The organism is Clostridium sp. ZBS2 (assembly GCF_023845855.1).
Classification (GTDB): domain Bacteria; phylum Bacillota; class Clostridia; order Clostridiales; family Clostridiaceae; genus Clostridium; species Clostridium aquiflavi.
Genome location: NZ_JAMQIF010000008.1, coordinates 52691 through 110361 on the forward strand (window position 1 = coordinate 52691; position 57671 = coordinate 110361).

60 protein-coding genes and 2 pseudogenes (1 of these 62 cut by a window edge) are annotated in these 57671 nt (G+C 28.0%); all 62 read left to right on the forward strand.

Annotated features, from left to right (window positions below):
• Positions 1 to 647: 647 nt before the first annotated feature.
• On the forward strand, positions 648 to 1427 hold the full coding sequence (locus NG918_RS05750; protein ID WP_252225204.1) for a hypothetical protein: 780 nt from the start codon (positions 648 to 650) through the stop codon (positions 1425 to 1427).
• A gap of 16 nt (positions 1428 to 1443) precedes the next feature.
• Positions 1444 to 2022: a hypothetical protein gene (locus NG918_RS05755; RefSeq protein WP_252225206.1), complete on the forward strand. Its 579-nt coding sequence runs from the start codon at positions 1444 to 1446 to the stop codon at positions 2020 to 2022.
• A gap of 20 nt (positions 2023 to 2042) precedes the next feature.
• The gene (locus NG918_RS05760) at positions 2043 to 3467 is read left to right on the forward strand and encodes a phage tail protein (protein WP_105176489.1); all 1425 of its coding nucleotides are present in this window, start codon (positions 2043 to 2045) and stop codon (positions 3465 to 3467) included.
• A 94-nt stretch (positions 3468 to 3561) separates the two neighbouring features.
• Complete coding sequence (locus NG918_RS05765; RefSeq protein WP_252225209.1) at positions 3562 to 4164, forward strand: hypothetical protein; 603 nt, start codon at positions 3562 to 3564, stop codon at positions 4162 to 4164.
• A gap of 108 nt (positions 4165 to 4272) precedes the next feature.
• On the forward strand, positions 4273 to 4800 hold the full coding sequence (locus NG918_RS05770) for a hypothetical protein (protein ID WP_252225211.1): 528 nt from the start codon (positions 4273 to 4275) through the stop codon (positions 4798 to 4800).
• 252 nt (positions 4801 to 5052) lie between these two features.
• Positions 5053 to 5436, forward strand: coding sequence for a DUF4280 domain-containing protein (locus NG918_RS05775; protein ID WP_252225213.1), 384 nt, complete (start codon positions 5053 to 5055; stop codon positions 5434 to 5436).
• A gap of 32 nt (positions 5437 to 5468) precedes the next feature.
• Positions 5469 to 6983 (forward strand): contractile injection system protein, VgrG/Pvc8 family, encoded by a 1515-nt coding sequence (locus NG918_RS05780; protein ID WP_252225215.1) that lies wholly within the window; start codon positions 5469 to 5471, stop codon positions 6981 to 6983.
• Between the two features lies 1 nt (position 6984).
• A complete protein-coding gene (locus tag NG918_RS05785; RefSeq protein WP_252225217.1) occupies positions 6985 to 8319 on the forward strand; it encodes a hypothetical protein in 1335 nt (444 codons plus the stop codon).
• A gap of 72 nt (positions 8320 to 8391) precedes the next feature.
• Entirely contained in the window at positions 8392 to 8883 is a 492-nt protein-coding gene (locus NG918_RS05790) for a hypothetical protein (protein WP_105176495.1), read from the forward strand.
• 15 nt (positions 8884 to 8898) lie between these two features.
• Positions 8899 to 9426 carry a hypothetical protein gene (locus NG918_RS05795; RefSeq protein WP_105176496.1) on the forward strand — a complete coding sequence of 176 codons (528 nt, stop codon included), beginning with the start codon at positions 8899 to 8901 and terminating at the stop codon, positions 9424 to 9426.
• A gap of 267 nt (positions 9427 to 9693) precedes the next feature.
• A complete protein-coding gene (locus NG918_RS05800; RefSeq protein WP_252225219.1) occupies positions 9694 to 10884 on the forward strand; it encodes a late control protein D in 1191 nt (396 codons plus the stop codon).
• Position 10885: 1 nt separating this feature from the next.
• The gene (locus tag NG918_RS05805) at positions 10886 to 11965 is read left to right on the forward strand and encodes a hypothetical protein (RefSeq protein WP_252225221.1); all 1080 of its coding nucleotides are present in this window, start codon (positions 10886 to 10888) and stop codon (positions 11963 to 11965) included.
• A 17-nt stretch (positions 11966 to 11982) separates the two neighbouring features.
• Positions 11983 to 12813, forward strand: coding sequence for a hypothetical protein (locus tag NG918_RS05810; protein ID WP_252225223.1), 831 nt, complete (start codon positions 11983 to 11985; stop codon positions 12811 to 12813).
• A 196-nt stretch (positions 12814 to 13009) separates the two neighbouring features.
• On the forward strand, positions 13010 to 13723 hold the full coding sequence (locus NG918_RS05815; protein ID WP_353735860.1) for a hypothetical protein: 714 nt from the start codon (positions 13010 to 13012) through the stop codon (positions 13721 to 13723).
• A 1-nt stretch (position 13724) separates the two neighbouring features.
• Positions 13725 to 14585, forward strand: a complete 861-nt coding sequence (locus NG918_RS05820; RefSeq protein WP_252225225.1) for a hypothetical protein — start codon at positions 13725 to 13727, stop codon at positions 14583 to 14585.
• 11 nt (positions 14586 to 14596) lie between these two features.
• A complete protein-coding gene (locus NG918_RS05825) occupies positions 14597 to 15217 on the forward strand; it encodes a hypothetical protein (RefSeq protein ID WP_252225227.1) in 621 nt (206 codons plus the stop codon).
• A gap of 413 nt (positions 15218 to 15630) precedes the next feature.
• Positions 15631 to 16611, forward strand: a complete 981-nt coding sequence (locus NG918_RS05830; protein WP_252225229.1) for an ankyrin repeat domain-containing protein — start codon at positions 15631 to 15633, stop codon at positions 16609 to 16611.
• A 45-nt stretch (positions 16612 to 16656) separates the two neighbouring features.
• The gene (locus NG918_RS05835; RefSeq protein WP_252225232.1) at positions 16657 to 17136 is read left to right on the forward strand and encodes a hypothetical protein; all 480 of its coding nucleotides are present in this window, start codon (positions 16657 to 16659) and stop codon (positions 17134 to 17136) included.
• A gap of 1 nt (position 17137) precedes the next feature.
• Complete coding sequence (locus NG918_RS05840) at positions 17138 to 18187, forward strand: hypothetical protein (protein ID WP_252225234.1); 1050 nt, start codon at positions 17138 to 17140, stop codon at positions 18185 to 18187.
• A gap of 96 nt (positions 18188 to 18283) precedes the next feature.
• Complete coding sequence (locus tag NG918_RS05845) at positions 18284 to 18688, forward strand: hypothetical protein (RefSeq protein WP_252225237.1); 405 nt, start codon at positions 18284 to 18286, stop codon at positions 18686 to 18688.
• Between the two features lie 154 nt (positions 18689 to 18842).
• A complete protein-coding gene (locus NG918_RS05850) occupies positions 18843 to 19556 on the forward strand; it encodes a hypothetical protein (protein WP_353735861.1) in 714 nt (237 codons plus the stop codon).
• 1 nt (position 19557) lies between these two features.
• Positions 19558 to 20496 carry a hypothetical protein gene (locus NG918_RS05855; RefSeq protein WP_252225239.1) on the forward strand — a complete coding sequence of 313 codons (939 nt, stop codon included), beginning with the start codon at positions 19558 to 19560 and terminating at the stop codon, positions 20494 to 20496.
• Between the two features lie 11 nt (positions 20497 to 20507).
• Positions 20508 to 21128, forward strand: coding sequence for a hypothetical protein (locus NG918_RS05860; protein WP_252225241.1), 621 nt, complete (start codon positions 20508 to 20510; stop codon positions 21126 to 21128).
• Between the two features lie 337 nt (positions 21129 to 21465).
• Positions 21466 to 21837 carry a hypothetical protein gene (locus NG918_RS05865; protein WP_252225243.1) on the forward strand — a complete coding sequence of 124 codons (372 nt, stop codon included), beginning with the start codon at positions 21466 to 21468 and terminating at the stop codon, positions 21835 to 21837.
• A 259-nt stretch (positions 21838 to 22096) separates the two neighbouring features.
• Positions 22097 to 23182 carry a hypothetical protein gene (locus tag NG918_RS05870; protein ID WP_252225245.1) on the forward strand — a complete coding sequence of 362 codons (1086 nt, stop codon included), beginning with the start codon at positions 22097 to 22099 and terminating at the stop codon, positions 23180 to 23182.
• 8 nt (positions 23183 to 23190) lie between these two features.
• Positions 23191 to 23733 carry a hypothetical protein gene (locus tag NG918_RS05875; protein WP_252225247.1) on the forward strand — a complete coding sequence of 181 codons (543 nt, stop codon included), beginning with the start codon at positions 23191 to 23193 and terminating at the stop codon, positions 23731 to 23733.
• A gap of 551 nt (positions 23734 to 24284) precedes the next feature.
• Entirely contained in the window at positions 24285 to 24935 is a 651-nt protein-coding gene (locus NG918_RS05880; RefSeq protein WP_252214042.1) for a CdiA family toxin C-terminal domain-containing protein, read from the forward strand.
• A gap of 28 nt (positions 24936 to 24963) precedes the next feature.
• A complete protein-coding gene (cdiI, locus tag NG918_RS05885; RefSeq protein ID WP_252214040.1) occupies positions 24964 to 25314 on the forward strand; it encodes a ribonuclease toxin immunity protein CdiI in 351 nt (116 codons plus the stop codon).
• A 22-nt stretch (positions 25315 to 25336) separates the two neighbouring features.
• A complete protein-coding gene (locus tag NG918_RS05890; RefSeq protein ID WP_252225250.1) occupies positions 25337 to 25726 on the forward strand; it encodes an Imm50 family immunity protein in 390 nt (129 codons plus the stop codon).
• A gap of 388 nt (positions 25727 to 26114) precedes the next feature.
• On the forward strand, positions 26115 to 26429 hold the full coding sequence (locus tag NG918_RS05895) for a hypothetical protein (protein ID WP_252225252.1): 315 nt from the start codon (positions 26115 to 26117) through the stop codon (positions 26427 to 26429).
• A 549-nt stretch (positions 26430 to 26978) separates the two neighbouring features.
• Entirely contained in the window at positions 26979 to 27383 is a 405-nt protein-coding gene (locus NG918_RS05900; protein ID WP_252225255.1) for a hypothetical protein, read from the forward strand.
• A gap of 145 nt (positions 27384 to 27528) precedes the next feature.
• A complete protein-coding gene (locus tag NG918_RS05905; RefSeq protein ID WP_252225257.1) occupies positions 27529 to 28044 on the forward strand; it encodes a hypothetical protein in 516 nt (171 codons plus the stop codon).
• Between the two features lie 120 nt (positions 28045 to 28164).
• Complete coding sequence (locus NG918_RS05910; protein WP_252225259.1) at positions 28165 to 28548, forward strand: hypothetical protein; 384 nt, start codon at positions 28165 to 28167, stop codon at positions 28546 to 28548.
• A gap of 11 nt (positions 28549 to 28559) precedes the next feature.
• On the forward strand, positions 28560 to 29192 hold the full coding sequence (locus NG918_RS05915) for a hypothetical protein (RefSeq protein ID WP_252225261.1): 633 nt from the start codon (positions 28560 to 28562) through the stop codon (positions 29190 to 29192).
• A 24-nt stretch (positions 29193 to 29216) separates the two neighbouring features.
• Positions 29217 to 30110 carry a hypothetical protein gene (locus NG918_RS05920; RefSeq protein ID WP_252225263.1) on the forward strand — a complete coding sequence of 298 codons (894 nt, stop codon included), beginning with the start codon at positions 29217 to 29219 and terminating at the stop codon, positions 30108 to 30110.
• Between the two features lie 195 nt (positions 30111 to 30305).
• Positions 30306 to 30668, forward strand: coding sequence for a hypothetical protein (locus tag NG918_RS05925; protein WP_252225265.1), 363 nt, complete (start codon positions 30306 to 30308; stop codon positions 30666 to 30668).
• A 259-nt stretch (positions 30669 to 30927) separates the two neighbouring features.
• On the forward strand, positions 30928 to 31827 hold the full coding sequence (locus tag NG918_RS05930; RefSeq protein WP_252225267.1) for a DUF4474 domain-containing protein: 900 nt from the start codon (positions 30928 to 30930) through the stop codon (positions 31825 to 31827).
• 55 nt (positions 31828 to 31882) lie between these two features.
• Complete coding sequence (locus tag NG918_RS05935; protein ID WP_252225269.1) at positions 31883 to 32746, forward strand: DUF5104 domain-containing protein; 864 nt, start codon at positions 31883 to 31885, stop codon at positions 32744 to 32746.
• 581 nt (positions 32747 to 33327) lie between these two features.
• Complete coding sequence (locus NG918_RS05940; RefSeq protein ID WP_502801306.1) at positions 33328 to 35700, forward strand: RHS repeat domain-containing protein; 2373 nt, start codon at positions 33328 to 33330, stop codon at positions 35698 to 35700.
• Positions 35700 to 37418, forward strand: coding sequence for an RHS repeat-associated core domain-containing protein (locus NG918_RS05945; RefSeq protein ID WP_252225273.1), 1719 nt, complete (start codon positions 35700 to 35702; stop codon positions 37416 to 37418). The genes NG918_RS05940 and NG918_RS05945 overlap by 1 nt, the downstream gene beginning before the upstream one ends.
• A 94-nt stretch (positions 37419 to 37512) precedes the next feature.
• On the forward strand, positions 37513 to 38193 hold the full coding sequence (locus NG918_RS05950; protein ID WP_252225276.1) for an SMI1/KNR4 family protein: 681 nt from the start codon (positions 37513 to 37515) through the stop codon (positions 38191 to 38193).
• A 31-nt stretch (positions 38194 to 38224) separates the two neighbouring features.
• Entirely contained in the window at positions 38225 to 38857 is a 633-nt protein-coding gene (locus NG918_RS05955) for an SMI1/KNR4 family protein (RefSeq protein WP_252225278.1), read from the forward strand.
• 244 nt (positions 38858 to 39101) lie between these two features.
• Positions 39102 to 41768 (forward strand): annotated as a pseudogene (locus NG918_RS05965) (RHS repeat-associated core domain-containing protein); the annotation flags it as partial.
• 33 nt (positions 41769 to 41801) lie between these two features.
• Positions 41802 to 42362, forward strand: coding sequence for a hypothetical protein (locus tag NG918_RS17185; protein ID WP_502801307.1), 561 nt, complete (start codon positions 41802 to 41804; stop codon positions 42360 to 42362).
• 17 nt (positions 42363 to 42379) lie between these two features.
• Entirely contained in the window at positions 42380 to 42931 is a 552-nt protein-coding gene (locus tag NG918_RS05970; protein WP_252225282.1) for a SecY-interacting protein Syd, read from the forward strand.
• Positions 42932 to 43108: 177 nt separating this feature from the next.
• A complete protein-coding gene (locus NG918_RS05975; protein ID WP_502801308.1) occupies positions 43109 to 43576 on the forward strand; it encodes an RHS repeat-associated core domain-containing protein in 468 nt (155 codons plus the stop codon).
• 98 nt (positions 43577 to 43674) lie between these two features.
• Positions 43675 to 44664 carry an Rpn family recombination-promoting nuclease/putative transposase gene (locus tag NG918_RS05980; protein WP_252212430.1) on the forward strand — a complete coding sequence of 330 codons (990 nt, stop codon included), beginning with the start codon at positions 43675 to 43677 and terminating at the stop codon, positions 44662 to 44664.
• A 306-nt stretch (positions 44665 to 44970) separates the two neighbouring features.
• On the forward strand, positions 44971 to 45591 hold the full coding sequence (locus NG918_RS05985; protein ID WP_252225288.1) for a hypothetical protein: 621 nt from the start codon (positions 44971 to 44973) through the stop codon (positions 45589 to 45591).
• Between the two features lie 59 nt (positions 45592 to 45650).
• Positions 45651 to 46043: a hypothetical protein gene (locus NG918_RS05990; RefSeq protein WP_252225290.1), complete on the forward strand. Its 393-nt coding sequence runs from the start codon at positions 45651 to 45653 to the stop codon at positions 46041 to 46043.
• Positions 46044 to 46062: 19 nt separating this feature from the next.
• Entirely contained in the window at positions 46063 to 46398 is a 336-nt protein-coding gene (locus NG918_RS05995; protein WP_252225293.1) for a hypothetical protein, read from the forward strand.
• A 2-nt stretch (positions 46399 to 46400) separates the two neighbouring features.
• Positions 46401 to 46928 carry a hypothetical protein gene (locus NG918_RS06000; RefSeq protein ID WP_252225296.1) on the forward strand — a complete coding sequence of 176 codons (528 nt, stop codon included), beginning with the start codon at positions 46401 to 46403 and terminating at the stop codon, positions 46926 to 46928.
• Positions 46929 to 47433: 505 nt separating this feature from the next.
• Positions 47434 to 48039 (forward strand): SMI1/KNR4 family protein, encoded by a 606-nt coding sequence (locus NG918_RS06005; RefSeq protein WP_252225298.1) that lies wholly within the window; start codon positions 47434 to 47436, stop codon positions 48037 to 48039.
• Positions 48040 to 48583: 544 nt separating this feature from the next.
• Positions 48584 to 48760, forward strand: coding sequence for a hypothetical protein (locus NG918_RS06010; RefSeq protein WP_252212411.1), 177 nt, complete (start codon positions 48584 to 48586; stop codon positions 48758 to 48760).
• A gap of 86 nt (positions 48761 to 48846) precedes the next feature.
• Complete coding sequence (locus NG918_RS06015; RefSeq protein ID WP_252225300.1) at positions 48847 to 49821, forward strand: Rpn family recombination-promoting nuclease/putative transposase; 975 nt, start codon at positions 48847 to 48849, stop codon at positions 49819 to 49821.
• Positions 49822 to 49890: 69 nt separating this feature from the next.
• Positions 49891 to 50364, forward strand: a complete 474-nt coding sequence (locus tag NG918_RS06020; RefSeq protein ID WP_252225303.1) for a hypothetical protein — start codon at positions 49891 to 49893, stop codon at positions 50362 to 50364.
• A 176-nt stretch (positions 50365 to 50540) separates the two neighbouring features.
• Positions 50541 to 50759 carry a hypothetical protein gene (locus NG918_RS06025; protein ID WP_252212408.1) on the forward strand — a complete coding sequence of 73 codons (219 nt, stop codon included), beginning with the start codon at positions 50541 to 50543 and terminating at the stop codon, positions 50757 to 50759.
• A 10-nt stretch (positions 50760 to 50769) separates the two neighbouring features.
• A complete protein-coding gene (locus tag NG918_RS16980) occupies positions 50770 to 50904 on the forward strand; it encodes a hypothetical protein (protein WP_286673956.1) in 135 nt (44 codons plus the stop codon).
• A gap of 162 nt (positions 50905 to 51066) precedes the next feature.
• Positions 51067 to 51441 carry a hypothetical protein gene (locus tag NG918_RS06030; RefSeq protein ID WP_252212407.1) on the forward strand — a complete coding sequence of 125 codons (375 nt, stop codon included), beginning with the start codon at positions 51067 to 51069 and terminating at the stop codon, positions 51439 to 51441.
• A 28-nt stretch (positions 51442 to 51469) separates the two neighbouring features.
• Positions 51470 to 51877: pseudogene (locus NG918_RS17190) on the forward strand (RpnC/YadD family protein); the annotation flags it as partial.
• Between the two features lie 601 nt (positions 51878 to 52478).
• Positions 52479 to 54176: a molecular chaperone HscC gene (locus tag NG918_RS06040; RefSeq protein ID WP_252225308.1), complete on the forward strand. Its 1698-nt coding sequence runs from the start codon at positions 52479 to 52481 to the stop codon at positions 54174 to 54176.
• 9 nt (positions 54177 to 54185) lie between these two features.
• Positions 54186 to 57470: a tetratricopeptide repeat protein gene (locus tag NG918_RS06045; RefSeq protein WP_252225310.1), complete on the forward strand. Its 3285-nt coding sequence runs from the start codon at positions 54186 to 54188 to the stop codon at positions 57468 to 57470.
• Positions 57471 to 57609: 139 nt separating this feature from the next.
• Positions 57610 to 57671, forward strand: the 5' portion of a protein-coding gene (locus tag NG918_RS06050; protein ID WP_252225312.1) for a hypothetical protein. It continues 1711 nt past the right edge of the window; 62 of the gene's 1773 nt are visible here — the first part of the coding sequence; the start codon lies at positions 57610 to 57612; its stop codon lies off the right edge, out of view.

A 57671-nucleotide genomic window follows, 5' to 3' on the forward strand; every position in this document is an offset into this window, starting at 1 on the left:
AGTCCAATTACAATGCCACTTTACCTATTACATATATCAACACATGCTTAAAACAGACATAGACGTTATTATAAAGGATGAGATAAATGAAAGGAATACATTTGCTCGGTTACTGAAAAGTTTATTGGGTATATCTAACATTACAAGTTGTACCCAAAATGCTAGCTTCAAAGATGAACTTTGAACAAGCACATTTGGAACAACTTATAATGAAGAACCACTAACCAAAAACTTTTTTAATGTAACACTACACAAAAGATACCTTTCATTTCTAATTTAACAATTAGCTTAGAGTATCACACCTATTAAAAATATTTTAATACGGTGTTGATATATGCATAAGTAAAATGGTCAAAGCGAAATGAAAGCTATACTTTTATTCGGTTACTTAAAAGTTTATTGGGTGTATCTAACATTACAAGTTATACCCAAAATGCTAGCTTCAAAGATAAACTTTGAACAAGCATATTTGGAACAACTTATAATGAAGAAACACTAACCAAAAACTTTTTTAATGTAACACTACACAAAAGATACCTTTCATTTCTGATTTAACAATTAACTTAGATATATCAATACATGCTTAAAACAGATATACACGTTGCTATAAAGAGTGAGATAAAGAAACATTGAAAGAAGGTGGTTTGGTGTTTGAAAATAGGTATCCACTATTTGAGAGTGGTAGACTTTTAAAAATAGATATGCTTAATGAGCTTAGGGATTATCCAAGAACATTTATTGACATAATGCTTAAGGAGTATTGTGATGGAGTAATCTTTGGATGCTCAATAGATGTAGTAGATGATTTTTTGATGATAAGAAAAGGGATAATTAAATATGATGAAGTGATCTATATTTTAAAAGAGGATACAAAAATAAAATATGAATGTAACAATAAACTTACTATATTAAAGGTAAGATTTTTGAAGCAGGTAATAGAAAAGGATTGTATAGAAAATTGCAGTGAAATTTATTTTGATGATGAACTTGAATTAAAGGAAAATGAAATGGAACTATGTAGATTTCAACTTAGAGAGGGAGCACATTTAAGAGTAAATTATACTGGTTTTGAAGATTTATCAACGGAGTATGACACTGTAAATTTAATTAATGTTCCTCATGCCACTAAAAGCACAAAAGGTTTATCACCAATTATTTTAAGAATGTTTGGCAAGGAACTAATAAAGTGCAATATTAATGAAGCATGGGACATAACTTTTGCTACTATGTGCATTCAAAATAAGGATGCAATTGAAAAAGATATAATAAAAAGCTACCTATCATATAAGCTAAATATTCAAGAAAAGGATTATTCAAATGAGGAATTGTATTTATATCTTTTAGAGGTATTAAAAAAACAAAGGGAGGATTCAGGAACAAGTAATAATCATAAAAGAGGAAGATTTAAAAAGATATTGATAGATTAAGGGGAGGATGAGAAATATGGATGAAAGAGTAGATGAAAAGATATTAGATTTTATCAATGCAACAGAAGAAAGGGAACTTAGAAAAGATATCACAAATGGGCCAGTAAAAATCGGAAAGAGATACTATGAATTTGAAGAAAGTGAATTCTTTGATGAAAAGTTAAAGATATATATTCCAAAAGATTTTACTGATATGTCACTGGCAGCAAGAAAACTTAAATATCCATCTGAAAGTAGACCAGAAATAATTAAATGTAATGAAAAAGGAAATATATGTATAACGTTAAAAAAGATTAATAGTCCATTAGAAGAAGAAAATGTTGAAAAATTAAAAAATGGAATGAAGGTTATTATAAGAAAAACTAATCCAGCTAATGTATTTTATGAAGATGGAGTATTAGAGGTTGATTGTAAAAATATTGGATTCTTTGAATTTAAAAGCTATGCTATTGATGATTCATTATATAACATAATGTTTTTTCTTGAGTTTGAAGGAAAAACATTAATGGGAACATTTAGCTGTATATATAATGAATGTAAAGAGTGGAGAGAGATTGCTTTTCAAGTTATTAAAACTATAAGAATAATAAAATAAGATAAGGGGGATGGATTTTAATGTGTAATGGATATACGTATACTCAAGGAGATATTTTAATAGAACCATATAGGTTTCAAAAAATAACGAAATTAAAGATTATTAGAGAATTAAATGAACATGCGAAGCTTTATATAAGTGGAATAATTGATGATGAAAGTGCTGATAAGTATGTTGAAACAGCAGATGCTGAATCAAGTATTAAGATATCATTAAAAGATAATAATGGTACTGTAATTAATGTATTTGAAGGAATTGTTACTAATATCGGTATTAATGCAAGTAATTATGCAAGAACATTAAAAATAGAAGCATTAAGTAAGACATTTTTACTTGATATAAAGAAAAAGAATAGAACATTCCAAAATGAAAATTATACTTATAAAAATGTTTTTAGTGAAATTATTAGTGATTACAATGATGTACAAATATTAAATTATATTACTAATCAAACTAAAATTGATAAATTAATAGTTCAATATAGAGAAACAGATTGGGAACTTCTAAAAAGATTAGCATCGCATTTTAATGTTCCATTAGTTCCTGAATGCACTTTATCAGGAATAAAATATTTCATGGGGAATTCAGGATGTTCAACATTATACGAACTTGATGAATTTAATTATTCAATAAAGAAAGGTCTACAAGAATACAGACTTAAATCAGAAAATGATATTGATGATTTAAATGATATTAATTTAATAAGTTATGAAGTAGTAACTAATATAGTAATGAAGTTATATAATTTAGTTAATTTTAAAGGAAGAAGTCTTTATATATATAGAACAGAATTAGAACTTATAAATGGTGTAATTTCAAATAAGTATATTTTAAGAGATGAAAATGGAATGAAGGTAAGAAAAATTTATAATAACAAAATAGTTGGAATTTCCCTTCAAGGAAGAGTTACAGATACAGAAAAAGATAAAGTTAAGGTTTCTTTAGAGATTGATGGAAGTCCAACACAATGTGAAGGTTCAAAATGGTTTGAATACTCCACTATATTTTCATCACCAGATGGAACTGGATGGTATTGTATGCCTGAAGTTGGAGATGCAATAAGATTATATTTTCCAGATAATGTTGAAAGCAATGCCTATGCTATAAGTTCAGTTAACCTACAATCAAGTAATTCTTCTAAACGTAGCGATCCTTCACGAAAGAGTATTGGCACTAAATATGGAAAAGAAATTGTTATGAGTCCTGGAGCAGTTGAAATAATAGGAAATGGAAATTTACTTATGAGGCTTACTGATGATGGAGGAATAGAAGTAAACAGTGATAAAAGTATAGTTATGAGCGCTGGAGGAGATGTATCTATAAGTGGAGGCGGAAAAGTAACAATACAGGGTGATGCAGGAATCAATTTAACTCAAGCAGGAGCAAATATGACAATACAAGATGATGTAGTAATGAGTGGTGGAAAGGTAAATATCCAAAGTTAGGCACATTCAAAAAATAATAAGTCAATATGCTAGTCTATTTTGGACATGTTATTTTCGTTCATGTGTCTTAGGAAAAATTATAGGTGTTAAAGAAATGATAATACAAATTGATAAGGAAAAAGTATTAAAAGAATTTGAAGAAAAGTATGTACACAATAGATATATTACTGAATTTGAAAAAATAATAGAAAAATATAAAACTGACAGAGAGAGTATTAAGAAGAATTTGAGCTCAAAATTTAATTCTATATGTACAGAAGCTATTTTACTTCAGGAAAAAGAGCAAAAAGGAGAAATAAGATATATTTATTTTTCAATGCTTAGAACAAAGATTCTTGAAAATAAAGGACAATGGAGAATTGATTTTTATGATGAAAAGTGGTTTTTAGATAAAGAGGAATGTTCAATAAATATAGATTTAGATTTTGTTTATGAACCTTTGTTTAATCATATGAAAGAACTTTCAGAGAAGAAAAAAGAATATGGAAGAACTATTAAAGAAAAAGATATACAATTTATAAAATTGAGAGAGGCAAATATATATCATAGTTTAGCTCTAAATGTAATTAGAGATATGCTGCAAAGTTTTTTAGAATGTTTATCATATAAGAAAATGAAAAAGACAGAAGATATAGTTATTATGGCTGGAGAATATAAGGATAATGCAATTGCAGTGTATTCTCAAAAGACACGTTGATAAAAACAAATTTAAATGCCAGTTTATTATACTACAATATCAATACTGTTTTAAATATAGCAAAGTATTAGAATTTATTAATTTTATATAAGCATGGAAAGGAAAAGGATGGATTATTTTTTATTAAAGCAGGATGAAGAGTATACCAATGCACCAATGTTGATGGATGTATTTAATAATATTGATGTTAGAAATATTAATTTATTAAATGCTCATAAAATTGATGATATTGTTATTTTAAATGTCAAGTGCAATGATGAAACTGAGTTCTTAGATATCTTAGATAGAAATCTATTTCTTATTTCAAAAGAAATGAAAAAAATAATTGAAAAGTATGATTCAGAAATTTTATTTAAAACCATTCCTTTAATAGATTTACCTCATGAAAGACAAGAAAATTATTATATGCCAATATTTGAAGAAATAGAATGTTTAAGTGAAAAAGCAGAATTAAATTTAAATAAAACTGTAGTAAAAAAAATTATATTAGATAAAGAAAAAATTAGAAATAAAAAGATTTTTAAGATAAAAGAAAGCTCAAAAACCTTGGTGGTAATAAGATTAGATGTTGCTGAAAGTTTGCTTAGAAGGGAATTTAAAGGAATGTGTTTAGAAAGATTAGAAATTGATGATTAAAATCTATCTTTTAAAACATTGTTCATATTCTAGTATAAAGCTCATGGACAGAGGAATTTAATTTAAGAACTCTAAAAATAAAGCTTAGTCCAATTAATGCATGCTCCCAATCAAAGATTGCTGACAAGCAATTAATTGTACAAATCTTCATTGAGAGTTCTAAAAAGCAAATTCCAATGCCATTTCGCCATTATACTAGAATATCAACATTTAAAAAACATAGTCTTAATTAAAAAATAGGAGATGATGAAAATGGCAAATGGTACTGCTTATGTAGTTAGGGGAGCTAAAATGAAATGTAATAAAGGAAGCCATAAAAAAAGAATAAATCTGCCTACAAGTCATGGAACATATTCAAATGGAAATCCAATGATGAATGAAAGTGACAATGTGGTAGGTAAAAACATAAGTTGTTTCGGAGTATGTAAAGGGAGCTGTCCTTCAAGTGAAAATGTTACTTTAACAAAAGAAAAGGGCGGTACAGTAACGGGAAAAAAGTGCAAAGTAAAGATATTAAAAGAGTGGATGAATACTAAAGAAGACACTTTAGTTGATGGAGAACCAGCATTGACTACGGATTCAACATTGATATGTGCATATGGAGGAATAATAAAATTTGTTACAGATGGACAATAGTAAAAAATTATAAAACTTAAGGGGAAAAGTATATGGGAGAAATTAATAGATTAAGGGTAAAATCGCCATATGAGCTAATGAAAATAGTAGATATAAAAATTGAAAATAAACCTAATGAACATGGATATTTATATTTGAAATGTTTAATAGATGACAGTATAAATTTTAATTCTACTATAAAAGCTTCCACAGAAGATGAAATATGTGTTTATGAAGAAATGGAAGATATAGATAATGAGAATAAAAGTACAAGCAGTGGTGAAAACACAATAAATATAAATGAAGTTAATGAAAGAAATAGTAAAAGATTATTTAATGGAATAGTGCAAAATATTAGGACAACCAATGTAAATGGAATATATTATTTAGAGATTCAAGCTCTAACTTCAAGCTTTAAATTAGATATAAAGGAGAAGAGCAGATCTTTTCAAAATGTTGATATGACTTATGATGATCTTATAAATGAAATATTAAAAGATTATTCAGGGTATACTTTTACTCAAAATATAGGGAAAGGACAAAAAATAGATAAGCCATTATTTCAATATAAGGAAACAGATTGGAATTTTTTTAAGAGGATTGCAAGTGAGTTAAAATCAGAATTATATTGTGATATAATAAATTTGAATTATATGTTTAATTTTGGAATACCAAGTGAGCATAGTTATAAATTAAATGATAATATGAATTATGAGGCTTTAAAAAATTTAAAAAGATTTCATGAAGCAGGTGGATATAATTCAGGATATCACGATACAGATTATTTTTATTATGAAATAAAGACGCGAGATATTCTTGAAATTGGTTCTGAAATTTATTTTAAGCAGAAAGAATTATATGTTAGAGAGTATAAAGCTTATAGAAATAAGGAGGAAATAATCTATAAATATAAATTATGTAGAAAAAATGGTGTATGGCAAACAAAATTATATAATTCACTTTTAGGTGGAGCATCTATTGAAGGAAAAGTTCTAGCAGTAAAAGAAGAGTTAGTAAAGATTCATTTAAATATAGACGAAAATCAAAGTGAAGAAGAAGCTTTTTGGTTTAGATATGCCCCACCATCAGTAAACATAATGTATGCAATGCCTAGCATTGGAGAAAGTGTAAGACTTTATTTTCCAAGTGAAGGTAATGATGAACCAATTATTACAGGTTGTATAAGAACAAATGGAGACACTTGTGGACAAACATCTGATACAACCAATAGATACTTTCAAACAGAATATGGAAGTGAAATAGCAATACTTCCAGGAGCATTAAATATAAATGGTGGAAGTAAAGAACCATTAAGTATAAATTTTGAAGATGAAAGTGGAGTAACTCTTACAAGTCCAACTGGATTAAATTTAAATGCAGGTGGAGAAATAGTAATAAGCACCAAAAATAACATAAATATAAGTGCACAAAGTCAAATACTCATGACAAAAGGAAATACAGAAAATGGAGTCTCAATAGAAGGCGAATTTCATATTAGAGCAAATAACGTAATAAAAAACGGAAGCAGTAGAGAATCTTATGCTCCTTTTGCAGAAGGAGGGGTATAAGATGTCATTTTTTAATAGTGTAGTAAGTGCTGTTGTTGGAGCAGTAGCAGCAGTAGCAAATGCAGTAGTCAGTGCAGTGAAATCTATAGTATCTGCAGTTTCTGGAAAGGGTTCACAAGATGCGGGAGGAATGACTGCACTTGGAGCTATGGCAACAATTGCAGATGTCTTTGAAGATGGTGAGATTGATGAAGATGAGGAAGAACTGCTCGAAGAAGCATTTAAATTATTGGTTGGAGCTTTTATATTTCCATTTGATTCTGGTTCATCAGAGTGTAATTCAGCAGAAGAAAAATCCACCATTTTTGATTCAGTTGGTGCAGCGGTTAGCAAATCATGGAATTCTATAAAAGAAATAGGTCATGATTTTTGGAGTGAAGCGGATAGTAGAGGACAAAAAGCTTTTAATTCAGGATATGATTTTGCTAATTGGTTGGGTTGTGGAGTACCTGATGTTGTTAGGGAAACTCTAAAATCAAATGCAGAAAGATCAGAAAAAGCATTTGATTCTGCTTATGATTTGTCTAATTGGATTAGTTCTGGAAGTGTAGATATGGTAAAGGAAACATTTAATCCAAAAGATCCTTTATCAAAAGAACATTGGTTAAATAGTTTTGGAACAGCATCAGCTATTTTTGGAATTAAGGGGACTAAAAGTACTATGTCTTCAAAAGGTGGATTTGGAGTAAAAGAAGAGCTTGGAGTTGTAAATAAAGGGATAAGTAATTCTGAAATTAGTAGAGGAGAATATTTAAGAAATAAATTTGGAAAGATTAGTTCAGAAGATTTAAATAACTATATTAACTTAAAGCAAGAACTTAAAGATTGGATAAAAAATAATCCAGATGAACTTGATGGTGTAAGCATGACGTCTAAAGTATGGGATGTGCATAATCAAAAAATTAGTGATAGTTATACAGGACTTAGTGGAAAGTCAAATATGAATAAATTCTTAAATGATGTACAGTCAAGAGGAAAGTCAACATATATTCATGAAGATGTTATAAGTGGATTTAGAGAATTAGCTAATAAAAAAGGTATAGAGCTAAATGAAGATGTTCTTGCAAATGCTAACAAAGGATATCTATCGAACTCTGATAGGAAATATTTAACTACTATTTCTAAAGAGATATCAGAAGAAGAGTTTTGGAATGTTTTAAATTGCGGAGATATAAGAGCTGTAAATGAAGCTCTTATAAAAGGAGCAAACAAATCAGATTTAATGGGTGCTTCTTACAATGTAGGTAAACAAATGTTTGAAATGAGATGTAATAATTGTGAAATAACAACTAAAGGAACACAGTGGTATCTTCAACAAGCAGAACCATATAAGTAAAAGATGTATTAAGTGCTAAATAATATAAAAAATGGAATAATGCCAAGAATAAATTATTAGTAGGAGGAACAAATGCATAAAAAAGAGGATTTTAAAGATTTAAATATGTTAGAAGAGGTAGCATACAGTATAGCATGTCTAGAGAAATTATGTCTAGAGTGGAATATAAAGAGTAAAAAATTAGTTGCATGCATAGAAATTTTTTGGGGTTTTACAAAAAAAGATATTGATTGTTGGGAAGAAGATATTTATAGCATTAAACGTAATTTAAAAAATATTGAAAGATATGAATTAAACAATATTAATGAAGAAAAGAAACAGAGTATAGCTAATATTATTGATAAGATATTAAAAATTAGTTTAACTAATTTATATACAAGATATTCATATAAAAGTGCAGTAGAAGATATACTAAGCATTGAAAAGGAGTTAGAAAAAAGTAAAATAGATTGTCCTGATTTAAATGATTATATGAGGAATGAAAAACTAAGACAAAGTGATTTTATCAATTTAAGATATGATAAGTATAATTTGACCAATAGTATTTCATTTAAAGAAAAGTAGAAAGATGGTGAGAAAATGGAAAGCTTAGATTTTAATAATATATCTATAAGAGGAAGGTTTGTATTTTCAGTAGATTGTTTGCTTAAAGTAATTAATAAATTTCAACTAGTAAGTGGCCTGGATACATTTGTATTGAATTTGTTAGAATTTACAAGTTTCTCTAAATTGGAATTATGGGAAATGAAAGTAATAATATTATTGCCAGAATGTTTAGATAATAATACTCTTTCTCATAATTTTAAATATTATAAGGACATTACTGAAGAAAAACAAAATCTTTTAACAAGCGTATTTTTAGAAGTTTTAAGCGTTGGAAGAGCAAATTTATATAAGAATTTTGAAAATGATATAACATTGAAACATGTTAAGAATATAGTAAATTTACTAAATAAAAATAATATAGATTTACCAAGTATTGATAAAATAAAATTTTCAAAAGTCTCAGAAAATGATGGATGGGGAAATACATTTGATTGTGAAATTGGATATGATGATAATTATGAGTATGAAATGCATTATATTGTAGATGTTGTAAATAATTAGTAGGTTATTTTTTCTTAGAGTTAGTGAATGCATAATAATGAAAAAGTTAATTGAAAAAATAAATACCATAAGAATTGAATAAGCTAAATAAAATGTGAATATTAGCTAACTGCATAATATTAATAATGTAGTGAAAAGATGAAATGAACTAGCTGAAAGTTAAGTAGGCTGGTTCATTATTTTTTAGCAGTTAACATATATAAAGAGAGTATAGATGCGTAAGCTGATAAGCCAGGAAAACTCGTTAAGTAATCCAACTTAAAGTTGATGGAATTTATTATAGAAATATATGGATTTACATCAAGTTTTAAATTAGATATAAAGAAAAGGAGCAGATCTTTTCAAAATATTGATATGACTTATGATGCTCTTATAAATGAAATATTAAAAGATTATTCAGGTTACACTTTTACTCAAAATATAGGGAAAGGACAAAAAATAGATAAGCCTTTATTTCAATATAAGGAAACAGATTGGAACTTTTTAAAGAGAATTGCAAGTGAGTTAAAATCAGAATTATATTGTGATATAATAAATTTGAATTATATGTTTAATTTTGGAATACCAAGTGAGCGTAGTTATAAATTAAATGATAATATGAACTATGAGGCTTTCAAAGATCTAAAAAGATTTCATGAAGCTGGTGGAGATGAAGTTTATCATGACACTGATTATTTTTACTATAAAATAAAAATGCGAGATATGCTTGAAATTGGTTCTGAAATTTATTTTAAGCAAAAAGAATTATATGTTAGAGAGTATGAAGCGTATAGAAATAAAGAGGAAATAATTTATAAATATAAATTATGCAGAAAAAATGGGATATGGCAAACAAAATTATATAATTCATTTTTGGGTGGAGCATCTATTGAAGGAAAAGTTCTAGCAGTAAAAGAAGAGTTAGTAAAGCTTCATTTAAATATAGACGAAAATCAAAATGAAGGTGAAGCTTTTTGGTTTAAATATGCACCTCTAACAACAAATATAATGTATGCAATGCCTAGTATTGGAGAAAGTGTAAGACTATATTTCTCAAGTGGAGGTAATGAAGAACCAATTGTTACAGGCTGCGTAAGAAAAAATGGAGATACATGCGAAGGCACATCTGACACAATAAATAGATATTTTCAAACAGAGCATGGAAGTGAGATAGCAATGCTTCCAGGAGCCTTAAATATAAAAGGTGGAAGCAAAGAACCATTAAGTATAAATTTTGAAGATGAAACAGGGGTAACTCTTACAAGTCCAACTGGATTAAATTTAAATGCAGGTGGAGAAATAGTAATAAGGACACGAAACAACATAAACATAAGTGCTCAAAGCCAAATATTAATGACTAAAGGAAATACAGAAAATGGAGTATCAATAGAAGGCGAATTCCATATAAAAGGTAATAATGTAATAAAAAATGGAAGCTGTAGAGAAGCTTATGCTCCTTTTGCAGAAGGGGGAGTATAAAATGGACTTTAGTATTGGAAATTTAGTAAAAGGTGTTGTAGGAGCAGTTGCAAAGGTAGCAAATGCAGTAGTTAATAAATTATCACCAGTAGCTAAAGGAGGAGGAATTCTTGGGGGGATTGCTGGCGCAATAGTTGGAGTAGCAGAAGCAGTTCTTGGAGTTACAGCTGAATTTGCAAATGCTTGTGAAGATGGTGAGATTGATGATGAAGAAGCTGAAGAACTGTTACAAGATGTATTTAAATTGTTGGTTGGGGCTTTTATAGGAATGTTTGGTTCTAGTGGTTCAGGCTCAAATAGTATAGATAGAAAAAGTGAAGTATTAGATGAAGGAACAATTAATACTGGAAAAAATCTTTATACATTACAAGAGGCAAATGAATATATCAATTGCAATATTTGGGGTTTTGATATGGGGCATAAAGTGTATTTATCAAATCAAGTATCAAGTTTACCTGAACAAATAACATATAAATCAGGTGGATATACTTATGTTTATGAGTTGCAAGAATGCCCTCCTTCTACGTTTAATGGAATTGAACTTCCTTCTTGTGAGGATATTGTCTTTGATGATGGAACAATATTAAGCAGTAAATCGTATAGATATGGTCTTGTTTATACTGATGAACCTAAGGGACCAGAGTTAACAATACAAATCATGCCAATTTTACCGGGGAAAGGTTTTGCTTTGGGAGAAACTATTCCACCAAAAAAATTATTAGGTACTGAACATGCGAAAATTGAAAATCCAAGAGGCTCACTTAATGAAAAAATTCCACGAAGTAAAACTGCTAATAAAAATATTAGATTAACACAAAGACTTACTAGGGAAGAAAAAAGAATTGCAAATCAACATCTTGATGATCTTATGGCTCGAAGAAAAGGAGATACTGTGGCAGCATCACGATTGTCAAAATATAGAGAACATCAACTTGAAAATTTAAGTAATACAGGAGGAGATAATTTTGAAGGTTGGACTTCACTTGATCTAAGTGATACAAATAATGTAAATAATATAATGAGACTTATTTATAGAGAAGTATCGAATGGAATAGAATGGAAAGTTATACAACAACACTAATTAGAGGAGGATTTATAATGAAGGATAATATCACTGAAGAATTAATAAACTTTACAATAAATAGTTATTGCCAAGAAAATGATAGTATTTTTTTAGGAAGCTTAATGGTATTAAAAAAATATGCTGATTTTGAATATGTAGAGGGGAATTCAATACTTAAACTTATTAACATAATACCAGTTGTTAAAGACATTACAACTAGGGCATCTCTTATTGAAATTATAGTAGAAGTACTATGTTATCACTATGATAATAATGAAGAACTTTTATATGATAATAATGAAGAACTTTTAGATGAATATGTACATCTTTTATCACAAAATGCTACTAGTATTGAAGACGCTAAAAATTGTTTAATTGCTTTTATAATTTTAGGTGTTAATAAAGATAAGCTATTTAATAAAATAGTTAAAAAACTGAATAAAAAACAAGCTGTTCAAATATTTATGAATATAAGTGATGAATGGGAAATAGTACCCAAAGAGGCTAAGGAAATGTATACAGAAGTTGAGTTGGCAAAAAAAATAAGCTATCGCTCAAGTGTAGTCTCAACATTTTTATTAATAGTACATCCATTATGTTCAAAATATGAATATATTAATTGTATATCATTTTCATGTTCATCTCTTTTAGCAGCAATTGCAGATTGGGGATGGAAAACATCAGGAAGCACTAATTATCTTGTTGAAAGAAAAATAATTACTAAAAAAGAAGGTAAAATTTTAGAACATTTAGGAGCGTTATTAATGAGTGATATAGAATGGGATTCAGAAGAGATTAAAAAATTATATTATGAATTTTTTAATAATAAAGATCCTCTTAATGTTATGTTCACTTTACCGGAGTAAGTGATAAAAAATAGAAATTCTTTACTATGTAAGTTAATATTGAGAATGTACTTTAAAAAATCAAATGATTTATAAAGTATTCAATAAACTGTAAATACTATATGAAGTAAAATAAAGATAATACAAATAATAAACTGTATTATCTTTATTTAATTTGAAAGTAATTGGTTCTGAAATTTATTTTAAGCAGAAAGAATTGTATGTTAGAGAGTATGAAGCTTATAGAAATAAGGAGGAAATAATCTATAAATATAAATTATGTAGAAAAAATGGTGTATGGCAAACAAAATTATATAATTTACTTTTGGGTGGAGCATCTATTGAAGGAAAAGTTCTAGCAGTAAAAGAAGATTTAGTAAAGCTTCATTTAAATATAGACGAAAATCAAAGTGAAGGTGAAGCTTTTTGGTTTAGATATGCACCTCCAACAACAAATATAATGTATGCAATGCCTTTAGTTGGAGAAAGTGTAAGACTATATTTCCCAAGTGGATGTAATGATGAACCAGTTGTTACAGGTTGCATAAGAAAAAATGGAGATACATGCGAAGGCACATCTGACACAATAAATAGATATTTTCAAACAGAGCATGGAAGTGAGATAGCAATGCTTCAAGGAGCCTTAAATATAAAAGGTGGAAGCAAAGAACCATTAAGTATAAATTTTGAAGATGAAACAGGGGTAACTCTTACAAGTCCAACTGGATTAAATTTAAATGCAGGTGGAGAAATAGTAATAAGGACACGAAACAATATAAATATAAGTGCACAAAGCCAAATATTAATGACTAAAGGAAATACAGAGAATGGAGTCTCAATAGAAGGCGAATTCCATATAAAAGGTAGCAATGTAATAAAAAATGGAAGCTGTAGAGAAACTTATGCTCCTTTTGCAGAAGGGGGAGTATAAAATGAACTTTAGTGCTGGAAATTTAGTAAAAAGTGCTATGGGAGCAGCTGTGGGAGCGATTGGATCGGCTCTTTTTGGAGCTATTGCTGCACTTGGAGTTGTAAAGGTTGATGAAGATGGAGAACTTGACATTGATGATATTGAAGAGTTTTTAGAAGAGAAATTTAAATTATTGGTTGGGGCTCATATATTTTCATTTGGTTTAGGTTCATCAAGTGCAGAAACAGATAGTAATGAAGAAAAAAAATTAGGCTTTGATTTTATGACAAAGTTTAATGATGCAATTACAATAGTTAACAAAAGTTCTGCAGTAGCAACAAATGTAAAGGTTAAAACTAGTGATTCATTATGGACAAGAATAGTTAATGCAGCAGATGATTTTTTTATGCCAACAACATCAGTAGAATCAAATGCTGTCAAGTTATCTAAGGGAGGATTAAAAAAATTTGGAACTATAGGAGGAAAGGCAGGGCTCATTGGTACTGCAATAACTCCAATAATGGAATATGAAAATTCAATGGAACCATATAAAGATGATTTGGAGGCTATTGCTGAATATGATCCTGATAATTATGAAAAATATAAGAAAATTGCTGAAGTTGGAGCAGCTGCAGATGCGTGCACACTTGGATATGTAAGAGGAATAATTAATACAGTACCAGCAGTAGTACAATTATCTGGAAAAGAACCAAAATGGACTGAAAATTGGATGGATTTTGTAAATGAAAATGTAAACACACGAACTATAATAGAAAAAACAGATGAAGCATTTAAAGATCCAGTGACAGGTCCTAAACTGAAGTCTTTTCTTAGATCAGATACTTTAGACCAATTTCAAAAGAAAATGAAAGATGATGAATAGGAAGGTAAATCATGAGAGATAAAAGTAAAAAAGTATCTAATGAAACATCGGGGGGAATTCTGGAAAAATGGATTAAGATAATAGTTTTAACATATTTATCTATGTGGGGAATTATGAATCTTTTTAGCAGAATACTCATAAAAACAAATATGTATGGAGAGTTTTATAGAGATTTTATATTTTATTTAATAAGTATGCCAGGTATATTATTCTTTTTACTTGGGTTAATAATTAATGAATTAATTTATTTTTTTAAGTGTAAAAGTTACAAAAGGGTAATAAGTTTAATAATTATAGTATGTTGTATATGTGGTATTAGTTATAAACTTATAAAATATAGTGGATCTTATAGATGTTATAAGGATTTAGATTATGTTATTAATGATACTTATTGTGAAGATGTACAAGAATTAAATAATATTTATGAAAAAGTGATAACTGGAAAATATTCATCAACAACAATATATATAGAAACTATAGATTTTAAATTTCAAGCAGAAAGAAATATAATAGAAAAAAGAGAGTTTAATAAGTTTAAAGCAAAATTTGATAATGTTAAGAAAGTAAGGATAAAATACTTACCTAATACCAATATCTTATTGAGTATAGAACCAGTAAAAGATGAACAATAATTGAAGTAAAATGAAGATAATACAAATAATAGACTGTATTATCTTTATTTAATTTGAAAGTAATTGGATCTGAAGTTTATTTTAAGCAGAAAGAGTTATATGTTAGAGAGTATGAAGCTTATAGGAATAAAGAAGAAATAATCTATAACATATAAATTATGCAGAAAAAATGAGGTATGGCAAACAAGATTATATAATTCACTTTTAAGTGGAGCATCTATTGAAGGAAAAGTTCTAGCAGTAAAAGAATCAATAAAGCAATATAATTCGAATGAAAAGGTGATTATATCAAGGACAGTAGATAATAAAATTAAAGAATTAGGTGAAAATTTAAATGAAGCATTTAACAGCCCTAAGGTACAACAGTTCTTAAGATAAAGGATTATATTATCAATGCGAAGGAGAAATAAGGTATGGATAAAAAATTTATTGTAGTAATATTAATTTTCGCTTCAATAATATGTTCGTGTTACTGGGTTAATGGTGGATCAACATACATAATAAATAATATAATTGATTATATTGCTAGTAAAAGTAATAATGGTGAATATAAAATTATTAATATAAATATTTATAGAGATACTCCAGCATGGAAATTAGCACTAGCTGTAAGAGATGAAAAAACTAAAACTATAGAAAAAATAGTAAAAGATAATGAAGAATTATTGAATTATCAAGACCCTAAATATGGTGCTACTTTGTTATTATGGGCAGTAGGTATGGAAAAGTATAAATCAGCAGAGACATTATTAAAATGTGGTGCAGACCCCAATATAGCATCAACAAGTGAGGGAGAAACTCCACTTTTTCAAGCCGCAGGTTTTTCTTGGATAGATAACGATGCTAAAAATGATCCTAAATATGTAAAACTTCTACTAAGTTATGGTGCAGATCCAAATAAGAATTATGTTGGAAGAGATCATGATATTATAGAGAAAGGTACAAGTCCATTAATGAAATCAATTGGATGTGGAATTGAGAAAACAAAAGCTTTGGTAGAAGCAGGAGCTGATATTAACTACAAAACTAAAAGTGGAAATACAGTAGCAATTACAGCGTTGGGAATAGGTGGACCAAGTGCTACACTGGAAGGTATGGAATATGCATACTATTTAATTGTAGAGAAAAAAGCAAAAGTAAATGAACCTTATTATAGAGCAGAAAATGTTACAATGCCAAGTGATAATCCTAATGATAAATTTTATCCGGTAGATATATTAAGGTATTGGACATATAAATTAGATTCAGAAAAATATAAGATTAAAATGGAAATTGTTTATGAATTTGATAGACAAGGTGTAAATTATTATGATAGTAAAATTAACCAATACACCCTCAAAGATATTAAAAAGACTTATCCAGATACTTGGGAAGAATATATAAAAAAATATTAAAAATATATAATAAAAATAAAATCCTCCTAACTTCTATAATTAAAGATGAGGAGGATTTTTAGTGTACTTATTATTGGAGAAATTGCAAGGCTTTATTTTCAAAGTGAAGGCAATGATGAACCAATTATTGCAGGTTGCATAAGAAAAAATGGAGACACTTGTGGACAAACATCTGATACAACCAATAGATACTTTCAAACAGAGCATGGGAGTGAAATAGCAATGCTTCCAGGAGCCTTAAATATAAAAGGTGGAAGTAAGGAACCATTAAGTATAAATTTTGAAGATGAAAGTGGAGTAACTCTTACAAGTCCAACTGGATTAAATTTAAACGCAGGTGGAGAAATAGTAATAAGAACACGAAACAGCATAAACATAAGTGCTCAAAGCCAAATATTAATGACTAAAGGAAATACAGAAAATGGAGTCTCAATAGAAGGTGAATTCCATATAAAAGGTAGCAATGTAATAAAAAATGGAAGCTGTAGAGAAACTTATGCTCCTTTTGCAGAAGGGGGAGTATAAAATGAACTTTAGTGTTGGAAATTTAGTGAAAAGTGTTGTGGGAGCAGTTGCAAAGGTAGCAACAGCAGTAGTTAATAAATTATCACCAGTAGCTCAAAGTGGTGGAATTCTTGGGGGTATTGCTGGAGCAATAGCTGGAGTAGCAGAAGCAGTTCTTGGAGTTACAGCTGAATTTGCAAATGCTTGTGAAGATGGTGAGATTGATGATGAAGAAGCTGAAGAACTGCTTGAAGATGTATTTAAATTGTTGGTTGGGGCTTGCATAGTAACATTTGATTCTGGTTCATCAAGCACAGAAAATAATGATATTACTAGTGATCATGTATGCTATATTTTTTATCAACCAGGTATAAAATCTGGTGATGGCAAGCATTCATTTGATGAGCAAGCTGAGATAGAGAAAAAAAAATATAAGAAAAAATATCCTGGCACTGACCCAATTTTGGTGCCAGTTACCAATTCAAGTGATTTTAAACGAGAATGGGATAATATGGATGATGAATCTAAGGATATTGATGCTGTTCAAATTATTTTGCATGGTAGTATAAATCCAGATATAGATGATGATAATTATTCAGGTGCAGGCTTTATGTATTTTGAAGATGAAACACACAAAAATGATCCAGATACTTGGTGGTATAGAATTGCAACGGATACAAGTGTTATTCCATATCAACAAAAACAAGAGGCTATATTGATATCTGATTTAAATAAGAAAAAAATGAATGAATTATATTTTAGTTCTTGTAATTCTGCTAATCCTGATGCACAAAATACAGCAAGCGCATTTGAGAATGTTGTTGACGCAAATGAGATAACAGGATGGGATGGTGGAACAGTCTATGCTTATAATGATGAAAATCCAGAGAAATCAGAGGAGGTTGCAGGAGGAGAAGGTTCATATAAAGATGAGGATAAATATGGTGTACTTCCAGAAAATTCTTTAGCTCCAGCGGAGACAACTGGTCAACCGACATGGTGGAGATATGTTCCAAGAGATAGTGAGGGATGGCCAATAAGAAAAAGACAAGGAAAAGTGCGAATAAAGTAAAGAGAATAATGCAATTATTGTTGAAATTATAACTTTTTATTAATAATTTCAATATTATTTTATATTTATATATTTGTATATGGAAGGAGGACTATTATGAAAAAAACATTTATTGCAATAAGCATAATTCTTATAATATTATCAATTGGAACATGCCATAACAGCAGAACAGTAGGACTTTTTGAGAGCATAGATCCAGAGAGTATTGATACCATTTCTATTTCATACTTTGGTGGAGGTTTTAGTACTAAAGATAAGGGGCAGATATTAGAAATTATGAATTATTTAAAAGAGTCAAAATTTACTGAACGTTCTAATAATAGTGTGCTTAACACTTCTCCAGATGCGGTAATAGGATTATCAAGTAAAAATAGCTATGATGACATGGGTGTTCTAATTTATGGTTATGTAGCCAGATTACTACCTGAAGAAAAAGATGGTTATACCATTCCAGATGGTTTTTATCAAGAAATTGATAATATATGCAAAAAATATAAATAGAATAATAAGCAATTATTACATGATGTAGATTATAAAATATTCAATAAACTGTAAAGATTATATCAAGTAAAATAAAGATAATACAAATAATAAACTGTATTATCTTTATTTAATTTGAAAGCAATTGTTCTGAAATTTATTTTAAGCGAAAGAATTGTATGTTAGAGAGTATGAAGCTTATAGCAATAAAGATGAAACAATTTATGAATATAAATTATGTAGAAAAAATGGTGTATGGCAAACAAAATTATATAATTCACTTTTGGGTGGAGCATCTATCGAAGGAAAAGTTCTAGCAGTAAAAGAAGAGTTAGTAAAGATTCATTTAAATATAGACGAAAATCAAAGTGAAGAAGAAGCTTTTTGGTTTAAATACGCACCTTCAACAACAAATATGATGTATGCAATGCCTAGTATTGGAGAAAGTGTAAGACTCTATTTTCCAAGTGAAGGTAATGAAGAACCCATTATTACAGGTTGCACAAGAAAAAATGGAGACACTTGCGGACAAACATCTGACACAAAAAATAGATACTTTCAAACAGAACACGGAAGTGAAATAGCGATGCTTCCAGGAGCCTTAAATATAAAAGGTGGAAGTAAAGAACCATTAAGTATAAATTTTGAAGATGAAACAGGAGTAACTCTTACAAGTCCAACTGGATTAAACCTAAATGCAGGTGGAGAAATAGTAATAAGCACAAAAAATAACATAAATATAAGTGCACAAAGTCAAATACTCATGACAAAAGGAAATACAGAGAATGGAGTCTCAATAGAAGGCGAATTCCATATAAAAGGTAATAATGTAATAAAAAATGGAAGCTGTAGAGAAACTTATGCTCCTTTTGCAGAAGGAGGAGTATAAAATGAACTTTAGTGTTGGAAATTTAGTAAAAAGTGTTGTGGGAGCAGTTGCAAAGGTAGCAACAGCAGTGGTTAATACAGTAAAGTCTGCAATATCAGGAATTTCTGGAATGTTTTCATCAGCTGGGGGAGCGGCTGGATCGGCTCTTTCTGGAGCTATGGCTGCACTTGGAGTTGTAGATGTTGACGAAGATGGTGAACTTGACATTGATGATGCTGAAGAGTTTTTAGAAGAGAAGTTTAAATTGTTAGTTGGGGCTCATATACTTTCATTTGGTTTAGGTTCATCAAGCACAGAAGCAAATAGTGATGAAGAAAAAAAATTAGGCTTTGATTTTATGACAAAGTTTAATAATACAATTACAATAGTTAACAAAAGTTCTGCAGTAGTAACAAATGCAAAGGTTAAAACTAGTGATTCATTATGGAAAAGAATAGTTAATGCAGCAGATGATTTTTTTATGCCAACAACATCAGTAGAATCAAATGCTGTCAAGTTATCTAAGGGAGGATTAAAAAAATTTGGAACTATAGGAGGAAAGGCAGGGCTCATTGGTACGGCAATAACTCCAATAATGGAATATGAAAATTCAATGGAACCATATAAAGATGATTTGGAGGCTATTGCTGAATATGATCCTGATAATTATGAAAAATATAAGAAAATTGCTGAAGTTGGAGCAGTAGCAGATGCGTGCACACTTGGATATGTAAGAGGAATAATTAATACTCCTCCAACAGTAGCACAATTACTTCCTATACACGAGCCAAAATGGGTTAAGCCTTGGACGGATTTTGTAAATGAAAATGTAAACACACGAACTATAATAGAAAAAACAGATGAAGCATTTAAAGATCCAGTTACAGGTCCTAAATTAAAGTCTTTTCTTAGATCAGATACTTTAGATCAATTTAAAAAGAAAATGAAAGATGATGAATAGGAAGGTAAATTATGAGAGATAAAAGTAAAAAAATATATGATGAAACATCGGGGGGAATTTTAGAAAAATGGATAAGAATAATAGTTTTCACATATTTAATAAGCTGGGCGATAATTTCATTATTGGGATATTTATTTATAAAGTTAAATGTTTATGGAGAATACTATAAAATTTTTACTTTTTATCTAATAAATTTGCCTGGAATACCACTACTTTTAATAGGACTTATAATTAATGAATTAACTTATTTTCTTAAGAATAAAAGTTATAAAAGAGTAATTTGTTTAATAATTTCAGCATTGTGTATATTGGGTATTAGTTATAAACTTATAAAATATAGTGGATCTTATAGATGTTATAAGGATTTACATTATGTTATTAATAATACTTATTGTGAAGAGGTACAAGAATTAAAGGATATATATATATATACATCACATGGAAAGATGGTATTATCAACAACATATATAGAAACTATAGATTTTAAATTTCAAGTGGAAAGAAATATAGTAGAAAAAAGAGAGTTTAATAAGTTTAAAGCAAAATTTGATAATGTTAAGAAAGTAAGGATAAAATACTTACCTAATACCAATATCTTATTGAGTATAGAACCAGTAAAAGATGAAGGATAATTGAAGTAAAATAAAGATAATACAAATAATAAACTGTATTATCTTTATTTAATTTAAAGGTAATTGTTCTGAAATTTATTTTAAGCAGAAAGAATTATATGTTAGAGAGTATGAAGCCTATAGGAATAAAGAGGAAATAATCTATAAATATAAATTATGCAGAAAAAATGGTGTATGGCAAACAAAATTATATAATTCACTTTTAAATGGAGCATCTATTGAAGGAAAAGTTCTAGCAGTAAAAGAAGAGTTAATAAAGCTTCATTTAAATATAGACGAAAATCAAAGTGAAGAAGAAGCTTTTTGGTTTAGATATGCACCACCATCAGTAAATATAATGTATGCAATGCCAAGCATTGGAGAAATTGTAAGACTCTATTTTCCAAGTGAAGGCAACGAAGAACCAATTGTTACAGACTGCAAAAGAAAAAATGGAGACACTTGTGGACAAACATCTGACACAACAAATAGATATTTTCAAACAGAGCATGGAAGTGAGATAGCAATGCTTTCAGGAGCTCTAAATATAAAAGGTGGAAGCAGAGAACCATTAAGTATAAATTTTGAAGATGAAAGTGGAATAACTCTTACAAGTCCAACTGGATTAAACCTAAATGCAGGTGGAGAAATAATAATAAGAACAAAAAATAACATAAACATAACTGCACAAACCCAAATATTAATGACTAAGGCATATGAAAGAAAATAACAAGTCCAAAATGCCATGTATATTTTGCGTCAGGCAAGGAAACATAATGGTTTAATAGCGAGCTATTAGACCATTATGCTGACGCAACATGACACGAAATAGACTAGGATATTGACTTGTTATTATTTTGAATGTGCCTAAGGAAATACAGAAAATGGAGTTTAAATAGAAGGAGAATTCCATATAAAAGGTAATAATGTAATAAAAAATGGAAGCTGTAGAGAAACTTATGCTCCTTTTACAGAAGGAGGAGTATAAAATGGACTTTAGTGTTGGAAATTTAGTGAAAAGTGTTGTAGGAGCAGTTGCAAAAGTAGCAAATGCAGTAGTTAATAAATTATCACCAGTAGCTAAAGGAGGAGGAATTCTTGGGGGTATTGCTGGAGCAATAGTTGGAGTAGCAGAAGCAGTTCTCGGAGTTACAGCTGAATTTGCAAATGCTTGTGAAGATGGTGAGATTGATGATGAAGAAGCTGAAGAACTGCTTGAAGATGTATTTAAATTGTTGGTTGGGGCTTTTATATTTTCATTTGGTTCAGGTTCATCAAGCACAGAAAGTAAGTGTGATGATTCATCTCAAAGTCTTAAAGGAGTTAATCTAAATTTAGAAAAGAGATATATTTCAAAAAAAACATATATTTCAGGAGAAACATATATAACAAAGAAACCTACAGGTCTTGAACCAATACCAGAGTATAAGAATGATAATATAAAACTTCACAGTTTACCAGGAGAATATAAACTTGAATATTTAGTTAAAGGTGTTTATGATAGGACTATATTACCATTCAAGGAGCATATAACTTTCGTTGGTGAATGTTATGGTTTGACTCCAGAATATGCAGAACTTTATGGAGATTTTTCAGTAGGAATGTTGACTGAAGCAGGAATAACAGCATCAATTAGTGGTATTAAATCTGCTAAAAATATAATATCTGGTAATTTTAGTGCTGAGAGTGAATTTATTGCTGGAAGTGGTATTGGAAATTTAGGTAATAGGACAGGTAAAGCTATCGAAGACCTTAGCAGTAAGGCTTTAAAGCATCCAATGAATGACCATATTGTTAGTAGGTATGTAAAACAAGTTCCGTATCAGTCAAAAGAAGTTGTTGAAGGGTATCTAAGTAAAAAATCCTTTTTTAATCCAAGCTGGACTGAAGAACAGGTTACAAATGCTTTAAATAGTGCTTATAAAGATGCGGTAAGTAAAGGAATAACAGATGGATATCATACCTATAAGATATATGGAGAAGAAATTAATATATTTATGAGGGAAGGAAAATTTTCAACTGGATTTGGAAATCATAAATTTACTTATGATGAAATTATAAACTTTGGAAAGTAGGTGACACAATGTTTGATATTAATTTTAGAATTGTAGATGATTTAGAATATTTAAGTAATATTAATGCACATCAATTTGATTCTGATGGAGCTGATGTTGAGGGGTTTTTTGCTCTTAACTTTAATGGAAATATTGAAGGATATTATCATGATAATAAGTTAAATGAATTTGAAGTAGGTCATGAATTGATAACACTTTGGTTTGATTTATTAATGGAAGTAATATTGATATTAGAAGAAAAATCAAAATATGTTGCTTTAAAAGAAATAGAGTGTGTTGACAGTTGGCTTGAATTTATTCGAAATGACGATGTTTTAACAGTAAGTTTTGCTAAGTATTCAGGAGAAAGCGATGGTGCCTTTCTTATTACAGTTAAAAAAGAGGATTTTAAGTATCCGACTTGGAAAGAAACAATCATTTCATTTAGTGAGTTTAAGTATAAAGTAAAAATGAAAGCAAATCAATATTTAAGCGAAGTTGGGAGAATTAACCCAGAACTACTTAATACAAAAATAATGTATAAATTATATAAAAAAGTACAGATTATTTAAATTGAACTCACTACAAATTTTATAAAAACTGACGACAAAAATATATTATTTTATTTGGAGCTATATGTCGTAATTAATATTAATGATTTCTACTATATAGTAGAATTTAAATTATGCTGCATAATCTAAATAATGTAGTGAAAAATGAAATGAACTAGCTGAAATTAAGTAGGCTAGTTCATTATTTTTTTAGTAGTTATCATATGCTATAAATACATCATTTAAAAGAATTATATCAAAAAACAACGATAACACATCAGAAAACAGAGTTTTAAAAGACTACGAATAAGAGTGGCATTTAATTTAAAAGTGATGAATAAAGGCTAAAACAACTGATTAAATAGAAATTGATAGGTGATTAAAATCTTTTTAGCAGTTTTTCAAGTATAAGCATCTGATAAAGGAGTTCCTTGTTAATCAATACTAACATCTTTAGGAGTCGGTAAAACAAGGATGACAGAGATATTGTAAAAGAAAATGTAAAAAGATCCGAAAAAGCCTTTAATTCATTTTATGATTTTTCTAATTGGATTACTTTAGGAAATGTAGATATGGTAAATGAGACATTTAATCCTAAAGATCCTTTATCAAAAGAACATTGGTTAAATAGTTTTGGAACAGCATCAGCTATTTTTGGAATTAAGGAAACCAAAGGTTCTGTGCCTAAAAAAAGCGGAGTTGGAGTACCAGAAGAGTTTGGTGGTATAAATAAGGGGGTGGCTAAACCCACAAGCATATTTGAACCTGGTGATACTGATTTTATCGGACCTTTAACTAAGCCAGATCATCATTTTATTATGGGAGAAGGTATTGGGCCAAAGCAAAGAGGAGTTCTTGGAGCACACAGTGAAGATTTTTTCAATAGTACATTAGAAAGTACAGGTTTTTCTTTGAATGAATTAAAAATAGGCGATCCGATACCACATCCGACAATAGATGGTGTATATGCTCAAAAATATACTATACCATCTTATAATGGAAGAGGTGAACTTATAGGATTTAAAAATATTAGAGAGCCAAAGACAGTTTTTGAGCCTAATAAGATTCCAGGCAACCAGATGTTAAAGTGGGGTAAAGAGGCAATGGAAAATGGTACAATTAACGGAAGAATCATCGAAGGAAGTGTATCTAATGGCCTACAATTTCGTGGTTATATAGAAAATGGAGAAGTAACCAACTTTTTCCCAATAGTACCAAATTAAAATTACTATTTAGAAAGAAGGTAAAGAAATGAGAGTTTCAGGAGAAAAAGAAAAGTATTTAAATTATTATTTTGATAATATATGTTTTTTAGGAAAATTACAAATTAGTGCTTTGAAGACAATGGCAGAAATGAAGGGCCAAGGTGCAGAGTATATTTCTTGTTCATTTGATCCAGATGATGAGGATTATGTTGAAGGTTGTGTTACTTTGTTTTTCTGGAAGCCTGCAGATGATGAGGATACAATGGTTGTTGTAGAAAACAGTATGTTTTATAGATACCTTTTACAGACTTGTGAAAATCATATAACTAAATACTCGGAGGATAATGAGAAGATACAAGAATATCTAGCTCAAATAAAGATGCATCTTAATATTTAAAAAATAGAAAAGGAGAATATTTATGTGGTATGATTGTTTAGATAATAACAAGTTTTTAAGAACTCTATATAATTCAGTGCCAATGTTAGGAGAGGTACAGATAACTAAGTTAGCTATTTCTGATAGTGGAAACAGAATTACGATTGCATTTAAGATGCCGTTTTATCCTGAATCTCCACCTAAAAAATGGAAGGAAAGAAATTATAATTCAGTAATGCTAGAACTTGACTTTTTTGCTATATCTATGTTAAATATTAATGCAAATACTAATTATTATATTGGTAATATTGAAATAAAAAGAACTGAAAATCAATTGATTGATATAACAATATCCGGAAATATAAATGTTCAATTTCAAGCTGAATCTGGATTGATTCAATCTGTAGAAGGATATATTTTAAGAAGTGAATAAATTATGTTATAAGAAGCTGTATGAAAGACACATGGAGAATGTCAACTGTGATCTAGTAAGGAAAATTAAAGCACCATATTTACAAAGATGCTGATGATGTAGTGGTAGGATTATTTCATTATAAGAAAAGGAATGCACTAGAATCATATCAGTTTGGAAAGATTCTGAAAATATAATTAATGGAATATCGGAACATTGAAATTAGCAGGTAGCTACATTGTTTAAATAAAGTAACTACAAAAACATAAAGTTTACTGCATAATTATAATTTTGTAGTGATTAGCTAAATAAAAATTAAATTAATGGTAAAATGGTAGTAATAGTAAAAATATTACTACCATTAACTTTTGTAATTACAGTTTCAGCTCTAAGTAAAGGAGTAGAATATATGTTTATTAAATATGATGAGTATGAGTTATTAGAGTTGTTTTGTAATGAACCTATTAGTGTTGGAGAGGTTGAAGCTGGTGAACTTATTTATTCTTTAAAGGATGATAAAGGATTTGAAATAGTTATGTTCATGGATGTATATAGGAAAATTTGTGAAGTAACAATAACTTTTCAAGAATTAATAGTTTTTACTTGTAAGATTGAGAATGTTGAGAGCATTAATAAAATAGGTGATGAAATGATAATTAATGATGTAAGCAAAAGCATATTAAAAATAAAATTTAAAAAGCAGATAGGAGTTGGGATGTTATAAGAAGACTAAAGTAGACTCAATGCAAAACTTGTAAAAAAGCTTACTGAAAAAGTTTAATATTGAGAAATGATATTATAAATTAATGAGATTGCATGATCTAAATAATGTAGTGAGTAGGGGGATAAGAGTTGCAGATAAATTTAAAAAGTAATTTAATGCTAGTGAAATTAAAAAATATTTTTTAAAAACTCTATTACCGTACCCCCCTTTTTTACCTAGATTAAAAGAAAATATAGTTTTAACTGAAATGTCGATACTTCAATAGTATTGATATTTTCTTTTAATAGAAGGTGCTAAGGACTGAAAGATTTTCTACTACCTAAATCCATGCATATAACTGATAAATGAGTTCATGGCTAATTAAACCTAATACATTTAGAGGCAAGTAAAACAAGGATAAGAATGATGTGTAGCTTGATAAGCAAGGAAATTCAGAATATGCAGCAAGAGTAGGAAAAGCTATATGGAAGGAAATTAAAGATGAATATAAACGTGATGTAATAGAGGGAGATGCTAACTCTGAGTCATATTTTACAGGAAAGGCATTGTTTGAGGCAGCTTTATTATTCGATCCTACAGTTACTAAACTTAATAAATCTGAAAAAAATTGCTAAAACATCAGAAGTTATTAGTGAAGCTGAGAAGGTTAGTAAAGAATCAGAAGTTATTAGTGAAGTTGAGAAAATTACTGAAGTGGTAGATAATCCTACAGGTACAGTTTGGGATAATATTACTGGAACAGCTGATAATATGGCAGTAACAGAAATACCTGCAACATTTCAAATTAAATTGGATGATAGCATTTCATATGCTAATCCAAAAACGGGTTCAAATGTTTTATGGACAAATGCAAATGCAACAGAGCATATGGGTGAATATGTTTCTAGATTCGGGAAAGAAAATTGGAGTATTGATGTTAGAAGCCAAGCTATGTTAGAAAGTTATTCTGCTTAATTAAATGACGCAATGGAAAAGCTTGCGACGCAACCACCAGGAAGATATTTTGAGAAATATGGAAATTGGGAGTTAGGTATAAATACAGAAACAGGTGTTGTATACCATGCAAAAATGTTATATTAATGATTGAGGTGAAATTATAATGAGGATTAAGACAACAGATTTTAAATTTGATTATACAAGATATATTGAAGGTATGGGAAAAGGCTTAGTACTATTTAAAGTCAAAGCAAATAAAAAAGCAATTGGACAAAATTATCATTATTTTTATGAAGATAAGAAGAAGCCACCTTTGGATATTGCTGTTAATCCTAAAAATAAAATGATTGAGTATGTGAGTTTCTTTGCTCAAGATGAGAAAATTGGTCAAATGAGTTTAAATTTAAATATTACATTTGTAACTAAAAATATTACATTTGATTGCTTCAATATAGATGCAAATCCTCCAGAAGAAAAAATTATGAAAAATTTTATATTAAATTTTAATTATAATAATTTATATTTATTAGATTCAGAGGCTTCACAGGATTTAATAGGATATGAAATTAATATTGATAACCATATTTTATTTGATCAAGATAATATTTTTCGTGGTATATTGTTTAGTAATATTTCTGATGAGGAAATAAAGGAAATGAGACAATCAGTGGTTTTATAAATATTCATAGTGTAGTTAATAGAAAATGTTGATGATGTATTAGATGAAGCATATAGAAGATTAACATGTATAAAAATATATGAACTACAAATAAAATCCTCCTCACTTGTATAATTAAAGATGAGGAGGATTTTTAGTGAATATGAAAATTCAATGGAACCATATAAAGATGATTTGGAGGCTATTGCTGAATATGATCCTGATAATTATGAAAAATATAAGAAAATTGCTGAAGTTGGAGCAGCAGCAGATGCGTGCACACTTGGATATGTAAGAGGAATAATTAATACTCCTCCAACAGTAGCACAGTTGATACCGTATTATGACAATCCTGAATGGACTGAAAATTGGATGGATTTTGTAAATAAAAATGTAAACACACGAACTATAATAGAAAAAACAGATGAAGCATTTAAAGACCCAGTTACAGGTCCTAAATTAAAGTCTTTTCTTAGATCAGATACTTTAGATCAATTTAAAAAGAATATGAAAGATGATGAATAGGAAGTTGGAGTATGAGAGATAAAAGTAAAAAAATATATTATGAAAATTCAGGAATTATTGTAGAAAAATGGATAAGAATAATAGTTTTCACATATTTAATAAGCTGGGCGATAATTTCATTATTGGGATATTTATTTATAAAGTTAAATGTTTATGGAGAATACTATAAAATTTTTACTTTTTATCTAATAAATTTGCCTGGAATACCACTACTTTTAATAGGGCTTATAATTAATGAATTAACTTATTTCCTTAAGAATAAAAGTTATAAAAGAGTAGTTTGTTTAATAATTTCAGCATTGTGTATATTTGGTATTAGTTATAAACTTATAAAATATAGTGGATCTTATAGATGTTATAAGGATTTACATTATGTTATTAATAATACTTATTGTGAAGTGAATAGGAAAGATGAACAAGAGCAGGAACAGGAGCAATTAGAAACAAGTACTTCAAATGTACCAGAAGTTAATTCATTGCAGATATCAGAGGATTCTTATGATTATCCAGCAGATCATTCAAAAGGCTTTTGGGAAGAAATGGAGGCAATAACTGGGCTTGCTGGTGCAACTTTGGTGGCATATGTAATAATATCAGAGGGATCTCGATTATTTCCTCCAAGAAATTTAATACCAGTACCATAAATATATAATGAGGTGAAATAAATCATGAATAGAAAAGTAGAATATACAAGACGAATCTATGGATGTATTTCAACATATGATTCTTTGTTAGATAAGGGAACAGTAATAATTAATATTATAGAAGAGTTTATAGACAAAATAGTTAAACCAATAAATAAGGATTTGTCGTATGTAATTAATTCAGGACGAAAGAAGCAGAAATATGAAGCATCAAATTGGGAGAAAACTAAAATTTTAATTAATGAAGGCAAAATAGAAAATATATCTTTTATTCATTTTGATAAAAAGATGATTGAGGCAGCAATTAATGGGATAGATTGCCCAGAAGCAAATATATTTCCAGAGCTTATTAATTTTAATATTGTGTCAAATATTGAAAATTCTAAAAGGGCAAGTCTTATAGAATTTTCAATAAATAAATGGACTTGTGCCAAAGATGATTCTAAGCATGTTTGTTTGGAATATCAAAAGTTAATAAAAATGGTGTTAGCCAATATAGAATGTGTAGGTGGGTTTATTACATTAGATACTATGGATAAATATTGCTCTTTCAGCACACATGAAAGATATGTGGGACTTACATATTTTAGGGCATCAGAAAAATTTGATAAATATTTTAGAGGATATAGTTGGGGAAATTATTTAAGTAAAAATCATGTGAAGTTATTAGGTGGAATAGAAAAAATCAAAAATGAAGCGCCTGTCTATTTGGTTAAACCGATGAACGATAATGGAGTCTATTTGCAGTTAACAGAAAATATTGATGATGTATCAGATGAAGATTTAAGAAAATTAAAAAGATATTTTCAGCCTATATTACCTAAAGCTTCAAGAATGCTTTTCCCATCAGAAGCTTCATATAAGAGAATGATAATTGATGAAGATGATGAGTTAATTTATTTAAAAAATAAGAAGTAAATATAAATAAGTTTAAAATGAAGCATATAGAGAATTAACATGTATAAGAATATATGAACTACAAATAAAATCCTCCTCATTCATATAATTAAAGATGAGGAGGATTTTTAGTGTTAATAAATGTTTCAAATTACAAGTGAAGAAGAAGTTTATTGATTTAGATATGCACCTCCAACAACCAATATAATGTATGCAATGCCTAGTATTGGAGAAAGTGTAAGACTCTATTTCCCAAATGAAGGTAATGAAGAACCAATTATTACAGGCTGCACAAGAAAAAATGGAGATACGTGCGAAGGCACATCTTATGCAACAAATAGATACTTTCAAACAGAGCATGGAAGTGAAATAGCAATGCTTCCAGGAGCTTTAAATATAAAAGGTGGAAGTAAGGAACCATTAAGTATAAATTTTGAAGATGAAGCAGGAGTAACTCTTACAAGTCCAACTGGATTAAACCTAAATGCAGGTGGAGAAGTAGTAATAAGAACACCACATAACATAAACATAAGTGCTCAAAGCCAAATATTAATGACTAAGGCATATGAAAGAAAATAACAAGTCCAAAATGCCATGTATATTTTGCGTCAGGCAAGGAAACATAATGGTTTAATAGTGAGCTATTAGACCATTATGCTGACGCAACATGACACGAAATAGACTAGGATATTGACTTGTTATTATTTTGAATGTGCCTAAGGAAATACAGAAAATGGAGTTTCAATAGAAGGCGAATTCCATATAAAAGGTAATAATGTAATAAAAAATGGAAGCTGTAAAGAAACTTATGCTCCTTTTGCAGAAGGAGGAGTATAAAATGGATTTTAGTATTGGAAATTTAGTAAAAGGTGTTGTGGGAGCAGTTGCAAAAGTAGGAACTGTAGCAATTGGGGCACTTGATAGTTCTGTCTCCGTATCTAATAGTGTTCTTGGAGAACTGTACTTTGATGGAGATGGCGATATTGATGTTGATGAGGATTTTGAAGAAATATTAGAAGAATTTAAATTGTTAGTAGGTGCTATGTTAAAAGAAGATTGGCTAACAGATCCAGAAGGTAGCATGGTCGGTTTTGAAAACAGCATAAACGAGCTGAAAAATAGCGATGAGGCGGGAAATATTATAAAAAGCACTGATACATTCAAATGGTTTAAAAAGAAAACTCAAGAAGGAGATTTTCCTGAATTATTTGATATAGGTGGATTTGATAGAGACGAAAATGGAGTTTACCATGCTCAACAAGATGTTTTGCAGCAATATGGAGGATATACTGATTTACATGATGATGTATTTGATTTAGCTTGTAGTATGGATAAACAAAAATTTGATTTTTCAGTAGATGGCGATGATTATATAGTTTGGTTATGGAAAGGTGATTATTTAAATCTTGGAGTTGGAGCAGAAACAGGAATATATAAAGGTGGAGAACCACTTTGGGAATGTGATACTAATGATGCAATGCCTATGACATTAAGAGTGGAGGATACTAGTGGAAATGTAATTTATGATTGGAAGCCAGAAGAGAATAAATGGTGGTGTACTGGATTTAATCCTGCATATGAAGACTATAATGTGAAAGATCTTATATCTATAGGAACTATAGATTTTTCAAAGCATACTTATATGTGGGAAAATCTTAAAGAATCATGTAAAAAAAGAAATCGTAATATATGGGATTTTGATGATGAAAATTATATTGCTACTTATAAATGGAAATAGAAATATAAGATATTATTAAGGGTTTTATAAAATTTATAATTTTAAGGAGAGATTTATGAATATAAAAAAAATAACATTAATAATAACTGCTGTTATATTTTCATTTAATTTAATATCATGTGATTCATTAAAAGACAAGATGATAAATAAAAGATTAAACAAATTAAATGAAAGCAGTAAAATACGTGATAAACGTTCAAAAGAAGTATTCGAAGTTTTGAAAAATAAAGATAAAGAAGGCTTGAAAAAATTATTTTCAATAAGTGCGTTAAAAGAAGCTGAAAATATTGACGAAAGTATAGATTATGTTATGAATTTGCTTGATGTTGAAATAACTTCAATAGATGGTGGAGAAGGACCGTCATCAGAATCAAGCGGTGGTGGAGCATATGTAGCTGAAGATACATATGAATATACTATAATAACAGATAAAGGGGCATATTTACTTTTTTTGATTTATATTAGTGCAGATACATTTAATCGAGAAAATGAAGGGCTTTATATGTTTCAGTTAATAAAGGAAGAAGATAAGCAAACAGAATATGATGGTGGTAATGTAATAGTGTGTCCTGGTGTATATGTTCCACCTTCTAGTAAATATACAGATATAAAATTTCAAGATGGAGCTGAAATAGCAGGAGGATTTAAATTTTTAAAATATGCAGAAGATTATTCTGATGGGAAATTTAATATATATGCAACTATACAAAGTGATATTGCTTATGGTGATGTAGAAGTGTCATTTTGTTTTTATGATGTAAGTGGTAAAAAAATAGGATCAGCATCTCAAAGATCAGAAGATCCTGTAGAAGCAGGTGGCATATTTGAGGTGAAATTAACAGCAAGTGATTATCATAATAAAGATTTAAACTATGAAGACATAGCGAGCTGTAGATTTTCTGGAATATATGCTCGTTAAGTAAAAAGAAGTGCAATTTTTATTATGGATTAGTAAGTGATAAGTAGGTATTTCAATTGAATAGAGGATATAAAAGGGAATGATTCAGCAGGTAATATTATAAAGAATACTGATACATTTAAGCGGTTCAGAAAGAAAACAAGATGGTTTACATAAATATGGATGATATACTGATTTATATGATGATGTGTTTGATTTAGCTTGTAGTATGGATAAACAGAAATTTGATTTTAAAGTTGGTGATGAAGAGTATATAATCTGGATGTGGAAAGGGACTAATTTACATTAGCTATATTTTAATAATTTATAAAACTTTAAATTAAGTATTGAGTTTATTAAAAAAAATTAAATAATGGAGAAAACTATGAAAATTAAAGAGTTTTAATATTAAATTATTAGCTTTCTCGGGGATGTAGTAAGATTTGTGTAAAAACAAATTTACTACATCCTTTTTTGAATGGACTAATAACAGAATACACATACGATGAAAATAAAAATTTAATAAAAGAAATAGATAATAGAAAAAAGAAATACTATTTACTTATGATAGTAAAGGAAATTTATTAGAGAAGAAAACAAAGATTTCAGTTGGAGAATATAAAACTGAAAGTTACACATATGATTCTTATGGAAGAATAACAGCTAAGGTTGATGGAAATGATAATATTTCAAATTATGAATATGATAGCGGTAGTTTTATAGAAGGTAAAAAAGGAAAAGATCCTGTAAGAGTAACTACTAACAGTGGTTATGATTATGAATATGAATATGATGAAGTAGGAAGAAATACATCAATATCAACAGATTATGGAACTATAGAATTTGGATATAATAATCTTGACTATGTTTCAAAAATAAAAGATGGAAATGGAAATGTAACATTAAAATATTATGATAAGATGGGTAATCTTATAAGTATTTATACTCCTAATGTATGCTTAAATAATAAGCAAAATGGACAAGGTTATTACTATAAATACGATCATATGGATAGACTTATATCAATAAAGAACCCACTTGGAATTATAGATAAAAGTATACGAGATAGTGAAGGAAACATAATAAAAGAAATAAATCCTAATTATTATGATGATAAAACTGACAATGGATTAGGAATAGAGCATGTTTATGATAAAGATAATAGAAAGATAAAAACTATTTACCTAGATGGTGGAATTGAAAGATTTTATTATGATGCAAATGGAAATGTTATAAGGCATATAAGCCCAGAATACTACAATAAAGAAACTGATGATGGAGTAGGGTTTAGTTATACTTATAATAGTATGAATAAATTAACGTCTATATATAATGAAGAAACAGAAATTACAGAAAAAACTTTTGAATATGATCTTCATGGAAATATAATAAAAGAAATAGATAATGACAAAAATGCCACATTATTTAAATATGATTTAGCTAACAACTTAATTGAAAAGAATGTTCCTGTTGAAATAATAGATATAGATTCAAATGAAAGTGCAGATAATAAAAATTTAGAAAGTAAAATTAAGTATCAAGTAACTTCATATTGCTATGATAAAAATGGAAATAAGATATTAGAAAAGCATGGAATTGATGCTATATTTGAAGATGAAATATGCAACAATTATAATGAAATTTACTTTACTTATGATAAAGAAAATAGACTTATAGAAGTTAAAGATAAATGTGGAGCTAAGGCAAGATATAAATATGATTGCTTAAACAATAAAATATATGAAAGCTTTAAAATTAATGATACTACAAATAAAATAATTCATTATGTTTATGACAAAGTAGGAAATTTAATTGAGAAGAAAGAAGAGATAGATGGTAAATTTATATCTTCTAAGAATAAAGGAAAAAATATTTGGTCTATAACAAAATATGAATATGATAAGAATGGAAATTTAACTAAGATAATAACTCCAAAAGGTTATGAAATAGTAAAAGTTTATGATGAAATTGATAGAGTTATAGAAGAACATGAAAAAGATGAAACAAATAATATATTTAGAAGTCGTGTTTATACCTATGATAAAGCTAACAATATAATAAGCATAAATGAATATAGCGGGGAAGAAGCAAAACTTATAAATTCTAAATATTCAAGTGAATTTAATTATGATTTAGATATATTAACAAGATATGAAAACAAGAAGGAAAACGAAAAGCTATTTAAAGAGATTGACTTTAAAATCGATAAAAGGAAAAAGAATTACACTTATGATTCACAAAATAGACTTACTCATTTCACTAATGTAAGTGGAAATACAGCAAGATTATTTTATGATAAAAATGATAGAATAATAAAACAAGTACTTCCAAAGCAATATGATAGTGAAAAAGATAATGGGGTAGGAACAACATATAAGTATAATATTAAAGGACAAGTTGTAGAAGTTAAGAATGCTTTAGGAGAAACAGTTACTAAAAATGCCTATGATCCAAAAGGAAATCTAAAAACTTCAGTGGATGGAGAAAATAATAAGGTTGAATATACTTATACATTACTTGGCCAAATAAAGGATGTTGTAACTCCAAATTCAAAGAAAGAAAATAAAAAATCTCAAAGCTATAATTATGATGCTAGGGGAAATATTACAGGAATTACTGATGGTAATGAAAATGAAACAAGTTATCTTTTAGACGACTGGGGAAGAATAATTCAAATAACAACACCTGAAGGTGGAATAGAAAAATACACATATGACTACGCAGGAAATATAACAAGTACAACAGATGCAAATGGTGGAACTATTGAATACTTCTATAATAGTTTAGGACAAGTATGTGAAATAAAAGATCAAGAAGGAAATAGTGAATATTTCTATTATGATGAAGAAGGAAATTTAATAAAGCACATTGATAGAAATGAAAATATAGTTAATAGAAAGTATAATATTGATAAAGCCAAAGATTTAAATACAATCCAGATGGAACACTTAATAATGCGTACACTGGAAATATGATGTATAATTACACATATAATGATGAAAAATTACTTGAAAGTAAGAGTGCATCAGGAAGAACCTTAATAAGTTATACTTATGATAAAAATAATAATATCAAGAGTATAAAAGACATCACAGGAAAGAGCAGTATTTATAGTTATGATGATGCTGATAGAGTAAAGGCAATAGTAGATGATAATAAAAATACTTTAGCAGTCTATGATTATTACAAAAATCATAATATAAAATCTGTAACTTTAGGGAATGGAATAAAATCAGATTATACCTATGATGGTGATGGAAATGTAGAAAGTTTAGTTACAATAACATCAAATGGTGAAGTATTAGTAGATTATAAATATGCTTATGATTTAAATGGAAATAGACTACAAAAAGTAAGTTCAAAGCATAAGAATTTCTATTCTTATGACAGCATGAACAGATTAGTTGATTCAAGCTATGATGGAAGACAAGAGAATTTCACTTACGATAAGGTAGGAAATAGGCTAACAAAAACTACAAATGATATAACTGAAAGATATGTTTATAATGTAAAGAACCAATTGAAAGAATTACACAAGGATTCTGGTATAAACTACTTTACTTACGATAAGCAAGGAAATACAATAAAAGAAGAAACAAAAGATGGAAATAACATCTTTGAGTATAATACTTTAAACCAACAAGTAAAGGCCATAACTAAAGAAGGAAACACTTTAGTTAGTAGATATGATACAGAAGGCTTAAGAGTTGAAATTCAAGAAAATGAGAAATTAAGTAAATTCATTTTCAATAAAAATGGAGATATTTTAGTTGAAAGTGATGAAGATTATAATGTAATTTCTAGATTTACTAGAGGGTATGAAATTGTCGCAGCTGACATTGCTGACAAAACAAACAGCTCAATAAATTACAGTTTGTCACGATATTATTATTCTGTTGATGAGCAGGGCAGCACTGATTTTATAACAGATGATTCTGGAAATATTAAGAATGAATATTATTATGATGCTTTTGGTAATGTACTTGATTCAAGAGAAGAAGTTCATAATAGAATGACTTATACAGGTCAACAATTTGATGGAATAACTCAGCAATATTATTTAAGAGCTAGATTCTATAACCCTGTGATCGGTAGATTTACTCAGGAAGATGTATATAGAGGTGATGGACTAAATCTTTATGCTTATTGTGGAAATAATCCTGTTAGGTATTATGATCCTAGTGGGTATGATGCTAATGTATGCAAAGCAAAAGGAAGTACGCAAGCTAATAATGATCATCATAAAATGTATGGTGAGCATTCAAGAAATGGTGAAGTATTATTTGATGGTGATTTTATTAGTGGAAGTGAAGGAAAGAAAGGTAGATTAAATCAGCAAGAGGCATTGTTAACTCATACAGAAAGAAAATTTTTAAATTTTGTAGAGGATGATTTAGAACCAGGAGATAAATTAAAAATGAAAGGAACCCTACCACCATGCAGACCAGGATGTCAACCTGCAATAAGAACAACTGTAACTGAAAAACAAGTAAATATTAATTATAAAGCATCGTCTAATGGATATAAATATAAATGGACACCTGTTGATGAAAAGAATGCACCACTTATGAATGGAAATAAAACATTAAAAGGTTCAGTGATACAACAAATATATGATAATAATGGTAAGCAAATTAGTAGTCATAGGTATTGGAAAACAAATAAAGGAAGATGGAAGCGCGCAAAATATTAACTTTGATATTTATATATTTTTTATTTTTATAAGTATATTGTTTTAATTTTCCTATTTTAATAATAAATAAGTAATGTAAGGAAGGAAATGGAATATGATCAAGGATTATTTAAAAAAAATTGCAATAAATTTATATGGAAAAGATTTTGCTAATAAAGGAGCTACAATTAAACAAATTCAAATATGTGAAGACAGGTTAGGATTATCTTTACCAGTACCACTAAAAGAATTTTATGAGATTTTTGGAAATGACAAAGGAATTTTAAATTCATATCATTTTTTTTTGCCATTAGATGATTTGCAAATAATAGATGAAGGAATTGTTTTTTATGAATTAATAGATAAGTATAGAAAATATGGTATTCTAATAAAAGATATAAATAAGGATGATCCAATTGTTAGGTTGCAACAAGAGAATGATAGTACATGGTATATTGAGGCTAAAAACTTATCAGAATATATATTAAATAATGTATTTTGGCAAGGAATTAATTTAATGAGAGTTAAAGCTAAAATAAAAATAGATGAAGAAAATTTAGAAAAAAATATAAAAAATATTCTATATAGGGTAAGTGAGGAAAGAAAACTTTCAAGAGGAACTAAATATAGTTATTATGATAAAGAAGAAAATGTTATGGCAATATATCTTCATTATGAACAATTGTTAATTTTAGGTTCAAATGATAAAAGTAAATTAGAAGAAGTAGAAAATAAAATGAAAGTAAGCTTTAGATGGATTGAAAGAAAATTAACAAATGACGACATTTTTAACTAAAGAGTAAATTATAGGAATTTGGGTGAAAATATTGAAAGAAATTTTTAATAAAATTGATGAAATCATATTGAACAATAAAGAAGTAAATGTAGAAAATAATATAAGACAGATAAATTTAATTGAAAATAAATTAAACATAAAATTGCCTGAGGTATTAAAAAATTTTTATATTCAATATAATAAAAATCAGAATATGTTAACTGCTTTCTATATATTTAAAAATCTTGAAGAACTAGAAATAGAAAAAGACTTTTTAATAATAGGGTACTCAAATGAATATGTTGAAAAATATGGAATTTATGTCAATGATTTAGAAAGAGAATGTATTAATGTAAAAGTAGCGATATATAATGATTATACATCTAACTGGTTAGACTATGAGGAACTATCCAGTTTTATTGCAAATTGTATAGTATTTCAAACCATAAATTTATTAGATGCAAGTGCTGTATTAGATGCCCAAGAGATAATATTGGAAGAATATTTTAAACCATTATGCACTACAAAAAGTAAAGAAAATAAGCGTCTTAGTTACGTATCTAATGATGGAAATATATTAGCAGTGTATTTTGCTCATGAAAATATTATATACTTTGGAGCAACTACTGATGAAATATTAAATAAATTTGAAGAGCAGACTGAAATAGATCTTGATTGGTTATAATGTATATAAATTAATAATAACTGCATAACTGTAATAATGCAGTAAAAAATGAAATGAATCAGCTGAAATTTAAGTAGGCTGATTCATTTCATTTTTTTATGGTTAAATAAATACATATGATTTTAAAGAAGTTCCTTGATAGTCAACATCAGTACCTTTAGAGGTAAGTAAAACAAGGATAGTATGGATATGTAAGCTGATAAGTAAGGAAATCCTAGGCTCAATAATTCTACTTAAAAGTTAAGGAAAAAATATTTGGTCTATAACAAAATATGAATATGATAAGAATGGAAATTTAACTAAGATAATAACTCCAAAAGGTTATGAAATAGTAAAAGTTTATGATGAAATTGATAGAATTATAGAAGAGCATGAAAAAGATGAAACAAATAATATATTTAGAAGTCGTGTTTATGCCTATGATAAAGCTAACAATATAATAAGCATAAATGAATATAGTGGAGAAGAAGCAAAACTTATAAATTCTAAATATTCAAGTGAATTTAATTATGATTTAGATATATTAACAAGATATGAAAACAAGAAGGAAAACGAAAAGCTATTTAAAGAGATTAACTTTAAAATCGATAAAAGGAAAAAGAACTATACTTATGATTCACAAAATAGACTTACTCATTTCACTAATGTAAGTGGAAATACAGCAAGATTATTTTATGATAAAAATGATAGAATAATAAAACAAGTATTTCCAAAGCAATATGATAGTGAAAAAGATAATGGGGTAGGAACAACTTATTTTTATAATTTAAAAGGACAAGTAGTTGAAGTCAAAAATGCTTTAGGAGAAACAGTTACTAAAAATACGTATGATCCAAAAGGGAATTTAAAAACTTCAGTGGATGGAGAAAATAATAAGGTTGAATATACTTATACATTATTAGGTCAAATAAAGGATGTTGTAACTCCAAATTCAAAGAAAGAAAATAAAAAAGCTCAAAGCTATAGCTATGATGCAAGAGGAAATATTACCGGAATTACTGATGGTAATGGAAATGAAACAAGTTATCTTTTAGACGACTGGGGAAGAATAATTCAAATAACAACTCCAGAAGGTGGAATAGAGAAATACACATATGACTATGCAGGAAATATAACTTCAACTACTGATGCAAACGGTGGAACTATTGAATACTTCTATAATAGTTTAGGACAAGTATGTGAAATAAAAGATCAAGAAGGAAATAGTGAATACTTCTATTATGATGAAGAAGGAAATTTAATAAAGCACATTGATAGAAATGAAAATCATGTTGATAGAAAATATAATATTGATAGAAATATAGTTTCAGTTGAAGCATATCAAATGGATGAGGATGCAATAGCTTTAGAAGCAAGAAAAGCTGAGGAAGATGAAAAGAAGGAAGAAGAGAGAATTTCAAATATCTCAATGAATCAAGCACCACGTCGTAGAAGCTTTACAGAAAGAATGAAAGAGAAAAAAGAAAGGCAAAAATTAGAAGAGCAAAATCATCAAATAACAGAAAATAATAACTCTAAATATGAAGCTAATGAATATGAAAAGTATAAGCTAAATGTAATAAGTCAAAGATTTAAATACAATCCAGATGGAACACTTAATAATGCATACACTGGAAATATGATGTATAATTACACATATAATGATGAAAAATTACTTGAAAGTAAGAGTGCATCAGGAAGAACCTTAATAAGTTATACTTATGATAAGAATAATAATATCAAGAGTATAAAAGACATCACAGGAAAGAGCAGTATTTATAGTTATGATGATGCTGATAGAGTAAAGACAATTTTAGATGACAATAAAAATACTTTAGCATCTTATGATTATTACAAAAATGATAATATAAAATCTGTAACTTTAGGAAATGGAATAAAATCAGATTATACCTATGATGGTGATGGAAATGTAGAAAGTCTAGTTACAATAACATCAACAGGAGAAGTACTAGTAGATTATAAATATGCTTATGATTTAAATGGAAATAGACTACAAAAAGTAAGCAGTCAGCATAAAAATTTCTATTCTTATGACAGCATGAATAGATTAGTTGATAGTAGCTATGATGAACGATGCGAAAGCTTTACTTACGATAAAGTAGGAAACAGATTAAGTAAGACAACTAATGATATAACAGAAAAGTATGTTTATAATGTAAAGAATCAATTAAAAGAACTTCATAACAAAAATGGAGTAAACTACTTTACTTACGACAATCAAGGAAATACAATAAAAGAAGAAACAAAAGATGGAAATAATCTATTTGAATATAATACATTAAATCAAGCAGTAAAAGCTATAACAAAAGAAGGAAACACTTTAGTAAGTAGGTATGATACAGAAGGTTTAAGGTATGAAATAGAAGAAAATGAAAAGTTAAGCAGATTTATTTTCAATAAAAATGGAGATATATTAGTTGAAACAGATTCTGATGATAATGTAATTTCTAGATTTACTAGAGGATATGAAGTTGTTGCAGCAGATATTGGAGAGTATTCTAATGAAACTCACTGCTCACATACGTTTGCAGGAGTAAGTTCGAGTAACCAAATTATAAATTTGGACTCTCACTTAAACAGCTCGACAAATTACAGTTTGTCACGATATTATTATTCTGTTGATGAACAGGGCAGCACTGATTTTATAACAGATGATTCTGGAAATATTAAGAATGAATATTATTATGATGCTTTTGGTAATATACTTGATTCAAAAGAAGAAATTCATAATAGGATAACTTATACAGGACAACAGTTTGATGGAATAACTCAGCAATACTACTTAAGAGCTAGATTCTATAACCCTGTCATCGGTAGGTTTACACAAGAAGATGTATATAGAGGCGATGGGCTGAATCTGTATGCTTATTGTGGAAATAATCCTGTGGGGTATTATGATCCTAGTGGGTATTCTTGTGAGACTAAAGCGAGTGCTTTTGGAGAAATGTCTTATGAGGATGGAAAAAGATATAAAGAGCATTGGGAAAGTTTAAGTAATGGTAACGTAGATTATGAAACAAAAATAAGAAATTATAGGGGAATTGATATTAGTGGAATTGATTCTAAATATTTAGGTGATCCAAATTATATTGTAGAAATGCCATATGTAGGCAAGAATAAGAACAATAGTAATTCTCAAGGGTGGAAGAGAGATTCTAAATTCTTCTTCAAACAACTACAAGAGCAACAACCTGAAATTTTCAGTAAAGAAAATTTAAAGAGAATAAACAGTGGTAAAAGTCCTAAAGTAGATAAACAATTTATAAAGTATTTTCCTCAATATTCTGATAATAATAAAGAAATAATTAGGCATCATCATATAGGAGGAGGTAGTCAAGCTATGCCAATACCGGATAGTTTGCATCCAGGATATGGAGGTGTTCATAATATAGAGAAGGAATTTGGAATTTTAGTAGAAAACACATTAGATGAACTGTTAGCTAATGAAGCAGAAATAATAAAAAATAATACAGTTAGAACTAGAAATTGGAATAAAATTAAATAGAAGGAGTATAAAATGAAATGAGTGTAAAAAAAGCATTAGATAAATATTTTGAAAAAATGATAAAAGGATATAGCAAAACAAAACAAGGATTACCAATGACACCTAAAGAAGGTATAGATAACATAGGAATATATGTAGGTAAATCTAATGAGGATGATTGGTGTAAGTGGAAACCCATAAAGAAAAATAAAATAAATAGTTTTGAGCATATAGAGAAAATTTTGTGTGTTAATATAAATAATGATATTAAAGAGTATTTTAATTCATATTGGTTTTTGGAGTTAGAAGGGAAATTTAAGAAAAAAGATATAACTCTTGAAGTTGTAGTACCAGAAAGAGAATTAGAAATGTTCCAAAACAAGTTAATAGGGTATAAAGAAGCTCATAACAATGAATTAAAATATATACCTATAGGTATGGAAGAAGAACATGGATACTTAATTTTTATGGAAAATAGTACAGGAAAAATAAAAATTGAAAATCATGATAAAGGTACATTTAGAACAATTGCTAATAATTTAGAAGAATTACTTACTATTTTAGAACCATCAATAATTGATTTAGATTAGTAATAAATAATTTTTTGTGATTAATATCCCTCATTTTAGTATTAATTAAGATGAGGGATTTATAATTGTTAGAATTTCTATAAAAGTGAAAATATAAATCCAAAGTATAAATGATAAGATAAGAATGATAATGTAATTTCTAGGTTTATTAGGGGTTATGAAATTGTTGCAGCAGATATTGGAGAGTATTCTAATGAAACTCACTGCTCACATACGTTTGCAGGAGTAAGTTCGAGTAACCAAATTATAAATTTGGACTCTCACTTAAACAGCTCAATAAATTACAGTTTGCCTAGGTATTGTTATTCTGTTGATGAGCAGGGAAGCACTGATTTTATAACAGATGATTCTGGAAATATTAAGAATGAATATTATTATGATGCTTTTGGTAATGTACTTGATTCAAAAGAAGAAATTCATAATAGAATAACTTATACTGGCCAACAATTTGATGGAATAACTCAACAATACTATTTGAAAGCTAGATATTATAATCCTGTTCTAGGTAGTTTTATCCAAGAAGATGTATATAGAGGCGATGGACTAAATCTTTATGCTTATTGTCAAAATAATCCTGTTGGATATTGGAATCTAAGTGGATATGCAATGTGTCCACTGGATAATTGGTTTTATGTCAATATTTAGGACACTGAAAGTCAAACTTTAATCCTACAATTCTTGCTAAAATTATAATTAATAAGATATAATAGATATATGGACTTAAAGAAAGTGTGGTGAGTAATTTGCCTAAAAAACATGATTATGATGCAGCTTGGAAGACAATACTTGAAGCCTTCGAAGTAGAAGTAGTAGAAGTTTTATTTCCAGAAATATTTGATGAAATAGCATGGGAAAAGGGAACAGAAAGTTTAGATTTAGAGCTTGCAGAAATCCAAAGAGAAATATTTGATAAAGATAGTGCAGAAAAGATAATTTCAGATAAAATAATAAAGGTAAGATTAAAAGATAATAATAGCAAAATACTATTCATTCATGTTGAAGTTCAAAGCTATAGTAGCGATGAAGATGTCTTTGGAGAGAGAATGTTTAGATATTTCTATAGAATATGGGATAAATTTAGATATAAAAATAAAGATAAAAGTGAAGTTATAGCAGCAGCTATATATACTTATAAAGGCGAACGTGGAAAAGACACAAGATATGTGTATAGAGTTCCAAAGCTTGATGAGGAAATACTTGTATATAACTTTAGAACAATAGATATTGAAAAAATAGAATTAGAAAATATAAGTTATGATAATCCTTTAAAATTAGTATTTAAGATGGCGAAAACGCTTCTTGAAATAAAACCAAAAGATGAGGATGTTTATAAAGCAAAAATACAACTTGCAGAAGAGTTAGTTGAATACGATAAGATTAAAAATGAAGAACAAATAAAAGCATTAGCAGATTTTTTAGAATACTTATTTTTGATTGAAGATAAGGAATTAGAACAAAAATTTGAAGAATATAAAAGAGAAAGAGGAGGTGCTGTAAGAATGACAGTTGATCAAATAAGACAAAAGTATTATGAACAAAAAGGAAAAGAAATTGGAATTGAAGAAGGAATTCAAAAAGGAATTCAAAAAGGAATTGAAAAAGGAATTCAAGAAGGTGAATATAAAAAAGCAATAGAAGTTGCTAGGAATTTGTTGGATGTTTTAGATGATGAAACAATTGCATTAAAAACAGGCCTTAACATTGATGAAATAAAGAAACTAAGATTAAATTAAAGAATTAATAATTGAATACTAAATTGGTTTTTGAAAGCCTGTAAATAATATAATTTGAAATACTCCATTTATAAAAAATTTATAAATGGAGTATTTTTTCTGCAAAGAAATAAAGAAAAAACGGAGTATGGCAAACCAAAATATATAATTCACTTTTGTGTGGAGCATCTATCGAAGGAAAAGTTCTAGCCGTAAAAGAAGAGTTAGTAAAGATTCATTTAAATATAGACGAAAATCAAAGTGAAGAAGAAGCTTTTTGGTTTAGATCAAAAAGAAAATGAAAGATGATGAATAGGAAGGTAAATCATGAGATATAAAAGTAAAAAAGTATCTAATGAAACGTCAGGAGAAATTTTAGAAAAATGGATTAAAAGAATGATTTTCACATATTTAATAAGTTGGGCAATAATTTCATTATTGGGATATTTATTTATAAAATTAAATCTTTATATGGAATATTATTTTAATTTTATAATTGAGTTATTATTTGTGCCAGGTATAATAATATTTCTATTAGGCTTAATAATTAATGAATTAACTTATTTTATTAAGAATAAAAGTTATAAAAGAGTAACTTGTTTAATAATTTCAGCATTGTGTATATTGGGTATTAGTTATAAACTTATAAAATATAGTGGATCTTATAGATGTTATAAGGATTTATATTATGTTATTAATAATACTTATTGTGAAGAGATACAAGAATTAAAGGATATATATATATATACATCACATGGAAAGATGGTATTATCAACAACATATATAGAAACTATAGATTTTAAATTTCAAGTGGAAAGAAATATAGTAGAAAAAAGAGAGTTTAATAAGTTTAAAGCAAAATTTGATAATGTTAAGAAAGTAAGGATAAAATATTTACCTAATACCAATATCTTATTGAGTATAGAACCAGTAAAAGATGAAGGATAATTGAAGTAAAATAAAGATAATACAAATAATAAACTGTATTATCTATAGAACATACAGATGTGCTAACAGATAATCTTGATTTTGCAAAAAACGTATATTCAGTACAAGGTAGTACTAGTAAAACTATGGTAAATTCATTTAGAAGTAAAGGAAAAACAAAGTTGTCTAACATGCCCAATACTGGAAGCGGGCATACTCCACATGCATTAGATACTTGTGGGGGAGGCAGTGCTAATATGTTTTTGAATAGCTTTAGAAATAGCTATGCAAATGGAACCATGGGGAAAAGTTTGAACACTCATATAAATGATATAGTACCTGGAAAGGAACATGTATTTGAATTAACAGTTTCAACAAAAAATTCATCAGGAAAACCAGTAAAATTACTATTAGAACAATTTTTAGAGCAAAATGGGCAGCAATTAAATAAGTCGAAGTGTAAATCGAAATAGAATGGAGTGTAGTAGCAAAATGAACATTAACATGATAAATGATTTAGTAGATTGGGCAAACGAGAAACAAGAGAAAGATTTTATATTGTTTATGAATGATATTGATGAAAGGAAATTAATAATTAATACATCTTATTTTGGTGAACATGCAAGTGGAAAAATAAATAGATGGTCAATCCTTTATAATAGAAGATTTCCTGATTTTGATTTCGATATACAATTAGACAGTGAAGAATATTGTACAGCATTATCATGTTTAACAATGAAGAAATTTAAAAAGATTATGAATGATAAGTATGAGATTACTGACGAAGAAGGAAGAGTATTCACAATACAAAGTGAAAGAGGAGTATAAAAATGAAAAAACATATTATGAGTGTAGTAAAAATAGAAGATGAACTAGTAAGTGACTCTCAAATATATGTTGATAAAATTGGAGGCGATCCTACACATTTACCACCAGAAGATATAGATGTAATTGGATATTTTGTGATGCAAATATATAATAATGAACGAATTTCTGGAAATAAAGATGTACTTTGCTGGCAATTTTATCAAGATGATTTTGGGGGACCAATGGATGTAATAGACATACCGAGGGATGCTAAACTAAATATTAGTAAGCAGATAAAGAAAAGACGTTGGATTGATGAGTATTTAATTAAATATGAAGAAATTGAAGAAGATATAGTTAATGAGAAAGAGGAATATATTTCGGTAATAGGCGGAAAACCTAATGAACTTATTAAAGAGGACTGTGAAAATGAAAATGCACAGTATGTAGGTATTATTTATGATGATTTATGTCCATATGGTGATTTAGGATTAGGATATGACTATATGATTCTTGCAAAAGATTCAGAAGGAAGTTTAGTTGTAATCTAATTATTCTTGTATAAAATTTTTAGCTTATTATATATTATCAATCTTTCTATGTATGTTATATTAATTTTATAATAATAAAATTAATGGGTTCTTATAGTTTATAAAATTTAATACATGGATAAAAGCAGATAAAGTTAACAAAATAAAAGTTAAAAAGGTGGATAGCATTGACAAAAATAAAATTATCTACCTTTTTTGTTGTGCCAGCATGGGCATATATACCAAAAGGTTAATATTTTATTATTTTTAAATATAAATTTTAGAGTTATATGGACTTCAATTCTTTATATTTGGGAAATAAATCAAATTAATATAAAAAGATTGAGTATAGTATATATAAAATTTATTCCATGATATTTAATAAACCTTGATTTTAAGCCATTTGGAAAAATTGCCTAATTTAGTGCACAAGTCAAGTTATTAATTATAGCATAACTTAGGACAGAAGAGGTTGGATAACAATATTAACTTAACAAAACGCAAAATAGATATTGGAGGTAATATTATGATAAAAAAAGAAGATAAAGATTTTATAAAAAGTTGTTTTAAAATATTAAAAGAAAATCATCCAGAAAAATTTAAAATAGGAAATTTATCTACAGAAATTCCACAAGAGATGATAGATAAAGATAATAATGAATGGAAGTTAATAGAATCAAATGTTTTAGAAGAGGATATGGTTAGACTAGAAAAAAAATTTAAAGTTAAGTTACCAGAACTATATAAAGCATTTATATCTTCATATTTTTACGTATTTGATAAATTAGAAGGTATAGTTGATAATTATATGGATTATGATGATTATGATATTGAAGTAGAAATTATGAATCAAACACCGGATAAGCCGCTAGATGAAATAGATAATTTATTTAATGAATTTAAAGAACTTTTAAATTTTGGGTATATTCCAATAGGCGAAGTAGATTCTTATGGAATTATGTGTTTTGATGTATTAAATGATTATAGTTTAATATGGCTCGATCATGAAGAATATTATCAATGTGAGAGTAGAGATGAGCTTGAAGAAATAGCTGTAGTGGTATTTGGGGATTTCAGAAATTTCTTGGAATGCTTTTTCTGTGGAGTAAAATATGTATGTGAAGACATTTAGAGAAAAGATAAATATTAAGAGTAAAAATTGTATTGGAGGCTGTGTTAATGAAATTAAGTAATATAAAAAATTATAGACCATCAGGATTTGTATTGCTAAATAGCATAGAATTTAATACAGATATTTTTCTTTATATATATTAAATAAACAAAAGATGGAAATAACATCTTTGAATATAATACATTAAATCAAGCAGTAAAAGCTATAACTAAAGAAGGAAACACTTTAATAAGTAGATATGCACATATAAAAATGGTGCGTAAGCAGCCACCAAAATCTTTTTTATACAGAAGGTTTAAGAACTGAAATTGAAGAAAATGAAAAATTAAGTAAATTCATTTTCAATAAAAATGGAGATATATTAGTTGAAACGGATTCTGATAATAATGTAATTTCTAGATTTACTAGAGGTTATGAAATTGTTGCAGCAGATATTGGAGAGTATTCTAATGAAACTCACTGCTCACATACGTTTGCAGGAGTAAGTTCGAGTAACCAAATTATAGATTTGGACTCTCACTTAAACAGCTCGACAAATTACAGTTTGCCTAGGTATTATTATTCTGTTGATGAGCAAGGAAGTACAGTATTTATAACTAATAGAGATCAAAAAGTTAGAAATGAATATTATTATGATGCTTTTGGAAATGTTCTTGATTCAAAAGAAGAAGTTTATAATAGAATAACTTATACAGCCAACAATTTTAATATTTATGTTTAAGAAAAGTTTTAAATAGTATATAATTATAGATATAGAACAAAGTATTAATAATATAAGATAATGGACTCTTAAAAGGGGTGAATAGATTGTCAAAGAAGCATGACTATGATGCAGCATGGAAAACAATACTTGAAGCATTTGAGGTGGAAGTTGTAGAAGTATTATTCCCTGAAATATTTGATGAAATTGCATGGGAACTTGGGACTGAAAGTTTAGATTTAGAGCTTCAAGAAATTCAAAGAGAAATTTTTGATAAAGATAGTGCAGAAAAGATAATTTCAGATAAAATAATAAAGGTAAAGCTTAAGGATAATAATAGTAAGATTTTATTTATTCATGTTGAAGTTCAAAGTTATAGTAGTGATGAAGATGTTTTCAGTGAAAGAATGTTCAGGTATTTTTATAGAATATGGGATAAATTTAGATATAAAAACAAAGATAAAAGTGAAGTTATTGCAGCAGCTATATATACATATAAGGGTGAACGTGGAAAAGACAAGAGGTATGTATATAAAGTTCCAAATATAGAAGATGAAATTTTAGTTTATAATTTTAGAACAATAGATGTTGAAAAAATAGACTTAGAAAATATAAGTGATGATAATCCACTTAAATTAGTATTTAAAATGGCCAAAACGTTACTAGAAACAAAGTCAGCAGATGAGGATATTTATAAAGCAAAAATACAACTTGCAGAAGAGTTAGTTGAATATGATAAAGTTAAAAATGAAGAACAAATAAAAGCATTAGCAGATTTTTTAGAATACTTATTTTTGATTGAAGATAAGGAATTAGAACAAAAATTTGAAGAATATAAAAGAGAAAGAGGAGGTGCTGTAAGAATGACTGTTGATCAAATAAGACAAAAATATTATGAACAAAAAGGTGAAGAAAAGGGAATTAAAAAAGGAATCCAAAAAGGAATTCAAGAAGGCGAATATAAAAAAGCAATAGAAGTTGCTAGAAATTTACTGGATGTTTTAGATGATGAGACTATATCATTAAAAACAGGCCTTAGCATTGATGAAATAAAGAAACTAAGGTTAAATCAAAATAATTAAGAATTAAAGTAACAGCGATAATCAGAAATGGTGATATTGCTGTTATTTTTTATTTGAAAAATTAAACTTATGATTAATAAATTAAGGATGAAGTCACCATATGAGTTAATGAAGATAGTAGATATAAAAACATTTTATAAATCAGGTGGGTATGAGTTAGGTTTTCATGATACAGACTATTTTTACTATGAAATAAAGAGTAGAGAAAGATACAATATAGGAGATAATATTTATTTCAAGCAAAAGGATGTATATGTTAGTGATTATAAAGCCTGCAAATATCAAGATGAAATAATTTATAAATATAAATTGCGAAGAAAAAATGGAGTATGGCAAACTAAAATATATAATTCACTTTTGTGTGGAGCATCACTTGAAAGAAAAGTTCTAGCAGTAAAAGAAGAGTTAATAAAGTTTCATTTAAATATAGACGAAAATCAAAATGAAGAAGAAGCTTTTTGGTTTAGATATGCACCACCATCAGTAAATATAATGTATGCAATGCCTAGAATTGGAGTAAGTCAAATATTAATGACTAAATGAAATACAGAAAATGGAGTTTCAATAGAAGGCGAATTCCATATAAAAGGTAACAATGTAATAAAAAATGGAAGCTGTAGAGAAACTTATGCTACTTTTGCAGAAGGGGGAGTATAAAATGGACTTTAGTATTGGAAATTTAGTAAAAAGTGTTGTAGGAGCAGTTGCAAAGGTAGCAAATGTCTGCAATATCAGGAATTTGTGGAATGTTTTCATCAGCTACTGGAACCATTGGATCGGCTCTTTCTGGAGCTATGGCTGCACTTGGAGTTGTAGATGTTGATGAAGATGGAGAATTTGATATTGATGATGCAGAGGGACATATTTTCACAGATGATCCAACACAAAATAGAGGACTACATTTTAATGACCCAGCTGGAAATCACTATGATTTTTAGGAGGTATACAATGAAAATATGGAAAGAATATGAAACAAATATTTTTAAATACTTTAAATATTTTAATGATGAATTAGATAGAAGAGGTAATAATATATTAGCAGATATGAGTGTAATTAGCTTTAATGCAAGTGGAGTAACATGAAAGGATGATAAAATTAGATTTATACTAGCATGTAGTAGTGAGATCTATTCATTAGTTAATGATAATAATATTCTAAAGAAATATAAATTTTACCTTGTAGTAAATAAAAAAATAAAAGACATAAATTCAAGAGTAGAAAATTATAAAAAAATATGGAAAGATATGAATAAAAATTGGGATATACAAGATTTTAATAAAGGACCTGAGATAAAAGTAGATATTGAAGGGAATTATTATTTCTCTAGTATTTCAGAATTTAATATAGAGAAGCTCCCTCTTGCACTTGAGATTGTTTCAATTGATTCAAAACTTAATACAATTATCATGAGCAAATGTGATGATATTTTAACAGAAAACTATATAGATAAAATGTTCCATATATTGTTCAATTGTGAGGCACAGTATTCAAATGAAATTGATTATTATGGTTTGGCTATGCAATGTTGCAATAAAGGGGATATTGTAATAAGATGGGGGACCTCGTTTGAGGAGGTAGAAGCTGCTTTAATGTATAACCATAGTATAGTAAATATATAAATATAAATGCAGTGATTTTGGTGTCTGAAAAAGCATATTAAAAGCAAAAATACAACTTGCAGAAGAGTTAGTTGAATACAATAAAGTTAAAAATGAAGAACAAATAAAAGCATTAGCTGACTTTTTAGAATATTTATTTTTAATTGAAGATAGAGAATTAAAACAAAAATTTGAAGAATATAAAAGAGAAAGAGGAGGTGCTGTAAGAATGACAGTTGATCAAATAAGACAAAAATATTATGAACAAAAAGGTGAAGAAAAGGGAATTAAAAAAGGAATTCAAGAAGGAATTGAAAAAGGAATTCAAGAAGGCGAATATAAAAAAGCAATAGAAATTGCTAGGAATTTGTTGGATGTTTTAGATGATGAAACAATTGCATTAAAAACAGGCCTTAACATTGATGAAATAAGAAAATTACGATTGAATTGTAATTAAAAATTAAGTATTAAATTGTGAATAACATGATACCATTTCAAATGCTTCCACTATAAAAATTATTTTTTGTAGTGGGAGCACTTTTTTATACTTCAATTACTTATAAATGAAATATTAAAAGATTATTCAGGTTACTCTTTTAATCAAAATATAGGGAGAGAAAATCATCTATAAATATAAATTATGCAGAAAAATGGGGTATGGCAAAATATAATTTATAATGAATAACGGGAGGGACTATTGAAGGAAAAGTTCTAGTGGTAGAGGGAGAAAAAGTAAATATTCATTTAAGTGATTTTTTAGTTTATTTTGTAAACTTAATGTAAAGAAATGTCTAATATGAACGAAAATATACTATATATAGATTATGCTTCTAAAAATGGAATTAATTATTATAGATTTAAAATGGAATAAGAATCTAAAAAATATAGGAAATAACTTAATGATAGGGTTTGTAAAAATTATTAAATAAGATGTTGAACTATAAAATAAAAATCACTTTTAAAATCCTTAATAGGAGTGATTATAATAAAAAATGTGAAGTATAACATAATAAAACTAGAATTTGTAATAAGAAGAAGGAAAAACAGGGGGATGAATAATGGCCATTATTGGGATTGATTTAGGAACTACTAATAGTTTGGTATCTTATTTTACTGAGGATGGGCCTGCTATTATACCAAATAGATTAGGAGATTTATTAACTCCATCTGTAGTAAGTATAGATGAAAATGAGCAAATTTATATTGGAAAGATTGCAAGAGAAAGACAGAGTGTTTATCCAGAGAATACTGTTTCTATTTTTAAAAGAAGTATGGGAAGTGAAAAGGTATTTAAGCTTGGCAGTAAGGAGTTCTTACCAGAGGAATTATCTTCTTTTGTACTTCGTTCTTTAAAGGAAGATGCAGAGTTTTATTTAAAGGAAGAAGTTGTCGAAGCAATTATTAGTGTACCAGCGTACTTTAATGATGCACAACGTAAAGCAACTAAAAGAGCAGGAGAACTTGCAGGATTAAAGGTTGAAAGATTAATTAATGAACCAACGGCAGCTGCTATAGCTTATGGACTTAATCAAAAGAAAGATAATACAAAATTTTTAGTATTTGATCTTGGTGGAGGCACATTTGATGTTTCTATTTTAGAATTATATAAAAATGTTATGGAAGTAAGAGCTGTAGCTGGTAATAACTATTTGGGTGGAGAAGACTTTACAGAAATAATTGAAAATATGTTCATTAATTCATATAAGCTTGATAAGAAAAATCTTGATAATAAAACTTTATCTAATATAAAAAGACAATCTGAAATTACTAAATTAAGTTTTAGTAAAGAAAAAGAAGTAATAATGAAATGTAAGGTTGAAGAGGAAGTATTAGAATATAGCTTAAATTTAGATGATTATGAAAAGTCATGTCAGTTAATACTGAAAAAGCTTAGAAGACCAATTGAAAGGGCTTTAAGTGATGCATCTATAAAGATTAGAGAAATAGATAGCATTGTTCTTGTTGGAGGTGCAACAAAGTTACCTATTATAAGAAATTTTGTTGCTAAATTATTTGGAAGATTGCCTCTTGTGCATATTAATCCTGATGAAGCAGTATCTTTAGGTGCTGCTATTCAAGGTGCTATGAAATCTAGAGATAAGGCTATTAGAGAAATAGTTCTAACCGATGTGTGCCCATATACATTAGGTACAAGCATTTCTATTGAAAAAGCCAATGGAAATTATGAAAGTGGACATTTTTACCCAATAATTGAGAGAAATACTATAATTCCTGTTAGTAAGATTGATAGATTATATACCATATATGATAATCAAAAGTCTATATCAGTAAAGGTGCTTCAAGGCGAAAGTAGATTATCTAAAGATAATATTTATCTTGGAGAAATCAATGTACCAGTTCCAAAGGGAAAAGGTGGAGAACAATCTATAGATATACGTTATACATATGATATTAATGGGATATTAGAAGTGGAAGTTACAGTAGTTAGTACTGAATTTAAGAAAAGAATAATTATAAAAAATAATTCCAATTCTATGAGTGATGAAGAGGTTGAAAAAAGGTTAGAAGAACTTAAGGAACTTAAAATTCATCCAAGAGAGGAAGAAGAAAATAAACTTCTTTTATCTAGAGGTGAGAGGTTATATGAAGAAAATATAGGGGAAAAAAGAGAATATATAGCTAAACTTCTTGAAGAATTTGAAAATGTATTGGACAAACAAGATAAAAGAGAAGTTCAGAAAGTAGCAAAAGATCTTAAAGAAGTATTAGAGGACATTGATGATGAATGGTTATAGGAGGATTTTATGGACACGTGGTTAGTACTAGGAATAAAAGAAACTAAAGATAAAAATTTAATAAAAGAAGCTTATATGGAAAGATTAAGCATTTATAATCCTGAAGATGATGCTGAAGGCTTTCAAAGGTTAAGAGCAGCTTATGAAGAGGCTTTGCAGATGTCAGATGAGTGTAATATAGATGAAGATAACTCCCCAGCAGGAATATGGATTAATAAGGTTAGAAAATTATATAATGAGTTTTCTTTAAGGATTAATGAAGAATATTGGAAAAAGTTATTAGAAGAAGAGGTTTGTTTTCAGTTGGATTCAGCAGAAGAAGTTAGTGATAAGCTACTTACTTTTCTTATGGATGAATATTATATGCCAAGTAAGATATTTAAGTTATTTGATGAAAGTTTTAACTGGAGTGAAAAAGAAGAAGAACTTAAACAAAGCTATCATGAAAACTTTGTTGATTTTTTAATGTATAAAATAGACAGCAATGATGATATAAGATATGAACTTTTTAACTGCGATGAAGATAGAAATTATGATGAATTTATATATCTTTTTTATGAATTAAGATCAGCATTAAAAGAGGATAAACTAGATGAATCAAAAAAAATATTGGATAGGGTAGATGGTCTTAATATTGATCATCCAGACATGACTATATTAAAGATTAAGTATCATCTTTATACTAAAGAATTTGAAAAGGCTAAAAAATTAGGAGATAAACTAATAGAAGAATATAAAGACCAATATTCTTATTTTATATTAGCACAAGTTGAATTTTATTTAGGTGGAGAACATATACAAAAAGCTAAGGAATATTATGAAAAAGTTCTTGAGGAAGATGGAGGAAATATAGGTGCTATAAAAGGTCTTGCAGATTGCTATTTTGAATTTGGTGAATACGAAGATGCAAAGGAATATTATATAAAAGTGCTAGAGATTTATCCTTATAATGAATATATAATGACCTGTGTTCGTGATACAAATTTAAAGCTTATAGAAAAGTATAAAGAAGAAGTTAAGAGTGCAGAAGGCAATGAGTTTAAATTTAAATTAGCTTGGCTGCAATTTCAAGTATATGCTTATGAGGATACAAAAGAGACTGCTGAAAGCATAAAACCAGAAGATGATGAAAAGTGCGAGTACTATGATTTATTAGGAAGAACTTATTCTGAATTGAAGAGATATGAAGAAGCTCTTGCATTATTTGAAAAGTGGTATGAGATAAATGATGATGAGAATAATACGCCATATATTTGTGTTCAAGAGGGTAGACAACTTGAAAATTTAAATAAATTAGATGAAGGTTTAAAATGGTATAATAAAGCTTTAGAATTAAGACATAACTATGGAGAAGCTAATTTTAGAAAGTGTAGAGTGCTTAATAAATTAAATAGATATGAAGAAGCTGTATATGCATGCAATATAGCATTAGAACTTGATGCGAATAATGCACATGTGTATTTATGCAAAGGGGAAGCTCTTTATAAATTAGAAAACTTTAGAGAAGCGCTAGAAAGCTTAGAAGAGTGTATAAACATATATCCTTATTTTACAGATGCGTATAGTATTGAAATTAAAATATATTATACAGTAGGACAGTATGAAGATGCCTTAAGCTTAATAAAGCAAACTGAAGATTACGATATAACCAATAGAGAAATTCAGATATATAAAGTAAGAACATTAAGAAAATTAGAAGAATATGATGAAGCTTTTGATTTAGCTAACAAATTTTTAGAAGAAGAAGGCAACAAAGATGAGATTTACTATGAGTTATCTTTATTAAGTTCTTATGAACAAGAGTATGATAAAGCTATTTCTTATGTTAATGAGTGTATAAAAATAGACGAAGATAAATTAAGCAATTATTATTTGCGTATGAGCATATATAAGGATTTAAAACAATATGATAATGCTTTAAAAGATGCGGATATAATTATAAGCAAAGGTAATAATCAAGATGTTGCTTATGAGAGAAAAGCAATGTTATATGATGAAATGGGCTTATATAAAAAATGCATAAAGTGTTATATAGAAGCTATAAAAATAGAACCTAACTATGATGAATATTACAATAGTCTTGGACTAGCTTATGAAAAATTGGAAAAGTTTAGAGACGCTCTTAAGTGTTATGAAAAAGCTATAGAGGTAAATCCTAAACAAATGTATTCCTATTGTAATATAGCTAATTTGTATGGGAATTGGCGTGGAGATTATGAAAAGAAAATAGAGTATCTAGAGAAACAAATGGAATTTAATAGTGACTATGAATATTTTTATAATACAATAGCTGCAACTTATGCTTATGACTTAAACGATTATGAAAATGCAATAAAGTATTTTAGTAAGACAGCAGCTATAGATAAGGAAAATGATTATGCTTTTGTAAATTTAGGATATTGCTATGGCTTATTAGAAGATTATACAAAAGCTATTGAGTGCTATACAAGAGGATTAGAAATAACAGGTGGTAACGAATATATATATAATCAACTTGGAAACTTATATGAAAATGATCTGAATGATTATAATAAAGCAATTGAAAATTACAAGAATGTTATGAAGTTAAACCCTGAAGATAGAAATGGATATTCTGATATTGCAAGTTGTTATAGAAAGTTGGAGGATTATAGCGAAGCGTTAACTTATTATCAAAAGCAAATTGAAGCAACTGGTAAGACTGCTTATTTATATAATTGTATAGGTGTATTATATGAAATAAGATTTGAAGATTATGAAAAGGCAATTGAAAATTATAAAAAAGCAGTTGAACTTGATCCTGAACATAAGGATGCATATAAAAATATTGGAGATTGTTATGAAAAAGCATGGGATAATCATGAGGAAGCTATTAAATATTATAAAAAGCAAGAAAAATACTTAGATGATACAAGGAAGATTAGCCTTGAAATAGCGGATTCATATGATGAATTAGGTAAGACAGAGAGCGCTAAAAAGTATTATAAAAAGGCATTAGAGTATTATCTAGAATTAATTGAAGATGGTGAAGAGCATGCTTGTACTTATAAAAGCGTAGCGCGTTGTTATAGTAAAATAGGTAATAATGATAAAGCTTATGAATTTTATATAAAGGCAATTAAAACAGCACCAATTAGTTGTGATTGTGATGAAAAACAATGCCATTCAGGATATTTTGGTATTGGTAAAATCTATAAGGAAAATAAAGAATATGACAAGGCTTTAGAATATTTTGATAAAGCTTTAGAAATAAAATCAGATGATGAGGAATACAAAGAAGAAAAAGATAAGGTTTTAAAATTAATTAAAAAATAATGCTTTGTTTTAAAATTGGATTGATATTTTATTATAAATAAAAATATTATTTAGGTTCAGGGCTTAGATATTTAAAAGCTAATCCTAATATTGAAACAATGGCTTATTAAATAAATTTATACAAGGGGTAAAAATAATAATGAATGATGAAACAAATATGGGAAACCATAAGTCTAATGAAGAAAATATCAGCAAAGTAGC

Excerpts from the sequence above, each read along its gene's own strand:
- NG918_RS05755 (WP_252225206.1), top strand. The coding sequence starts at position 1,444 with ATGGATGAAAGAGTAGATGAAAAGATATTAGATTTTATCAATGCAACA.
- NG918_RS05760 (WP_105176489.1), top strand. The coding sequence starts at position 2,043 with ATGTGTAATGGATATACGTATACTCAAGGAGATATTTTAATAGAACCA.
- NG918_RS05765 (WP_252225209.1), top strand. The coding sequence starts at position 3,562 with ATGATAATACAAATTGATAAGGAAAAAGTATTAAAAGAATTTGAAGAA.
- NG918_RS05770 (WP_252225211.1), top strand. The coding sequence starts at position 4,273 with ATGGATTATTTTTTATTAAAGCAGGATGAAGAGTATACCAATGCACCA.
- NG918_RS05775 (WP_252225213.1), top strand. The coding sequence starts at position 5,053 with ATGGCAAATGGTACTGCTTATGTAGTTAGGGGAGCTAAAATGAAATGT.
- NG918_RS05780 (WP_252225215.1), top strand. The coding sequence starts at position 5,469 with ATGGGAGAAATTAATAGATTAAGGGTAAAATCGCCATATGAGCTAATG.
- NG918_RS05785 (WP_252225217.1), top strand. The coding sequence starts at position 6,985 with ATGTCATTTTTTAATAGTGTAGTAAGTGCTGTTGTTGGAGCAGTAGCA.
- NG918_RS05790 (WP_105176495.1), top strand. The coding sequence starts at position 8,392 with ATGCATAAAAAAGAGGATTTTAAAGATTTAAATATGTTAGAAGAGGTA.
- NG918_RS05795 (WP_105176496.1), top strand. The coding sequence starts at position 8,899 with ATGGAAAGCTTAGATTTTAATAATATATCTATAAGAGGAAGGTTTGTA.
- NG918_RS05800 (WP_252225219.1), top strand. The coding sequence starts at position 9,694 with ATGGAATTTATTATAGAAATATATGGATTTACATCAAGTTTTAAATTA.
- NG918_RS05805 (WP_252225221.1), top strand. The coding sequence starts at position 10,886 with ATGGACTTTAGTATTGGAAATTTAGTAAAAGGTGTTGTAGGAGCAGTT.
- NG918_RS05810 (WP_252225223.1), top strand. The coding sequence starts at position 11,983 with ATGAAGGATAATATCACTGAAGAATTAATAAACTTTACAATAAATAGT.
- NG918_RS05820 (WP_252225225.1), top strand. The coding sequence starts at position 13,725 with ATGAACTTTAGTGCTGGAAATTTAGTAAAAAGTGCTATGGGAGCAGCT.
- NG918_RS05825 (WP_252225227.1), top strand. The coding sequence starts at position 14,597 with ATGAGAGATAAAAGTAAAAAAGTATCTAATGAAACATCGGGGGGAATT.
- NG918_RS05830 (WP_252225229.1), top strand. The coding sequence starts at position 15,631 with ATGGATAAAAAATTTATTGTAGTAATATTAATTTTCGCTTCAATAATA.
- NG918_RS05835 (WP_252225232.1), top strand. The coding sequence starts at position 16,657 with ATGAGGAGGATTTTTAGTGTACTTATTATTGGAGAAATTGCAAGGCTT.
- NG918_RS05840 (WP_252225234.1), top strand. The coding sequence starts at position 17,138 with ATGAACTTTAGTGTTGGAAATTTAGTGAAAAGTGTTGTGGGAGCAGTT.
- NG918_RS05845 (WP_252225237.1), top strand. The coding sequence starts at position 18,284 with ATGAAAAAAACATTTATTGCAATAAGCATAATTCTTATAATATTATCA.
- NG918_RS05855 (WP_252225239.1), top strand. The coding sequence starts at position 19,558 with ATGAACTTTAGTGTTGGAAATTTAGTAAAAAGTGTTGTGGGAGCAGTT.
- NG918_RS05860 (WP_252225241.1), top strand. The coding sequence starts at position 20,508 with ATGAGAGATAAAAGTAAAAAAATATATGATGAAACATCGGGGGGAATT.
- NG918_RS05865 (WP_252225243.1), top strand. The coding sequence starts at position 21,466 with ATGTATGCAATGCCAAGCATTGGAGAAATTGTAAGACTCTATTTTCCA.
- NG918_RS05870 (WP_252225245.1), top strand. The coding sequence starts at position 22,097 with ATGGACTTTAGTGTTGGAAATTTAGTGAAAAGTGTTGTAGGAGCAGTT.
- NG918_RS05875 (WP_252225247.1), top strand. The coding sequence starts at position 23,191 with ATGTTTGATATTAATTTTAGAATTGTAGATGATTTAGAATATTTAAGT.
- NG918_RS05880 (WP_252214042.1), top strand. The coding sequence starts at position 24,285 with ATGGTAAATGAGACATTTAATCCTAAAGATCCTTTATCAAAAGAACAT.
- cdiI (WP_252214040.1), top strand. The coding sequence starts at position 24,964 with ATGAGAGTTTCAGGAGAAAAAGAAAAGTATTTAAATTATTATTTTGAT.
- NG918_RS05890 (WP_252225250.1), top strand. The coding sequence starts at position 25,337 with ATGTGGTATGATTGTTTAGATAATAACAAGTTTTTAAGAACTCTATAT.
- NG918_RS05895 (WP_252225252.1), top strand. The coding sequence starts at position 26,115 with ATGTTTATTAAATATGATGAGTATGAGTTATTAGAGTTGTTTTGTAAT.
- NG918_RS05905 (WP_252225257.1), top strand. The coding sequence starts at position 27,529 with ATGAGGATTAAGACAACAGATTTTAAATTTGATTATACAAGATATATT.
- NG918_RS05910 (WP_252225259.1), top strand. The coding sequence starts at position 28,165 with ATGAGGAGGATTTTTAGTGAATATGAAAATTCAATGGAACCATATAAA.
- NG918_RS05915 (WP_252225261.1), top strand. The coding sequence starts at position 28,560 with ATGAGAGATAAAAGTAAAAAAATATATTATGAAAATTCAGGAATTATT.
- NG918_RS05920 (WP_252225263.1), top strand. The coding sequence starts at position 29,217 with ATGAATAGAAAAGTAGAATATACAAGACGAATCTATGGATGTATTTCA.
- NG918_RS05925 (WP_252225265.1), top strand. The coding sequence starts at position 30,306 with ATGCCTAGTATTGGAGAAAGTGTAAGACTCTATTTCCCAAATGAAGGT.
- NG918_RS05930 (WP_252225267.1), top strand. The coding sequence starts at position 30,928 with ATGGATTTTAGTATTGGAAATTTAGTAAAAGGTGTTGTGGGAGCAGTT.
- NG918_RS05935 (WP_252225269.1), top strand. The coding sequence starts at position 31,883 with ATGAATATAAAAAAAATAACATTAATAATAACTGCTGTTATATTTTCA.
- NG918_RS05945 (WP_252225273.1), top strand. The coding sequence starts at position 35,700 with ATGTATAATTACACATATAATGATGAAAAATTACTTGAAAGTAAGAGT.
- NG918_RS05950 (WP_252225276.1), top strand. The coding sequence starts at position 37,513 with ATGATCAAGGATTATTTAAAAAAAATTGCAATAAATTTATATGGAAAA.
- NG918_RS17185 (WP_502801307.1), top strand. The coding sequence starts at position 41,802 with ATGTCTTATGAGGATGGAAAAAGATATAAAGAGCATTGGGAAAGTTTA.
- NG918_RS05970 (WP_252225282.1), top strand. The coding sequence starts at position 42,380 with ATGAGTGTAAAAAAAGCATTAGATAAATATTTTGAAAAAATGATAAAA.
- NG918_RS05985 (WP_252225288.1), top strand. The coding sequence starts at position 44,971 with ATGAGATATAAAAGTAAAAAAGTATCTAATGAAACGTCAGGAGAAATT.
- NG918_RS05995 (WP_252225293.1), top strand. The coding sequence starts at position 46,063 with ATGAACATTAACATGATAAATGATTTAGTAGATTGGGCAAACGAGAAA.
- NG918_RS06000 (WP_252225296.1), top strand. The coding sequence starts at position 46,401 with ATGAAAAAACATATTATGAGTGTAGTAAAAATAGAAGATGAACTAGTA.
- NG918_RS06005 (WP_252225298.1), top strand. The coding sequence starts at position 47,434 with ATGATAAAAAAAGAAGATAAAGATTTTATAAAAAGTTGTTTTAAAATA.
- NG918_RS06020 (WP_252225303.1), top strand. The coding sequence starts at position 49,891 with ATGATTAATAAATTAAGGATGAAGTCACCATATGAGTTAATGAAGATA.
- NG918_RS06025 (WP_252212408.1), top strand. The coding sequence starts at position 50,541 with ATGTCTGCAATATCAGGAATTTGTGGAATGTTTTCATCAGCTACTGGA.
- NG918_RS16980 (WP_286673956.1), top strand. The coding sequence starts at position 50,770 with ATGAAAATATGGAAAGAATATGAAACAAATATTTTTAAATACTTTAAA.
- NG918_RS06030 (WP_252212407.1), top strand. The coding sequence starts at position 51,067 with ATGAATAAAAATTGGGATATACAAGATTTTAATAAAGGACCTGAGATA.
- NG918_RS06040 (WP_252225308.1), top strand. The coding sequence starts at position 52,479 with ATGGCCATTATTGGGATTGATTTAGGAACTACTAATAGTTTGGTATCT.
- NG918_RS06045 (WP_252225310.1), top strand. The coding sequence starts at position 54,186 with ATGGACACGTGGTTAGTACTAGGAATAAAAGAAACTAAAGATAAAAAT.